Genomic DNA, 55,897 nt, shown 5'->3' with positions numbered 1-55,897 from the left:
GGACCCCGACAGTAGACGATCGAGAGCAGTCGAACGATCTGTCCGGTAGCGGCTTCACGCTTCGCTCCGGGCGGTTCGCCTGCCCTCAAAGGAGTGAAGCATGCTGCAGATTTACGCCCGCAGGGCCGACCGCTTTTGCCTGCGCGAAATTTCCAACCCGGCCATCGAGCAGGCGATCTCGCCCGCCCTCTGGTATGACCTGCTCAGCCCGACGCCCGCGGAAATCAAGGACGTCCAGGAGGCCCTTCACGTTTCCATCCCCACGCGGGAGGAAATGGAGGATATCGAGCTTTCGGCCCGGCTCTATCAGGAGGACGGCGCGTCCTTCATGACCATGACGGCGCTGACCAATCTCGACAGCGACGAACCGGCCAAGACACCGATCACCTTCATTTTGCGGGGACCGACGCTGATCACCGTGCGCCATGCCGATGCAAAGCCCTTCGCCACCTTCTGCACGCGGGCGTTGCGCGGCAACGGCCACAGCTACGAGACCGGCGAGGACGTCATGCTCGGCGTGATCGAAGCGGTGATCGACCGCATGGCGGATGTGCTGGAACGGCTCGGCAACGAGATCGACGGCATTTCGCGCGGCGTGTTCCGCAGCACGAAGGCCTCCTCGCGCAAGAAGACGCGTGACCTGGAGGCGCTGATCGAGCAGCTCGGCCGCAAGGGTGATTTCCTGAGCGGCGTGCGCGAAAGCCTCGTCAGCATCTCGCGGCTCGTCGCCTATCACGCGGCGCTGGAAAGCCCGTCACGCCGGCCCTCCAAGGAGGTTCGCCAGCTGGTGAAGCTCGTGCAGCGCGACGCCACGTCGCTCGGCGACCATGCCGCCTTCCTGTCCGGCAAGATCAACTTCCTGCTGGACGCGACGCTCGGCCTGATCAATCTCGAGCAGAACCAGATCATCAAGATCTTCACCGTCGCCTCGGTGGTCTTCCTGCCGCCGACGCTGGTCGCCTCGGCCTATGGCATGAACTTCGAACTGATGCCGGAACTGCAATGGCACTTCGGCTACCCCTATGCCGTCGGCCTGATGGTCATCTCCGCGCTGATGCCCTACCTCTACTTCAAGCGGCGCGGCTGGGTCTAACCGCGCACCTTCATCGGCCAGCGCTCGGTGCGCGTCTTCGTCACGCGCACCGGGTCGCCGAGGCGGATTTCGCCTTCGTTGCGGGGGACGGCGTTCCAGCCGAACAGGACGCCGGGGACACGCCGGTCGGCGGACATGCGCTTTTCGGCGAGCCCCTGGATCGGGTTTCCGCCGATGCGCTCGCCCGTCGTCTGATCCTGTGTCGTCATGATGCAGCGGGCACAGGGTTTGACGAGGTCGAAGACGACACCGCCCACCTCGATCGTTTCCCAGAGGTCCTCGGCCCAGGACTCGTCGCTCGACACGAGGATATTGGTGCGGAAGCGATCCATGCCGACCGGCTGCTGCCCTTTTTCCGTCAGCGTTGCATTGAGGTCGGCGAGCGATGCGGTCGTCGTGACGAGAACCGGAAACCCGTCGGCAAAGCCGACCGGCGCCGCAGTACCCGCCCATGCCTCGCCTTCCGCGCGACGGGCCAGCGCATCCATGTGCACGAGCTTGACGGGACGGGCGAACCATTCCGAAAGCGCCTCGTTGACAGCGGGATCGGCGACGGCCGCGTTGACGGGCGTATCCCAGATCACGACATCGAGGCGATCCTCCGGCTCGAAGCTCGCGAAGAGCTGGCGGCCGTCCATTTCGAGATGCAGGCTTTCACCGACTGCCGTGGCCTCGACGCGGGCCAGCGCCTGCAATTCGCGCTGGGTGATGAAACGGCCGTCCGGCTCGACGATCATGTAGCGCCGGTCGCCGGCCAGGCCGTCGATGCAGACGGTCGCCGTCTCCAGCGGAATGGCGCGGCCGCTCTTCAGCGGATGGATGTTGAGGCCCTCGACCTGCATGACGGCGATCTTTCCTGAAATATCGATTCAAATCCTTGCCGGATCGATTCAATCCGGCATCACAAAAGCATGTTTTTCCTCAGATTTCATCCAGCATCATGTCGCGGATGACGCGCAGGCGCTGCGTCCTTTCCGCCGCCATACGGCTGCCGGTCGGCGTGCAAAAGCCATCGGCAAGCTTGAAGAGCTTCACCTCGAAATGATCGATGGCGAAGGCCTTGTCGTCGAGCGGGCGATTTTCGGCGAGCGGATCCATGGGATCGTAAAGGCCGCTGCCCATGCGCCCGGCAATGTAGAAGCAGCGCGCCGCGCCCATCATGCCGATGGCATCAAGCCGGTCGGCATCCTGAACGATCTTCGCCTCCAGCGTCTCCGGCGCGATATTGGCGGAGAAGCTGTGCGTGAGAATGGCATGCGCGACGGCGGCGACATCCGCCGCCTGCCAGCCTTCGGCGGAAAGCAGGCGCGAAGCCTTTTCCGCGGCAAGGCGCGAGGCCTGCGCCCGCAGCGGCGAATTCTTCTCCACGGCCACGCAATCATGCAGCAGAACGGCGGCGGCAAGCAGCCGCAGGTCGCCGCCCTCCTCGGCCTGGATGCGGCGGGCGTTCTTCCACACACGGATGAGATGGGCGGCGTCGTGCGAGCCGTCATCGGCGGCGAAGGCCTGCGGCAGCAGGCGTTCGGCAAGGTCTCCGAGCGGCGAGAATGCGGCGGCAAGACAGGCGAAGGACATGGAGCGATCCCGGAATGGTGCCCCTTCCCTAGCCCGTCACGCTTCGGCGTTCAATTCCGCCGCATCCTCCGTCCCGGATTTTCGCGACAGGATCTTCTGGTAGAACAGGCCGATGCCGATCAGCACCGCGCCGAGCCCGATGAAGGAAAGCGCCCGCAGGATGCCTTCGAGGTTCGACATATCGACGAGGAAGACCTTTACCACGGAAATCAGCACGAGGCCGGCGGAGGCAAGGCGGATGCTGCGGGAATCGAATTTCGAGCCGATCGCCAGAAGCATGACGCCGAGCAGCAGCCAGACGACGGAATAGGCATAGGTCTCCGGCTGGAGGAAACCCTTCCAGTCGGCAATGCCCTCGCCGTGCCAGTAGCGGCGAACCGAGAGCGTCACCCAGGCGAAGGCGAGCGCCACGGCCGTGAGCGCCAGCATGATGACATAGGGCAACGGCCGGCGGTGGCGCGCATAGAGCGCCAGACCGCCATAGGCGAGGCCGGGCAGCAGGTAACCGACCAGCAGCAGGTCGAGCACCGGCCATTTGCCGAGCAGTTCCCCGGTGAAATAGGGGTTGAGGCCGATGAAATGCGCGCTCAGCACCGACAGGACGGAAAGCACGCCGACCACCATCGAGCCATAGCGGAAGACCGGGCTTGGCGACTTGAGGTCGAGCGACATCATGACTGCCGAGGCGCCGATGATCAGCAGCGTATAGGTCGCCTGTTCGCCGAGCGTCGGCACGGCGCTGTCGAGCACGCCGCCGTTCATGCCGTGGCGCACGAGGATCGCTGCCGTCAACAGCACGAAAAGGCTGGCGAGCGCCTGCAGGAGATTGCGGATGCGTTCACCCGGCCAGCGGCGCAGTTCGAAGGCGGAGAGCGCGAGCAGTGCGGCGGGAATGCCGTAACCGGCGAGAAGCTGGTTGAACACCGGCGTCTTCGACAGATTGGCCGCGCCGACAATGGTCGGCTCCCAGGCAATGCGGCCTGCAACGAGCATCGCCGCGGCCGCCATCAGCCAGGGCAGGACCGGCCAGCGGCGCAGGCGCGTGGCAAAGACCGCGATCGTGCCGAGCACGGCGATGCCGAGCGTGGTCGCCAGGCCGTCGGTCAGAGCGTGCAGCGCAAGGACGAGGAAGGCGAAGCCGCCGGCGACGAAGGCCCATTGCGTGACGTCGGCGCCGTCCTGCGCCTCGCTTTCGCGGGAGAACATCTCCGCGGCCGCGAAGAAGACGAGGCCGAGAACGATGGCGAGAAGACCGTGTTTGGGATCGAAGGAGAGATTGCCGAGCGTCAGGAAGCTGACGGCAAGGATCGCAAAGGGCACGGCCGGCGCCAATATGCTCCAGATCGCGGCGAAGGCACGCTCGCCCCTGCCCTGCAGGCGCACCGCGACGAGACCGACCGCGGCATAGGCGACCGCCAGGACGAGCAGCAGATTGACCGGCACCATGCCGAGGACGGAAACAGGCTGCGCACCATCCAGCGTCGGCGGTTCGATCAGCGTGAACGGATCGATCAGGCCGCCCGGCAGCGCGGTCATCTTCATGACGCCGCCGACGGCAGCGATGGCCGACAGCAGCGCCGGATAGATCGCCCAGCCGCGCAGCGTGCCGAGAACGGCCAGCGCCAGCACGATGGCCGCGAAGGCGTATTCGCCATGCGCAATCGCCGGCACCTTGCTGGCCAGCACGAGCGCCGGGAAGGCCATGGCGAGCGCGCCGGTCAGGGAAACGGCAAGCAGCGGCGGAGCGAACAGGCGGTCGAGCGCGGTCGACGGCGACGCCGGTGGTGTCGGTGTCGCGGACGTCGCGGCAGGACGCGGAACGTCTTCCGCCGTCACGCTGCCCGGCCAGAGCAGGCCGTGGCCGAGCGCCAGCAGCAGCATCGTCAGAAGCACGGGAATGACATCGACATAGCTCGCCTGCGTCAGATAGAGCAGTGTCCACATCAGCATGCCGGCATTGGCAAGCGCCGGCACCGCCTGCCAGCGGCGGATGCGCGCGGCGGCGAAGGTGGCGAGCCACGCGATGCCGAGAAAGCCGAACAGGCCCCAGGCGCTCGGATTTTCCGTGGAGACCAGAGCCGGCGTCAGCATGGAGGCGAGCAGGCCGAGACCCGCCAGCGCCTGCCCGTGCAGCAGCGACAGGCCGATCGTGCCGAAGGAAACGACCGCCAGCAACACGAAGGCCGTCAGCGGGCCGAAATAGCCGTAGACCGCGTAGGAGACATAGGTGACGGCAAAGAGCGTCAGCGCACCGGCGGCCGTCAGCACGCCGGGGATCATGGCGTTCTGGAAGGCGTTGGCGATGAGCGGCTGGGTGCGGCGGCGCACGAACTCGCCGACGGCGATCAGCAGCAGACCGAAGACGGCGGCGAGCGACAGGCGCACCGCGGGGCTGAGCAGCCCGGCCTCGATGGAGTATTTCACCATGAAGATGCCGCCAAGCGCCAGCGCGACGCCGCCGACCCAGACGGCCCAGCGCGCGCCGATGCGGCTTTCGAAGCTTTCGCGCGGCTTGGCCGGGGTCGCGACAGGCGTGGCGGCCGGAGCCGCGGAAACATCCGGCGCCGTCTCGCTTGCCGCGACGGTTTCCGGCGCTTCTTCGGCCGGCGCGCCGCCGAAGATGGCGCGGCCCTTTTCAAGCTCGCCGGTCGTTCCTGCCCATGGGCCTTCGAACGTTTTCTGTTCGGGCTCGTCCGCGGCATCCGCCGTCGCGACATCGTCGGCCTTCCCCGCCTCGGCCGCCGCCACGGGACCTGCCGCCTTCAGCGCCTCTACCTCGCGCCGGAGGCGCAGCACCTCTTCGCTGATCTTCTGCGCACTGGTGCGGGATGCGTTGAGGGTATAGAGCGCCAGACCGAACGCGACGAGGGTAAGGATTTCCAGCATTACAACTCCAGGACGGCCAGGTTCGGGCGGCAGACTACCCGTTTTTCTTCAAACGCCAAACAGGGTTACGTTTCAGGCGCGCGATCTCTTCACAGGATTGGATTGGCGATTTCGGCTTGAGCGATCAGCGCCATGCGCAACGGTCACGTGCCGGCTTCCCCGGCCCGCATCTCTTCCGCCGTCCCCAGCGCCTTCAGCGCTGCCTGCACGAAGCCGTCGCGGGCGTTGGCGAGGGTCAGGCCGCGGGGCTCGCAGACGTAGCGGTTGAGGAAAAAGGCCGTGAGCCGGAAGCCATCGGAAAGGGCGGCGGCATCGGCGGCGTGGCGGCTTTCATCACCCAGGAACGCCGGCAGCGCCAGCATCCTGTCTGCCCAGGGCCCGCCGGCGGCACGCGAGACCGCGCGGCCCGATTTGGGCGAGACGTAGCAGAGGTCCTCGCGCGAGCCGGTGGCGGCGCATTCCAGGAGATCGAGGCCGAAGCCGAGGTCGTTGAGGACGGCGAGCTCGAAGCGAATGAGAAGCTCGCCCGCGGCAGAGGGCTCGTGCAGGTGATCGAGGATGACGGTCAGCGCCTCGTAGAGATGGGGATGCGGATCGCGCTCCGGCAGGAAGCGCAGGAGTGCGGCCATGGCCTGCACGCCGTAGACGGCGGTCGCCGTTTCCATCAGCCGGGCCGCGCGCTGTTCCACAGGCTCGATGCGGAATTCGCCGAGATGCTCATCGAGCCGCGCGCGCCAGGTGACATCGACGGAGTTTCCTGGCTGGAGCACCGGCTGCATGGTCCGCGAGCGGCCGCCGCGCACCATGCCGAGATGCCGGCCGCGGCCACGCGTCATGACCTCGACGATAACGGACGTTTCGCCATGGCGCCGAACGCCCAGAACGATGGCCTCATCACTCCACTGCATGGCCAAGCCTTACGCCTTCGGCCCCGTCGCTGCAAGGCGGGTGGGTGGTCCCCGTGCGGCGGAACGCCGCGTGGCGTGGAGGCCACACCCAAGCCCTTGCCACAGTTTCGCTTTCTTCTCGCCCTGCCCTCGCCCGCTTTGCCCCCGAAAGACCACCCGAAGGCTCAAAAGCCTCATTTCACTGACATGACAGGTGCCGTTTTCATGCGTTTGCTTCGCTCCATCGCCCTCTTCGTTCTCGCCTCGACGCTCGCCGGCTGCGCCACGACGGTCATGGAGGTGAGGCAGAAGGGCCCGGATCCGATGCATGTGGCGATGTACGGGCCGCATCCCGACGAGCGCTTCCCGCTGCCGGCGATGGACATCAGCAAGGTCAACCCGAAATACTTCCGCCAGCAGGTGGCCTACCAGACGATGGAGCCGCCGGGCACCATCGTGGTCGATACGCAGGAGCGCTTCCTCTATCTCGTGCAGGGCGACGGCATGGCGATGCGCTACGGCATCGGCGTCGGCAAGGCGGGGTTGGAATTCGAGGGCGCGGCGCGCATCGGCCGCAAGGCGGAATGGCCGCGCTGGACGCCCACCCAGAACATGATCGCGCGCGAACCCGAGCGGAACCTGAAATGGGCGGACGGCATGGAGCCGGGCCTTACCAATCCGCTCGGACCCCGCGCGCTCTATCTCTACAAGGACGGCAAGGATACGCTCTTCCGCATCCACGGCACATCCGAGCCGTGGTCGATCGGCAAGGCGGTCTCCAGCGGCTGCATCCGGCTGTTCAACCAGGACATCATCGACCTCTATGGCCGCGTTCCCACCGGCAGCCGCGTCGTGGTGCTGCAACACCATACGCCGGTCGAGGAGCCCGGCCCGATGGCCGCCTCCGACGGCCTGGTGCCGCCGGCCGCTATCTGACGCGCCTCACCAGGCGTCGGGCTCGCGCACCATATGCACGATGCCGGCGGGGTTCATGATCCAGCCGCCGCGAAAGCCCTCTCCCAGATCCTCGACGGCGTCGCAACGCACGACGCCGTTCTGCTCGAGATATCCGAGCGCGGCCTTGTGGTCGGGCGTGAAAAGTTCGAGCCAGACTTCCGCCTGACTGTAGGTCGGCGCCTCGTCGATCCACAGTCGGTTGGGACCGAGTTCGAAACCGGCGACCGGCGCCTTCGCCTCGAAGGGTTTAAGGCCGACGACGTCCCGATAGAAGGCAACGGTCGCCGCATATCGATGTGACGGCACCTTCATGGCGATATTAATGCCGCCCGTGATTTGCATATCCACCGCCACCTCCGTCACGTGAAATCCTCCTGCTCGGAGGTGACCACACCCTTCATTTCGCTTGGATAATAGCCTTCCCGCAGGTTGATGCCGTACTCGACATAGGCCTTCATGCAGGCGAGCATCTGCGACCAGCCCTCGCAGTTCATGTAGGACGACTTCTGGCCGCGCGCGTCGTCGCGCCAGCCGGTCTCGGCGATGGTCACCATGGTGCCGCCGTCGTCGAGCGGCTTGAAGCGCATCTCGACGCGTGTCTTGTAGGGCGCCTCCCCCTCGTCGACCATCGCATCCCACCGGAAGACGATGAGGGCGTTTTCCTCCACCTTGTCGACGATGACAGGCGCCATGCCCCACCAGGTGACGGTCGTGCCCTCGACCAGCGGCGCGCTCGCGCCACCGACCGTCGTGAAGTAGCCACTCAGCTTTTTCGGATTGACCACCGCGTCGAAAACCTCGGCAACCGGCTTGCCGATCCGCCCGTTCACGCGAAATTCCAGCGTCATGCCGTCCTCCTTGGGGCGTACCCGCCCTCCCTGTCTTGTACCCGGTCAAAATATGTTATAAAAATATAACATGTCAACCGAATCGATAGAGGACGCCGTTTTCAAGGCGCTTGCCAACGGCAAGCGGCGGCAGATGCTGGATGCGATCAAGGCCGCACCGCTCACGACGCGTGCACTGTGCGAGAAATTTCCGGAAATGGACCGCTGCACGGTGATGCAGCACCTGAAGGTGCTGGAAGAGGCGGACCTGGTCATTCCCCGCAGAGAGGGCCGCGAGCGCTGGAACCACCTCAACGCCCTGCCGATCCAGGCCATCCATGACCGCTGGATCAGCCAGTATGCCGGCCATGCCATGACCGTGCTGTCGGCGCTGAAAGACGAACTGGAGGGCTGAGGCCCCGCCCTTCGACGGCGCCCCGCAAAATCAGACCTCGACCGCGATGCGGCCGATCTCGGCGATGATGGCGTTGCGGTCGTCGCCGGAGATGCCGGGCATCTCCACGAAGGCGGTCACCACGATCGCGCCGCGATCCGGCGACCAGGCGATGGCGACATCATTGGCGTTGCCGGCCTTGTCGCCGTTCGTTCCGGTCTTGTCGCCGGTCATCCAGTTCGCCGGGAAGCCGGCGCGCAGCCGCGTATCGCCCGTCTTGTTCATCACCAGCCACGCGGCAAGCTGCGCCTTGGACTGCGGCGAAAGCACATCGCCGAGAACGAGCCTGTGCAGGGTGTCTGTCATGGCGGCCGGCGTCGTGGTGTCGCGCTCGTCGGCCGGGCTATCGTGATAGTTCAGCGTCGGCTCCGTGCGGTCGAGGCGCGTCACCGTGTCGCCGAAACCGCGCAGGAAGGCCGTGACGGCTTCCGGGCCGCCCGACGCGGCAAGCAGCAGGTTCGCGGCGGCGTTGTCGCTGAGCGTGATCGTCGCCTCGCACAGCGCGGCAACCGAGATGCCGGCATCGCCGACATGCTTTTCCACCACCGGCGACCAGTCGATGAGGTCCGATGTCTTGACGACGATGCGCCGGTCGAGCGTTTCCTCCCCGCGGTCGACGCGCGCGAGGATATGCGCCGCCAGCAGCGCCTTGAAGGTGCTGCACATCAGGAACCGCTCATCGGCGCGATGGCCGAGCCGGGCGCCCGTTGCGAGATTATGTATGGCAACGCCGATGCGGCCCGTGTGGCGCGCTTCCAGTTCGGCAAGCCGCTTGCCGAGTGCACCGTCGCCGTTGGCCCGGGCGGAGCGCGTCATTGCCGCAACGGCGGGAATCGTGAGCAGAGCGCCGGCCATCGCCTGCCGGCGTGAAATCGTCATCGTCATCGTCATTTGTCCTGTCTACCGGGCACCGAACGCTGCGCGCCCGGCCCGTTTGAGCCCGCCCATGCCGCGACTATGCGCAAGGGACGGGGTCAAAACAAACGACGATTTCTGCCGGCAGCCATTAGGAAAACTAGGGCTACTTCTTCTTCATCGCCTCGGCGAGCGCGGCGCCGAAGGCCCCCTGCGACGTGGCCTGCTGCTTGGGCGCGGCCTGGCTGAACTTCGGCTTCATCTGGGTGTTGCGGTCGTTGCGCGCGGCGTTGTCGCGCGGTGCTGCGGCCGCCCCGTCCTTGCGCATGGTGAGGCCGATGCGCTTGCGCGGCACGTCCACTTCCGTCACCCGCACCTTCACGACATCGCCGGCCTTCACCACCTCGTGCGGATCCTTGACGAAGCGGTCGGCGAGTTGGGAGACGTGCACCAGACCGTCCTGGTGCACGCCGATATCGACAAAGGCGCCGAAAGCGGCGACGTTCGTCACGGTGCCTTCCAGCAGCATGCCGGGCTTGAGGTCCTTGATGTCGTCGATGCCATCGGCGAAGGTCGCGGTCTTGAATTCCGGACGCGGATCACGGCCGGGTTTTTCCAGTTCGGCGAGGATGTCCTTGACGGTCGGCAGGCCGAAGCGCTCATCGACGAACAGCTTCGGATCGAGCTGCTTCAACGCCGCGCTGTCACCCATCAGCGCCCGCAGGTCGCGGCCGCAGGCGGCGACGATCTTCTTGGCGACGCCATAGGCTTCGGGATGGACCGACGAGGCATCGAGCGGCTCCTTGCCGTTCGGGATGCGCAGGAAGCCGGCGCACTGTTCGAAGGTGCGCGCACCGAGGCGCGCGACCTTCATCAGTTCCTTGCGGCTTTCGAAGGGGCCGTTGGCATCACGATGCGCCACGATGGCTTCGGCGGAAGACTTGCCGAGACCCGAAACGCGCGCGAGAAGCGGCGCAGACGCCGTGTTGAGGTCGACACCGACGGCGTTCACGGCATCCTCGACCACGGCATCGAGCGAACGCGACAGCTTGCTCTGGTCGACATCGTGCTGGTACTGGCCGACGCCGATCGACTTCGGCTCGATCTTGACGAGTTCGGCGAGCGGATCCTGCAGGCGGCGCGCAATGGACACCGCGCCGCGCAGCGACACGTCGAGGTTCGGGAACTCGGCGGCCGCCGTTTCCGACGCGGAATAGACCGAGGCACCAGCCTCCGAGACGATGACCTTGGTGGGCTTGGGCGCCGGAAGCTGGGCGAGCAGGTCGGCGACGAGCTTTTCCGTCTCGCGGCTGCCCGTGCCGTTGCCGATCGAGATCAGCTCCACCTTGTGCTTGCGAATGAGCGCGGCCAGTTCGGCCTGCGTGCCGCGCACATCGTTCTTCGGCGGAAAGGGATAGACCGTCGTCGTCTCGACCACCTTGCCGGTGTTGTCGACCACGGCGACCTTGACGCCGGTGCGGATGCCTGGATCAAGGCCCATCGTGGCGCGCGTTCCGGCGGGGGCTGCAAGCAGCAGATCTTTGAGATTGCGGGCGAAGACGCGGATCGCTTCTTCCTCCGAGCGTTCGCGCATCTCGCGCATCAGGTCGAGCGACAGCGACATGGAGAGCTTGACACGCCACGTCCAGCCGATGACGTCGGCCAGCCACTTGTCGCCGGGCCTGGTGCCGACGGCATAGAAGGAGGCGATGATGCGCTCGACGGGCTTGACCGGCTCGGTGCTGTCCTGGTCCACGACGATATCGACCGACAGGAACTCCTCGTTCCAGCCGCGCAGCATGGCGAGCGCGCGATGGCCGGGCACGGTCGCCCAGCGTTCGGTGTGGTCGAAATAGTCGGAGAACTTCGCGCCGGCCTCCTGCTTGCCCTCGACCACGCGCGAGCGCAGGAAGGCGTTGTCCTTCATATAGTTGCGCAGGCGCTTGAGAAGGTCGGCATTTTCCGTGAGCTGCTCGGCGACGATGTCGCGCGCGCCTTCCAGCGCCGCCTTCACATCGGGCACGTCGGCGGAGACGAATTTTTCCGCGAGCTCCGCCGGCACCAGCGCGCGGTCGGCAAGGATCTGCTCGGCGAGCGGGCCAAGGCCGCGTTCGCGGGCGATTTCCGCCTTGGTGCGGCGCTTCGGCTTGTAGGGAAGATAGATATCCTCAAGCTCGGCCTTGGTGGTGACGGCGGCGATTCGGGCGGACAGCTCGTCGGTCAGCTTGCCCTGCCCCGCGATGGAATCGAGGATGGACGCGCGGCGGGCTTCCAGTTCGCGCAGGTAGGCGAGCCGTTCGGCGAGCGTGCGCAGCTGGGTATCGTCGAGCCCGCCGGTCACTTCCTTGCGGTAACGGGCAATGAAGGGAACCGTCGCGCCCTCGTCGATCAGTTCGACGGCCGCCGTCACCTGCGCGGCGGTTGCCTTGATCTCCGTGGCGATCAGGTTCGCGATCTTGAGCGGGGTCGGGGCCATGACGAACTCCTGTGGGATGACGGCGGGCGGCGACCATAGTTTGCCGATGGCGCAAGGCCAACCGCAAGGGGGCCGGCGGGCGGGCCGTCCACAATATATCGCAGCACGCCTGCAAGCACGGAAAAGTGAGGCTAACACGCTTTCCGACCTTGGGGTTGTAACGCTTCATAAAGCCTTCCGCCGGTATCGTGCGCTGTGGAACGGCAACGGGGCCATCGTCATGCGCAGCGCATTTTTCGCAACAGTCTCAGTGGCGGCCCTCGCCGTGGCAGGGCCTGTGCAGGCGACGACGCTCAGCCTGCTGATCTGGGAAGCCTATATCGACGAACAGGTGCTTGCCGACTTCACCGCCGAAACCGGCGCCGAGGTTCGCCAGACGCTGTATGACAGCGGCGACGTGCGCGACGAGATCCTTGCCGACCCCAACAGCAATATCGACGTGGTGGTCACCAACGAGAACGGCGCGAAGCTCTACGGCAATCGCGGCATCCTGACGGCGCTCGACACCGGCAACGTGCCGGCGCTGAAGGACTACGAGGAGAGCTGGACCAAGCGCTGCGGCGGCTACGGCGTTCCCTATCTGTGGGGAACGATGGGCATCCTCTACCGCTCCGACAAGATCACGACGCCGCCGACCTCCTGGGCCGATATCATGAAGCCCGCGGAAAGCCTGCGCGGCCATATCGCGATGTACGACGATCATGCCGAAGCCTTCGTCGCGCCGCTCGTGCTGCTTGGGAAATCGGTGAACGCCAACGACAACGAAACGCTCAAGGCCGCCTACGACATGATGAAGGCGCAGGCCCCCTATGTGCTGACCTACGACTACGCCATCACCTCGGTGCAGAGCCCGGACAAGGGGCCGAACATCTGGATGGCGCTCGGTTACAGCGGCGACCAGTTCACCCTCAACGACAAGGTGGGCAAACCGCATCTGTGGCGCTATGCCGTGCCGAAGGAAGGCACGCTGTCCTGGCTCGACTGCATCTCGGTCAGCGAGCGTTCGAAGGAAAAGGCGCTGGCGCTGAAACTGGTCGATTACATCGGCAACGCGCAAAACAGCGCGCGCAATGCCATCAAGCTCAACATGCCCACGGCAAACAAGGCGGCGATGGCGCTGCTGCCGGAAGACATGCAATCCAATCCCGAAATCTATGCGGCCCCGGAAATCCTGGCTAAGAGCCAGCTTCAGGAGGAACTGACCGTTCAATCGGTACAGGCCCGCCGTCGCATCCTCAGCAGTCTGGCTCAATTCAGTGACGCTCGGTAAACGCGCCCTCGCCCTCATCTTTCCCGTCGTTCTCGCAGGCTATGTGCTTGCGGCTTCCCTCATCTACTATGTGCAGAGCTCGTCCATTGCCGGGCTGGAGCGTGCGCGCCTGTGGCAGCAGATCGGCATGCTGACCGCCGTCTTCCAGAACGACGTGATGCAGAACCGCAGCTTCCTCTATTCGCTCGTCGAAGGCGGTGCGGTGCGCCTGTTCGTCAACGAGCCGAATGCCGATTACCGCCGCATGGCGCTCGGCGTGCGGCTGCAGCAGAGCATCACCTCGCTCTCCGAGGATCGCAAGCGCTTCATTTCCGCCGCCATCATCCGCCCGCCGCTGACGGTGGACTACTATTTCGAGGACAGCGACGATCCCTTCGCCGAGATCACGCCGCAGCAGCTCGAGCTCATCCGCCACACCATCGACAGCCCGCGGCTCTCCTCGTGGACCTATCTCGACACGCCGGGCATCGAGCCGCTCATCGTGCATTCCGAATTCATCGACCCCGTGACCTTCAATCGCCCGGTCGCCAGCGCCAAGGCCGAATCGATCCTGGTGCAGACGGCGGTGCGGCCGAAGGCGTTTCTCGAATTGAAGCGGGCGCTCGAGAAGGAATATGGCGCGACGGTCGAGATCGCCCGGCATCAGTTCCTCGCGCAGGGCGGGCTTTCAGCGACAGCCACGCTCGGCCCCTCGCTCTTCGCACGCCTGACGCCGGAACCGGGCTTCCTCGAGGAACGGCTTTCGACGCTCAGGATGCTGCTGGCGCTCGGCGCCATCGCACTCAGCCTGTGCACCATCGTCCTCGTGCTGGTGCTCGTGCGCCGCTACATCACCAACCCGATCGCCCGCCTCGACCGCCAGCTGACCGAAGTCATGACCGGCAACCGCAGCGCCCTGCCCGAAATGCACGAGATCGGCGAAATCGGCCGCCTCTCCGTCAACGTCAAGCGCCTGCACGACCAGTCCATGCACTCCTTCGACCTCGTGCAGAACGCCTCGTGGACGGATACGCTGACCGGCATCTCCAACCGCGAATACTTCAACATCCGCTCGACGCAATTGCTCGAAGAGGCGGCGGAAGCCGGCATCGGCTGCACGCTTCTGTTCATCGACGTCGACAACTTCAAATTCGTCAACGACAAGCACGGCCACAAGATCGGCGACGAGCTGCTCAAGACGCTCGCCGACCGTATCTCGGCCATCGTCGCGCGCATCGTCGTCGAGCGCCAGCTGCCGGCCGGGCTGTTCGCCCGCCTGTCGGGCGACGAATTCGCCATCATGCTGCGCTGCCAGCCCGGCGCCGGCACGATCACCGAATTGTCCGGCGATATCCTGGCACTGTTCGCCGAAGGTTTCGAAGTGCTGGACAAGGCCTATCCGGTCACCGCCAGCATCGGCATCGCCGTCTATCCCGAGGACGCGCGCACGCTGCCCGAACTCATCGCAAATGCGGACGCGGCCATGTACCAGGCCAAGTCGCAGGGCAAGAACGGCTCGGCGCGCTATTCCCGCTCCCTGCACGAGAAGCGCAACCGCCGGCGCCGCATCGAGGAGGAACTGCGCATCCTCAATGCCGACGAGCAGTTCCATCTCGTCTACATGCCCATCGTCAACGGCCAGGGCAAGGTCACGGGCTGCGAGGCGCTGCTGCGCTGGACCTCGCCGGTGCTTGGCAACGTCACGCCGGACGAGTTCATTCCCATCGCGGAAACGACGGGCCTTTTCAGCAAGATCGACTGGTGGGTGATCAACCGCGCGATGGCCGATTACGGCCATGTCAGGAAGCTCTTCGGCGCAGAGACGATCCTGTGCATCAACATCTCGTCCGCCGAGCTCTACACCAAGTCGATCAGCGATCACTTCTGCGATTGCGCCGACCGGCATGGCGTCGATGCGCGGCTGATCGAGATCGAACTGACGGAGACCTTCGCGGTCAAGCTGGGCGAGCAGTCGCGCCGCAACATCGAGATCCTGCGCGCCAAGGGCTTCCGCATCTCGATAGACGATTTCGGCGCGGGCTATACGTCGGTCCAGCAGATCATCGAATATCCGGCCGAGACCATCAAGCTCGACCGGGAGCTGGTGGAGAGCCTGACCCGGTCGGCAGCGCTTCCCACCTTGCGCGCGCTGATCGCGCTCTGCCACGCGCAGGACATGTCGGTCATTGCCGAAGGGGTCGATACGCCGGAGAAGATGTCATTGCTCGCCGCGGCGGGCTGCGACCTCTACCAGGGCTACCTCATCAGCCGTCCGCTATCGCTCGACGACCTCGGTGTGTGGGCCATGCAGCGCCTCCTGGACACGGCACGCGAGACGATGCGGTCGGCGGAACGTCGCGCCCAGGGCTGAGACGCACGAGCCGACGGATCAGGATGTCGGGAAGTCGAGGCCCATTTCGCGGAAGCGGGCCGGATCGTCACCCCAGTTCTCACGCACCTTCACGAAGAGGAAGAGGTGCACGGGCTGCTCCAGGATTTCCGAGAGCTCCTTGCGGGAGGCCGTCGAGATGGCCTTGATGGCATCGCCGTTCTTGCCGAGCGCGATCTTCTTCTGGCTGTCGCGCTCGACATAAATGACCTGCTCGATGCGCACCGAGCCATCCTTGCGCTCTTCCCACTTTTCCGTCTCGACATGGGAGGAATAGGGAAGCTCCTGGTGGAGACGCAGGAACAGCTTCTCGCGCGTGATCTCGGCGGCGAGCTGGCGCATGGGAAGGTCGGAAATCTGGTCTTCCGGATAGTACCAGGGCCCCTCCGGCAGCGCGGCGGCAAGATAGTCCATCACGTCCTCACAGCCAGAACCGTTGAGCGCGGAAATCATGAAGGTGCGCTCGAACTTCACGACCTCGTTGACGGCTGCCGTCAGCTTCAGCAGGTCTTCCGGCTTGACGCGATCGACCTTGTTCAGCACGAGGATCTTCGGCTGGTGAACGTCCTTCAGGCCCTCCAGGATCGTCTCGGCGTCACCCTTCAGGCCGCGCTCGCTGTCGATCAGGAACATGATGAAGTCGGCATCCTTGGCGCCGCCCCAGGCGGTCGTCACCATGGCGCGGTCGAGCCGGCGGCGCGGCTTGAAGATGCCGGGCGTATCCATGAAGACGATCTGCGCGTTGTTGTGGATCGCGATGCCGCGCACGATGGCGCGCGTCGTCTGCACCTTGTGGCTGACGATCGACACCTTGGCGCCGACGAGCCGGTTCACCAGCGTCGACTTGCCGGCATTGGTGGCGCCGATCAGGGCGACGAAGCCCGAACGGGTCGCGCCCTCGGCTGCGGCGCCGGTCTCGGCGGGGATGTTGGTTTCTTCCGTCATGATATCCGTCAATCCGGGTCCTTCCGGCTGAAGGCCCCATTTTCCTGTTTCCATGCAATTTCAAAAGGTGGAAATGCGGTCAGGCGCCGGCCTTGGGCCAGATGCCTTCGCGTTCCAGTATCTTCGTCGCGGCCGCTTGCTCGGCGGCCCGTTTCGAGCGATCGACGCCGGTTTCCGGTGCCACGCCCTTGACCTCGACCGTCACGGTGAAGCGGGGATCATGATCCGGTCCGGAGCGCTCGTCCACCCGGTAATTCGGTGTGAGGCCGAACCGCGCGTGCGCCCATTCCTGCAATTCCGTCTTGGCGTCGCGCCGCGCGCCCTCGGCCCGCGCCGCCCTGCCCTCCCAGTTGGCGAGGATGAAGCCGCGCGCGGCCTCCAGCCCGCCATCGAGATAGATGGCCGCGATCAGCGATTCCACCACATCGGCCCTGACGTTCAGCATGGCCTTGCCGGTGAGCTTCTTGACGTCGGCGCCGGTGCGGATGAAGCGGTGGAGACCGAGATCATCCGAAACAGCCGCACAGCTTTCGGCACTGACGAGCTGGTTGAGGCGAACGGAAAGCTCCCCCTCCTTGGCATCGCGGAAGGTGCGAAACAGCATCTCGGCCACGCACAGGCCGAGAACGCGGTCGCCGAGAAACTCCAGCCGCTCGTAGTTGCTGCCCTTGCCGGGCCGCGCACTGGCATGGGTGATCGCCCGGTCGAGGCGATCCTTGTCGGTGAAGACGTAGCCGATCAGCTCTTCGAGGGCCTTGCGGTTGACGTCGTTCAACGGAATGGCGCCCTTCATTCAACGACCTTGAAGAGGCGGTCCCAACGCAGGTTCGCCGGCCATTTCCAGATTTCGCTGAAGGAGGTGTCGTGGCCCAGCGAGAAGAAGATCAGGCTGGCGCGGCCGATGAGGTTCTCGGCAGGCACGAAACCGACGTCGAAGCGGCTGTCGGCGGAGTTGTCGCGGTTGTCGCCCATCATGAAATAATGGCCTTCGGGCACGATGAACTCGCGCGTGTTGTCGCCGACGGTGCCCGGACGGGTGTCCAGCGTGTCGTAGGAGACGCCGGTGTCCAGCGTCTCGCGGAACATCGGGATGTTTTCGCCGGTATCGTACTGGTCATCGGCGCGGAAGAAGCCGTCCTGCTGGCGCTCGACGGGCTTGTCGTTGATGTAGAGGATGCTGTCGCGCACCTGCACGCGGTCGCCCGGCAGGCCGACGAGACGCTTGATATAGTCGATGTCGGGGTTCGGCGGGAAGCGGAACACGACGATGTCGCCGCGCTTGGGCTCGCTCGCGAAGATGCGGCCCGAGAACAGGTTCGGCGAGAAGGGCAGCGAATATTTCGAATAGCCGTAGGAGAACTTGTTGACGAACAAGTAGTCGCCGACCAGCAGCGTCGGCATCATCGAGCCGGACGGAATGGTGAAGGGCTGGAAAAGCACGGTGCGGATCACGACGGCGAGCAGCAGCGCCTGGATAATGACCTTGACGTTTTCCCACAGGCCGCCTTGGGCCTTCTCAGTCTTCTCTGCCACGCCCGACTTGTCCTTATTTGCAAACATGAGGCCCTCTATAGAGGAAAGGTTGCGCGTTGGAAATCACATCGGTCAAAAAGACGCGGAAGCTCACAAGGCCGGCGTCCCGGCGGGCAGCGCCTCGATGATCACGAAAGCCTGCGCCAGCGGAAAGTCGTCGGTGATGGTGAGGTGGATCCGCGCCTCGTGACCGGCCGGCAGCATCCGCTTCAACCTTTCGAGCGCGCCGCCGGTGAGATGCATGGTCGGCTTGCCTCCGGGCAGATTTATGACGCCCATGTCCTTCCAGAAAACACCCTGCGCAAGGCCCGTGCCGAGCGCCTTGGAACAGGCCTCCTTGGCGGCGAAGCGCTTGGCATAGGAGGCCGCGCGGTTCTTGCGCCCATCGGACTTGGCCTGCTCGATCTGCGTAAAGCAGCGCTCGGTGAAGCGCGCGCCAAAACGCTCCAGCGACTTCTCCACCCGACGGATGTCGATGAGGTCGCTGCCGATGCCGATGATCATGAGGACAGGTCTCCGGATGAGAGTGCTGTGGGCGCAAGCCCTGCGCGCAGCGCCAGCCGCGCGCGGCGGCGGGCCTTGAAGGACTGGACGGCAAGGCGCGTCACGCCATAGGCGATGACGGCCGCGAGCAGGCCGAGTACACCGGCGCCGGCCAGCATGGGCTTCAGCACCGGCTGCCAGAGCTCGGAAAACTGGAGATGCTCCAGCCGGTGCAGCAGGTCATGCGTGGTGATGGCCTCCGCGGCCTGGATGCCGAGCAGCGTTTCGCCGGCCCGGAAGGTGGCAAGCGCGATCAGCGGAATGGTCAGGGGATTGGCGACGGTGGTGGCAAGGGCAGCCGCAAGCAGATTACCGGCCATTAGATAGGCCAGAACCAGCGCCAGGATGACGTGAAACCCGAGCAGCGGTGTGAAGGCGGAGAAGACGCCGGCCGCGACACCTGCGGCGACCGCGTGCGGGGACGCCGACAGGCGGATGATGCGCTTCGCAAGATAGCGCGCCGGCCGCGTCAGGCCCTTGCGCGGCCAGAGAAATTCGCGCAAGCGTTCGGCCCGCGAGGCCTTTTTTCGACGTCTGAACAACATTGCTCAGACATAGCCGATCCGTTGGTGGCATTTCAATGGCGCCCTCATGGCGCCACGGCATGGGCCGCCGCGGCGCACCGGGTGCGCCGCATGGCTGCAGACCTTAGTAGGACTTGCGGAAAAGGCCGCGGTCGATCTGACGCTGGCGGTATTCCAGGTCGATCCGGTCGATGGCGCCGTTGAGATAAGCACTTTCGCGCTCTTCGGTCGACGGAACGCGCAGGGCGCGGGCGATGTTTCTGAACTGCTTCAGCATGGTAAACCTCTTTCGGTTGACCTCCCGAGACAGAAGATAAGGCGAACACCCCTTCGGCACCAGCGCGACTATACCAACACAGCCATGCGAGTGGCGCATATCGACTGGTCAAAACTTGGGCAATTCTGCCTTATTCAGGGCAAAATGCTGAAAATTGCGTTATAGCCCCTACTCAAACACACGGCTGATGGTCGAAACGCACTGCAACTCCTTCAGCTGTCCCATCAGCTGGTTGAGCTGCCGCAGGTCCCAGACCTCGAGGTCGATATGCACCTCGGTGAAATCGGCCGCGACCCTTGCCATGGACATCGAGCGGATATTGATGTCGCTGGTGGCGATGACCTGCGTGACCTCGGCCAGCGTGCCCGGCTCGTTCAGCGCGTTGATCATGATGCGCGCCATGAAGCGGGTGTTGTTGGCCTCGTCGAGATCCCAGCGCACGTCGATCCAGCGCTCCGGCTCGTCGTCGAACTTCTGCAGGGCCGGCGACTGGATCGGATAGATGGTGATGCCCTTGTCCTTCTCCATGATGCCGACGATGCGGTCGCCGGGAACGGCGCCGCCGGCGGAGAAATGCACCTCTGCATTGCCGGACAGACCGCGGATCGGCAGGGCCTCCGGCCCCGTTTCGCCCTCGCCGTCTTCCAGCGCCGCCTTCGTCTTGCCGGGCAGCTTGAAGACCATGCCGGCGGCGCTGCGCATGTTGAACCAGCCCTCGTCCGTGCTGGGCTTCACGGTGACGCGCTCGTCCTGATAATCCGGGAAGACGGCGCGCAGCACGTCGAGCGAAGAGAGTTCGCCGCGGCCCACCGAGGCGATCGCGTCTTCCACGTCCTTCTGGCCGAGCCGGTGCAGCACGGGCTTCAGGCCGTCGCGTGAAAAGGTCTTGCCGGCGCGATCGAAGGTGCGCTCCAGGATGCGGTAGCCGAGGCCGGAATATTGCTTGCGAATGGCGGCGCGCGTGGCGCGGCGGATGGCCGCGCGCGCCTTGCCGGTCACGACGATCTCTTCCCAGGCGGGCGGCGGCACCTGGATGCCGGAGCGGATGATCTCCACCTCGTCGCCGTTGTTGAGACGGGTGACGAGCGGCATGATGCGGCCGTTGATCTTGGCGCCGACGCAGGTATCGCCGATATTGGTGTGCACCGCATAGGCGAAATCGATGGGTGTCGCGCCACGCGGCAGCGTGATCAGCTGGCCCTTGGGCGTGAAGGTGAACACCTGGTCCTGGAACAGTTCCAGCTTGGTGTGCTCGAGGAATTCCTCGGGATTATCGCCTTCGGCAAGCGCCTCGATGGTCCGGCGCAGCAGGGCATAGGCATTGGAGCGCGGTGAGCGCGCGGCCTCCTCGTTGACCGGCTCCTTGTCCTTGTAGAGCGAGTGCGCGGCGATACCGTATTCGGCGATCTCGTGCATGCGCTTGGTGCGGATCTGCAGCTCGATGCGCTGGCGCGACGGCCCGACGATCGTGGTGTGGATCGACTGGTAGTCGTTCTGCTTGGGCGTCGAGATATAGTCCTTGAAGCGGCCGGGCACGACGCGCCAGCGCGTGTGCACGATGCCGAGCGCCGCATAGCAGGCGGGAATGTCGCCGACGAGGATGCGGAAGGCGTAGACGTCGGACAGTTGCTCGAAGGAGAGCGACTTCGACTGCATCTTGCGGAAGACCGAATAGGGCTTCTTCTGGCGGCCCTTGACGAGGGCATCCGGCAGGCCGTTGACGACGAGCAGTTCGCGCAGCTCCTCCTCGATCTTGCGGATCAGCCCCTCGTTGCGCTGCGACAGCTCCTCCAGCTTGCGCGAGACGGTCTCGTAGGCTTCCGGGTTGATATGCCGGAAGGACAGGTCTTCCAGTTCCTCGCGCATATCCTGCATACCCATGCGGCCGGCGAGCGGCGCATAGATGTCCATCGTCTCCTCGGAGATGCGGGCGCGCTTTTCCGGCGACATATGCTCGAGCGTGCGCATGTTGTGCAGGCGGTCGGCGAGCTTGACGAGCAGCACGCGCACGTCGTCGGAGATGGCGAGCAGGAGCTTGCGCAGGTTTTCCGCCTGCTTGGCCTTCTTGGAAACGAGGTCGAGCTTCTTGATCTTGGTCAGGCCCTCGACGAGGGCGCCGATATCCTCGCCGAACAGCTCGTCGATTTCCGCGCGCGTCGCGCTGGTGTCCTCGATCGTATCGTGCAGAAGGGCGACGGCGATGGTCGATTCGTCGAGCCGCATATCCGTGAGGATGGCGGCGACTTCGAGAGGATGCGAGATGTAGGGATCGCCGCTCGCACGCTTCTGCTGGCCGTGCTTCTGCATGGCGTAGACATAGGCCTTGTTGAGCAGCGCCTCGTTGGCATCGGGCTTGTATTTCTGAACCCGCTCCACGAGTTCATATTGACGCATCATTCTCGGTGGGCTCCCTCCCCGGCTCGTTCAGGCGGGGCAAACAAAAAGTGCGCCCCAAGCTTAGAAGGGGCGCACCGGTATTCACAATAATAAAGGTTTCGGAATGGCTACCGAAATCAGTAATCGTCGCTTTTTTCCGGCGGAACGAGGCCTTCGATGCCGGCGAGCAGCTCTTCTTCCGACATGCGGTCGAAGGCGATCGTCTCGGGCTGGTCGTCGTCCTCGTCGGCGGTCGCCGTCGTGGCATCGTCGGCCAGCAGGCTTGCCGGATCGGGCTCGGGCTCATCGACTTCCACATGCTTCTGCAGCGAGTGGATCAGGTCTTCCTTGAGATCGTCGGGCGACAGGGTCTCGTCGGCGATCTCGCGCAGCGCCACGACGGGGTTCTTGTCGTTGTCGCGATCGATGGTGATGGCCGCACCCTGCGAGATGAGGCGGGCGCGATGGCTTGCCAGGAGAACCAGCTCGAAGCGGTTGTCTACCTTGTCAATGCAATCTTCAACGGTGACACGGGCCATTGCCTGTCCTTTGTGATCGAGAATTTCAGGAGTTTGCATGCCCGATACAGGCAAAGGACGGCAAATTCAAGTTTTTCCTTGCCGGCGTCTCCTTTCGCGGCCCCCTTAACGGCCGCTTGTAATTCCCGGTTGAGGTTCAAGACCGCGGAAAGATGGGGCACGGCACAATGACCGGCGAGGATAACGGCCGGTAAATACTTCCCAATTTGCCTATTGTGAAATGCACGGGCTCCGTGCTTCTCGAAAAAATGCACCGCAACCCGTGTTTGGTTGGAAATGTCACCAAGCTGCCCTAAATGACAAATACATGAAATATGCATAATGCCACCGGAAAACGCAGCCATGCACGCCGGGCCGGCGTGGCTTACGCATCTTCCGGGACTCTATTTAAGGGAATTTTTGAAATGTTCGACCCGCGCGAGAAAATCGCACTCTTCATCGACGGCGCCAATCTCTATGCCGCTTCCAGAACACTCGGGTTCGACATCGATTATCGGAAACTACTGAAAGCATTTCAGAAACGCGGCTATCTTCTGCGCGCCTATTACTACACGGCACTGATCGAGGACCAGGAATATTCCTCCATCCGCCCGCTGATAGACTGGCTCGACTACAACGGCTACAAGGTCGTTACCAAGCCGGCCAAGGAATTCACCGACTCGCTCGGCCGCCGCAAGATCAAGGGCAACATGGACATCGAACTGGCCATCGACGCGATGGAGCAGTCCGAAACGGTCGACCACCTCGTGATCTTCTCCGGCGACGGCGATTTCACGACGCTGGTCGAAGCGCTCCAGCGCCGCGGCCGCAAGGTTTCCGTCGTCTCGACCATGCAGACGCAGCCGCCGATGATCGCCGACGACCTGCGCCGGCAGGCGGATTACTTCATCGATCTGGGCACGCTGAAGGCCGAAATCGGCCGCGATCCCTCCGAACGTCCCGCCCGCCCGGCGGAAGTGACCGATACCGCCGCCGACTGATCAATCGTTCGCGCGAACGAAGGGACCGGAAGTGACCGGTTTGCGACGCGTGCCGATGCTGCAGCCGGGCCTTTCAACGGTTCGTTAAACATCGAGGAGAATAGCGCGGAACTCCATTAGCATTCCGCAACGTTCTGCTGCTATTCAAAATGCGGTCAACACGTCCCGCATTGGAATATCCCGTCATGGTCGACGCAGTATCGCTTTCTGGCAGCAGCTACCGGGCAGCAATCCAGGCGCTGGCGCTGCGTCCGGCTGCACCGGCCGGCGAGACCCGTCCCGCCACTCCGACACCCACCGTCGCGCAGCCGTCCGAGACCGTGGATGACACCGGCTTTCTCTACGCGGCGAACGGCCTTCCGAGCGTTTCGTCGGCATCGGCCAATACGGTCGAGCGCAGTGCGAGCTCCGACACCGCGCGTCATACGCCCGCCCCGCTCGCCATCCAGAGCGCGGACCTCAACGCGTTGATGTCGTCTTTCCTCACGGCGCGCACATCCGATGATGGCGAGACGTCGCCGCGCACCGTCAACCAGTCGATGATCGCGCGGCTTTACAGCCAGTTCTGACGCGGAAAGCGCGAGGCCTTCAGCCGCGATCGCGCAGCAGGCGGCCCTTCTGGCGGTTCCAGTCGCGTTCCTTCTCGCTCTCGCGCTTGTCGTGCAGCTTCTTGCCCTTGGCAAGCGCCAGTTCGAGCTTCGCGCGGCCGCTGTCGTTGAAATAGACTTTCAGCGGCACGAGCGTCATGCCCTCGCGGTTGATCGCGGAGCGCAGGCGATGGATTTCCCGCTTCGACAGCAGCAGCTTGCGGCGTCGGCGGGTCTCGTGGTTGAAGCGGTTCGCCTGCAGGTATTCCGGCAGGTAGGAGTTGATCAGCCAGATCTCGCCGCCCTCGTCCGACGCGTAGGACTCGGCGATGTTCGCCTTGCCCTCGCGCAGGGATTTGACCTCCGTGCCGGTCAGCACGAGGCCGGCCTCGTAGGTATCCACGATCTCGTAGTTGTAGCGGGCCTTGCGGTTCTCCGCGACAATCTTCTTGATCGTTGTCGGACGTGCCTTGGTTGCCATGTCAGTTCAACAGACCGGCATGGCGAAGGGCCGCATCGATGGCGGTCTCCGTTGCCGGCTCCAGGCTGGGAAGAAGGGGCGAGCGGACGGCGCGGTTGCCGCCGCGGATACGATGCAGGCCGTATTTCGCGCCACAGACGCCCGGCTCCATGAAGATCGCCTTGTGCAGCGGCATCAGCTTGTCCTGATAGCCGAGTGCCTTGGCGTAATCGCCCGAAAGCGTCGCTTCCTGGAACTCCGCACACAGGCGCGGCGCCACATTGGCCGTGACCGAGATACAGCCGACGCCGCCATGGGCGTTGAAGCCGAGCGCGCTTGCGTCCTCGCCCGAGAGCTGGACGAAATCCTTGCCGCAGGCGATGCGCTGCTCGGAGACACGCTCGATCTTGCCGGTGGCATCCTTTACGCCGATGATCGAGGGATGCGCCTTGTGCAGCGCGCCCATCGTATCCGGGGTCATGTCCACAACCGAACGGCCGGGAATGTTGTAGATCACGATCGGCAGCGCCACGCTTTCCGCAATGGCGGAAAAATGCGCGAACAGGCCCTTCTGCGTCGGCCTGTTATAATAAGGTGTGACGACGAGGATCGCATCCGCGCCTGCCTTCTCGGCGTGGCGGGCCAGATCGATCGCTTCCTTGGTGTTGTTCGAGCCGGCCCCGGCGATGACGGGAACGCGGCCCTTGGCAACCTCGATGCAGAGTTCGACCACCCGTTTGTGCTCGTCATGCGACAGCGTCGGCGATTCGCCCGTGGTGCCGACAGGGACGAGGCCGTGGCTGCCCTCACCGATCTGCCATTCGACATGAGCGGCGAATGCGGCCTCATCGACGGCACCGGCATCGGTGAACGGGGTGACGAGAGCGGGAATGGATCCCTTGAACATCGAGAACTCCTAGGACCAGAGCCGCCCGGGGGCTTACATGCTTTGGCCGTATTCCGTGGTTAAAAACGAACGCACAATAGTCATGTGACAGTCATGCGGCAAGCGGCGTGAGAGGCGTTTTTCGTGCGCGATCAAGGCGAAAGTGCCGCAACGACGCGAATATCCGCGCCGTTCGGTCCGTCGTGTGAAGCATTGGCCTTCACGGCTTGGTGACCGGGGCGGTTAAGCATTCGTTAAGACAACAAAGGGTTAATGATTGTCGAGGATCAGGCGCAATATGAGCATCGTCGCCTGCCAGGCATCCGGGACGTGAGATGATCTCAAAACGCAATCTTGCCCTTTGCGCGCTGCTGCTGGCCGGCGTGGCCGGTCTTTCCCTTCGCCCCTCCCCCGTGGAAGCGGAAAATGTCGCGACGCCCACGATCAAGCCGCTCGGTTTCGCCGCCGAGATGCCGTCGAAGGACATCATCACCAACGCCATTCCGCGCGGCGATGCCCTGCCGCAGGTGAACCCCGCGCTCAAGGCCGGGCTGGACGCGCTTTCCAACCGCGATGCGGCGGCCGCGATGGTCGCTCGCGATCGCCTTTCCAAGGGCAGCCTCGACCGCCATATCCTGACATGGGCCATCGCCGTCTCCGGCCAGCGCGGCGTGCCCTCCTGGGAGATCGCCGAGGCGCAGCGCGAGCTGAAGGGCTGGCCGGGGCTGAAGGCGCTGCGCGGCCATTCCGAACGGGCGCTCGCCCGCGAAAACCCGCCGACATCGGATGTGCTCGCCGCCTTCGGCACGACCCGCCCCGAAACGGCGGAAGGCGCCATGGTGCTGGCACGCGCCCTCATCGCGACGGGCGATACGGCCCGTGCGACGGACGTGCTGCGCACCTTCTGGCACAAGGAGGCGATGAACAAGGATCTCGAAACGCAGATTCTCGGCGAATTCGGCTCGCTTCTCACCATCGCGGACCATCGCGCGCGCATGGAGATGCTGCTCTACAGGGACCGCGCCGACCAGGCGCAGCGTTTCGGCGATCTCGGCCAGGCGCTGTCGCTTTACCGCGCCTGGGCCGCCGTCATCCGCAAGAGCAAGAATACGGCCGCCCTGATCAAGGCCGTGGATGCCCGCTGGCAGAACAATCCCGCCTATACCTACCTGCGCATCCGAAACCTGCGCAACAACGAGGAATACCGCGCCGCCGGCAAGCTGTTCTCCGCCATGCCGGAAGACCCCGCACGGCTCGTCAATCCGGGCGCGTGGTGGAACGAGCAGCGCATCGTCAGCCGCGGCCTTGCCGATCTCGGCGATTATCGCGATGCCTACCGGGTTGCCGCCCATCATGGCGCGGACGATCCGACCGATATCGTCGAGGCGGAATTCCACGCCGGCTGGTATGCGCTGCGCGATCTCGGCGATGCGAAGACCGCGCACAAGCATTTCCAGCGCATCCTGCAAGCCTCCGATCGTCCGCTGTCCGTTTCCCGCGCCTGGTATTGGCTCGGCCGTGCGGCGGAAAAGGGCGGCACGGGCGACGCCAAGGATTATTTCGCGAAGGCCGCGGCCTTTCCCGGCACATTCTACGGCCAGCTTGCCGCGGCACGGCTCGGGCGCAAGGCCCTGAACGTCGCCTATCCGAAGCCGACCGCGGAGGAGCGCGCGCGTTTCCACGGGCGTGAGGCGGTTCAGGCCATTGCGCGGCTCCAGGCCGCCGGCCATGGCTGGCGCGGAGACAGCCTCTACCGCGCACTGGCCGCCGAACTGATGAGCCCCGGCGAGCTGGCGCTGCTGGCTGCGCAAGCCGAAAAGGGCGGCAACCACCAGCTTTCGCTCCAGATCGGCAAGATCGCCTTCGGCCGCGGCATCGATGTGGCGGCGCTGGCCTTCCCGGTGGGCGTCATTCCCGACGGCGCCAACATTTCCGGCTCGGGCAAGGCGCTGGCCTATGCCATCGCGCGCCAGGAAAGCGCCTTCAACCCGGCAGCCGTCTCGCCCGCCAATGCGCAGGGCCTGCTGCAATTGATGCCGGCGACCGCCCAGGGCGTCGCGAAACGCTACGGCCTCGCCTATTCCAAGGAGCGGCTGACGACGGACGCCGCCTACAACGCCACGCTCGGTGCGCATTATCTTGGCGAACAAATCAACGATTTCGGCGGCTCCTACGTGCTGACCTTCATCGCCTACAATGCCGGTCCGCGCCGCGTGCCGCAGTGGATCGCCCGCTATGGCGACCCGCGCGGCAAGCCGATCGACGAGGTGGTCGACTGGATCGAGCGCATTCCCTTCTCCGAAACGCGTGGCTATGTGCAGCGCGTGATGGAGAACTACCAGGTCTACAAGACGCGGCTTGGCCAAAAGGCCGATATCGAACACGACCTCGTCGCAGGGCGTTGATGACGCGCCGCGGCTCATAATTCCCCTGCGAAAGCGCTACGCAACAGCCGTCCTTTTGCCCTAAGCTCTCGCCATCGGACACGAGGGCGCAGGCATGGCAGACTTTAACAGCCGCTTCATCACCGCGACGGACGGGTTGCAACTCCATCTGCGGGACTATGCGCCCGTGTCGGACGCCCCTACCCGGCTGCCTGTCGTCTGCCTGCCGGGGCTCAGCCGCAACAGCCGTGACTTTCATCCGTTCGCATCCCGCCTTTGCGAGGATGCGGCATCGCCGAGACGCGTGATCTCCATCGATTATCGCGGCCGGGGCCGCTCGAGCCGCGATCCGGACCCCGCACATTATAATGTCGGCGTGGAATGCGCCGATGTGCTGGCCATCTGCGACGCGCTCGGCATCGCCCAGGCCATCTTCGTCGGAACCTCGCGGGGCGGGTTGATTCTGCATGTCATGGCGGCATTGCAGCCCGATCGGATCGCAGCGGCCGTTCTCAACGACATCGGCCCGGAGATAGAGGCGGAGGGTCTTCGGGACATCCGTGATTACCTCGCACGCCGCACCATGTTCGACGATGCCGACGCGGCGGCCGACCATCTTGAAGCCGTTCACGGCCCGACTTTCCCGGCCCTCGTCCGGCAGGACTGGCTGGATATGGCTGACGCAATCTATGTCGAGGAGAATGGCAAGCTGGTCGCAAACCACGACCCGGCCCTTGTGGCGCCCTTGCTCACAATGGATTTCACCCAGCCCCTGCCGACGCTCTGGCCGCAATATGCCCTGCTCGCCCAAAAGCCTCTGCTCGTCGTGCGCGGTGAATATTCCAGGCTGTTTTCAGAGAAGGCGCTGGCGCGGATGAAGGCGCAGGGGCCGAATGTCGAAACCACGATTGCCAAAGGCCAGGGCCACGCACCGCTTCTGCACCATCCGGATTTGTTCGAACGGGTAAAGGGATTTCTCGACGGGCGCTAACCTGCTCTTGAAATGCCGCAAGGCATGAAGGATGCAAAAACGAAAAACCCGCAGCCTCAGAGAGACTGCGGGTCTATTCCTAGCTCAACTTCAGATTAGAAGTCGCGCTGCAGACGGAGGAAGCCCGAGACGAAGTCGTCGGTGTTGTCCGGATCCGTGTAGTTGACGGTGGCCTTGAGGTTGAGGTTGTCAACGATAGCGTAGTCGACCGTCAGGCCAACGCGCCATGCGTCGTTGCCGTCGATGAGTTCGTAGTCACCGAAGTACTGAGCACCGGGGGTGATCGTCAGCTTTTCGGTTGCCTTGAACGAGTAGTCAGCAGCAACGCTCCATTCGGATTCGTTGTAGTAGACGTTGTCGCCGCTGGCATAGAGGCCCATCAGTTCGAACGTGCCCGGGCCGACTTCAGCCGACAGCCAAGCGCGGATCGCGCCTTCTTCGGTGTAGGTGTCGTATGCGCCGAGCAGTTCGAAGTTCACGCCGCCGAGGGTGGCAGCGATCATGCCCGAAACGCCAACTTCGTTGCCCGAGCTACCGGGGGTTGCCCAGTAAGCAGAACCGTCAGCATCGATTTCGTCGACGCTGAGGCCGGCGCGGAACGTGCCGCCGTCGTAAACGTAACGAACCGAGGTGAAGCGGGTGACGTTCGAAGCCGTTTCGGTTTCGCCGATCAGGTCGTTATCCCACCAGTTCAGGAAGGTACCGACGCGGAAGCCGCCGAGTTCGATGTAAGCTTCGTCAACGAGACCGCTGGTGCTCGTGTCGCCGCCGCCAAAGCCGTTGCTGGCTTCGAAGTGCAGTGCGATGAAGCTGGTGAGCGTGCCGAGTTCCGTGTCAGACTTGGCGTCGAACGTTACACGAGCGCGCGTCCAGGAATCCCAGTCGGACGTGCCGACTTCATCACGACCGAAGTCGGTCTGGAAACGGACGTAGCCGCCGATCTTGAGGCAGGTTTCGGTGCCCGGGATGTAGAAGAAGCCGGTGCCGAAAGCGTCGCAAACGCGAACGTATTCCATGGGCTCGGGCTCAGCAGCGACGATAGCGTCGGCAGCCTGTGCGCCGGATACTGCCATGAGAGCGGCAGCGGAGCCGATGAGAAGGCTCTTGATGTTCATTTCTGACCTCCAGTCAAAAAGTTTCAAACGGGTCTGGGTTTTTTGCTGAAGGACAGCGTTCCCTGCCCCATCCCCAAGTTCAGGAAGCGGACGAACAACCGCCCCTGCTTCCGAGGCTGAAAATACAAGACGCGGTTCGGTAAGCAATCATCAAACTGAAACGAGGCGGGGTTTCTGTAAGCCTTCGCCCCGGCCTGTTGCGCAAAGGACACAAAATGGCAGGCGAGATCGCTAAAAGTTTATGGATCCTTAACAAAAAACCTTATGCAGCCGCCACTTAGCCCATGACGCCTCCCCATTGGCGTCGTCACAATCCGGGCAGAAAGCCGGCACACAGGGCCTCTTCGCATGACAAGAGCGCGGTTTTTATGGGGCACTTCACCGACCAGGTCACCCGCGCATCGCGGAAAATCGGGAATCGGCCCGGCGTTTGAGTCGTGCGATTCGTCGCCGAATCGTGGTCGCTCATGGAGCCGCCTGCCGCGAGTTCGCTCCGGTACCTGCTCGTCAAATGGCCCGGGGCGGTGCCGCTCTCGGAAAAGCGCGCGCTCTTCTATCCCGGCGGCGTCCATCTGCGCGTAAACGCACACCCTATATACGGCATATGGGGAAGCCAGGGGTTGACCATCCGTCCGAAAGCCACACGCACGGCTCTTTTTGACTGGAGGTCAGAAATGAACATCAAGAGCCTTCTCATCGGCTCCGCTGCCGCTCTCATGGCAGTATCCGGCGCACAGGCTGCCGACGCTATCGTCGCTGCCGAGCCCGAGCCCCTGGAATACGTTCGCGTTTGCGACGCCTTCGGCACCGGCTACTTCTACATCCCGGGCACCGAAACCTGCCTCAAGGTCGGCGGTTACGTCCGTTTCCAGACCGACTTCGGTCCCGATGAAGTTGGCTCGTCCGACTGGGATTCCTGGACGCGCGCTCACATCCAGTTCGACGCCAAGTCTGACACGGAACTCGGCACGCTCACCAGCGTCATCGCTTTCAATGGCGAAACCAGCCAGAGCATCAGCGGCGGCTCGACGAGCGATTTCTACGTTGACCAGGCCTACATCGAACTCGGCGGCTTCCGCGTTGGTACCTTCCTGAACTGGTGGGATAACGACCTGATCGGCGAAACCGAAACGGCTTCGAACGTTACGCGCTTCACCTCGGTTCGTTACGTCTACGACGGCGGCGCCTTCCGCGCCGGCCTCAGCGTCGACGAAATTGGTAACGATTACTACCCCACGACTGCGTTCAGCACCAGCAACTCCGTTGGCGTTTCGGGCATGGTTGCTGCCACCCTCGGCGGCGTGAACTTCGAACTGCTCGGTGCATATGACACCGATACCGAAGAAGGCGCAGTCCGCGCTTGGCTGTCGGCTGAAGTCGGCCCGGGCACGTTCGAACTGATGGGCCTCTATGCCAGCGGCGACAACGTCTACTACAACGCCTCTGAATGGAGCGTTGCTGCAGACTACTCGTTCAAGGCAACTGAAAAGCTGACGATCACCCCCGGTGCTCAGTACTTCGGTGACTACGAACTCATCGACGGCAACGACGCATGGCGCGTTGGCCTGACGGTTGACTACGCTATCGTTGAAAACCTCAACCTCAAGGCAACCGTCAACTACACGGATCCGGACGACCAGGACGACTTCGTCACCGGCTTCCTGCGCCTGCAGCGCGACTTCTAAGCCAATCCGGCTTAGCTCATCCAAAAACGGAGAACCCGGCCGTCGGTCGGGTTTTTCGCGTTCCGGCTAGTTTTTGGGGTTAATTAGCAGGAAATTTATAAGCAATTTAATGCAACCAATGCGCGTCACATCGGGCGCAGTCAGGTCAGCATGTTAAATCACCCCTTGATGAGCGGCCCATACCGCTTGAGCTATCAGTTTCAGAACGCTTCCAATCAGGCTTCGCTTCGCGCCCTGCTCGACCGCTATGTCGACGTGCTCTGGGAACCGGGCTCGCATAAATACAATGTCACGTCCTTCGTCGGCGAGCTCGACGAGATCCTGCTCGGCGCCGAGTTTTCGGACTTCACCGACGAGATGCTGGATACGCTGACGTCGTCGCTTCGCAAGCGCGGCAACAGCAATGCCACGATCAACCGCAAGATGGCGGCGCTCAGCAAGCTCCTGAAGAAGGCCCAGAAAATGGGCGAAATCCAGGGCCTGCCGGAGTTCAAACGCCTGAAGGAGAAGGCAGGACGCATCCGCTTTCTCGAGCCGGAAGAGGAAAAACGGCTGTTTGCCGCCATATCCGAGAAATCGGAGCTCTATGGTCGCTTCTGCATCTTCCTCATCGACACCGGCGCGCGGCTTGGCGAGGGTATCGGCCTTCGATGGCAGGATATGAACCAGGACCGCGTGACGTTCTGGCTGACGAAAAGCGGCAAAAGCCGCTCTGTACCCCTCACCGAGCGGGCAGCGGCGGCCATCCAGGCGTCGGAGCGCAGGCGACGCGGACCTTTCACGACCATCGTCCAGGCGAAGTTCCGGGCGGCGTGGAACGAGGCGAAGCAGGAGGTCGGCCTCGGCGCGGAACCGGACGTGGTGCCGCATATCCTGCGGCACACCTGCGCTTCACGGCTCGTGCAGGGCGGAATCGATATCCGGCGCGTGCAGACATGGCTTGGGCACCAGACGCTGCAGATGACCATGCGCTATGCGCATCTGGCATCCGGCGATCTCGATGTCTGTGTTCCCGTTCTGGAACACGCCGCGCGCATCAAGGCGGGGTAGGCCCCCTTTGCGCGGCGGGAGGCATTCTGTGCCTCCCGAATCATCGGGCTTGGGAAGCCCTGCGAGCGTGGCCGTGCTCACACGGCCCGCATGGAGGGGATGTGCAAAAGACCGCTGCACGCGCAGCGGACGGTCGCACGGACTAAGGCGCGAGAAATTCTGGATATTGTCGCAAAAATCTAAAAATGCCTTGCAATCCCGACCCATGCCGCATAGTGAAATCGCGAGCGGAGAGGTGGCCGAGTGGTCGAAGGCGCTCCCCTGCTAAGGGAGTATACCGGAAACGGTATCGAGGGTTCGAATCCCTTCTTCTCCGCCAGTTTTCCTACGCACTCTGTTTCAAAGCCGAATGGTCGCGCATCCCGCTGTCGGCAGGCCGAGTCCGTTTCCGGCCCTGCCCTACCGGGCACTCCAACGCAGTCCTCCCGTAACGCCGTCCGCCCGGCCCTGCGCCTGCACGAACGTTCAAGAACGGGCGATTGCACAGGCCTATTTCTTCGCGCTCAACAAAGGAGAGCGGCAGAATGGCCAGCACGTACCAACCCATTCGATTTTCGGAAAAACTGTCCGGGATCAACGATTTGTGGCAGCCGCGCGTCGTCGCCGAAATGAACGACGACCAGTTCAAGCTCGCGCGCATCGAGGGCGATTTCATCTGGCACGACCATCCGGAGACGGATGAAACCTTCATCGTCCTCCACGGCGAATTGCGGATCGATTTTCGCGATGGCGCCGTGACGATCCGGCCGGGCGAAATGTTCGTCGTGCCGAAGGGCGTGGAGCACAAGCCCTTTGCGGAGAAAGAAGTCCATCTCCTGCTGATCGAGCCGCGGGGCGTGCTGAACACGGGCCATGCCGGCGGTGAGCGAACGGCCGAAAACGATATCTGGATCTGACGCAGCAGCATCCAGTGTCCGAGTAGCCGCCGTGCGACGTGCTCAAACGAAAGCCGCCGGAAACGATCGTTTCCGGCGGCTTTCTTTCTTCTAACAACAGTGCGTCAGGCGCGGGCCGCGAGGCGGTCGATGGCGTTCTGGGTCGACGCGCCGAAATCGCCGTCGATCGGGCCGTTGTAATAGCCGCGGTCCTTCAGGATCTGCTGGAACGCCTTGCGGAACTGCGGCGTGAAGTTGGACGGCGAGCCCTTGAGTTCCGAAAGCTTGCCCTGATCGCCGCCCTCGATGCTGGCGGCCGCCCAGCGGGCCGCCTCCTTGGCATCTGCCCGGGTGCCGAGACCGTAGTCGTAGAGGCGCGACAGGTTGCCCATCGCATAGGTATTGCCGCCGTTGGCCGCCTTTTCATACCAGCTGATGGCCTGGGCGTAATCCTGCTTCACGCCGTTGCCGGCATCGTAAAGCCAGCCCAGCGAGGCCATGGAATAGTAGTCGTTGAGCGCTGCCGCCTTTTCATACCACTTGCGGGCTTCGGCGTAATCGACGGGCACGCCGAGGCCGGACTGGTAGGCATAGCCGACGGAGGACATGGCGTTGATATCGCCGCCTTCCGCGCCCTTCTTGTACCATTCGAGCGAAAGGGTCAGGTCACGCGCCGTGCCGAGGCCCTCGCGGTAGAACCAGCCCATGGTGGCCTGACCGTTGGCGTAGCCCTGTTCGGCGGACTTGCGATACCACTTTATGGCCTCGTCATAGTCCTTGCGCGTGCCGTTGTAGCCCTCGCGGTAGAGCCAGCCGAGCGAGGCCTGCGCATAGGGATTGCCGGCATTGGCACCCTGCTCGAACATGCGGATGCCCTTGGCCATGTCGACCTGGCCATCCGTGCCGTAGATCGAATACCAGGCCAGGTTGGTCAGGGCGTAGAGGTTCCCCTCGTCCGCCGCCTTCTGGTAATATTCGCGGGCCTGGCTGTAGTTGCGCGCCGCATCGTGCGCGCGGCCCAGCATGTTGCGAATGCCGTTGTCGGACGGATTGGCGTTGAGCGCCGCCTCGCAGACCGGGATCGCACGACCGTAGTCGATCTGCGTGAAGAGCTTGCCCAGGAAGCCGGGACGCAGGTTCGGCTCGCCGGCCAGTTCGTAACACTGGTCCGCATCCGAGCCGGAGAGCACCGTCGTGGACTGGCCAGTGGTGATCGTCGATGAGCCGCTTGTGGAAGCCGACGCGCTGCTCGTGCGGCCGGTCGCAAGCCCGTCGATGGCCGCGATCGTCGCCGGGCCGAATTCGCCATCGGCCGAACCGCTGTAGTAGCCGCGTTCGCGCAGCAGGTTCTGCAGCTCCGTACGGAAGGCGACGGTGAAGTTGCCGGGGGTTTCCTTCAGCTCCTTCAGCTTGTTGGCATCGCCGCTTTCGACAGCGGCCGCCGCCCAGCGAACGGCCTCCTTCGCATCGGCCGGCGTACCGAGGCCCTGATCGTAAAGGCGCGACAGGTTGCCCATTGCATAGGCGCTGCCGGCATTGGCGGCCTTCTCATACCAGTAGCGGGCTTCCACATAGTCCTGCTTCACGCCGTTGCCGACATCGTAGAGCCAGGCAAGCGACGCCATGGAGTAGGCATCGCCCATATTGGCGGCCTTCTCGTACCAGACCTTGGCTTCGGCATAGTTCTGCGCGGTGCCGAGGCCATTCTGATAGGCCCAGCCGAGCGACGACATGGCATTGGCGTCACCCGCATCGGCGGCCTTGCGATACCAGGAAAGCGACTGGACGTAATCCTGCGGGACGCCGAGGCCTTCTCGGTAGAACCAGCCCATCGTCGCCATGGCATTGGCATAGCCCTGGTTGGCCGACTGCTGATACCACTTCACCGCTTCGTTATAGTCCTGACGCGTGCCGCCATAGCCTTCGCGGTAAAGCCAGCCGAGCGAGGCCTGCGCATAGGAATTTCCGGCAATCGCAGCCTTCTCGAACATCGACAGGCCCTTCGGCACGTCGACGGGGCCATCGGTCCCGTAGATCGAGAACCAGGCCAGGTTGGTGAGGCCGTACATGTTGCCGAGTTCGATCGCCTTTTCGTAGTTGCGGCGCGCCTCGATATAGTTGCGATCGGCGTCATGCGCGCGGCCGAGCAGGTTCACGAGCATGCCGTCGGACGGGTTCTCGTTGACGGCCTGGGCGCAGGCGGTGAGCGCCCGCTTGGCATCGATCTTCAGGAAGTTGACGCCCATGAAGCCGGGCAGCGACTGCGGCTCACCGGCCAGCAGGAAGCAATCGCGCGAGGCCGGCGTTTCCTTGCCGGCGACATTGACGCTCAGCCCCTTTTTCGGTTCCAGCGCGGCGATCAGCTGTTCGGCGTCGCTGCGGTGCTGGCTGTCGGGATAGCGTTCGATGAAGCGCTGGAGGGCGGCCGCATCGGTCGAGCCCTTGAGCGCTTCCCAGGCGATACCGGCCGCATCCTGTCCTTCCGTCTCCGTCGCTTCCTTGAGGCTGGCGAGCTTCTTTTCCGCCAGCATCTTGTAGACCGGGTCCTTGCCGTGCTTGGCGATGAAGGCGTTGATCAGGTCCTCGTCGGCGAGGTCGCGGATGTTCTGCCAGTCGGCCGCCGCCTCGGACTGGCCGTTTGGCGAGACCTCCTGCGTGTTGCCGCTGTTGGTGATGTTGATGTTCACTTCCTTGATGTTCAGGAAGATCTGCGCGCCGCCGAGCGAACCGTAAACGAAGGGCTCCTGCTCGCGGTTGGTGGCCTGCACCACCTCGTCGCGCACCTTGCCGAGCGCGATGCGCACATCCAGGCCCGGCTCCGTCAGATATTTGGCAAGGGCCGTGGCGAACGGGCTGTTCTTGCCCTCCCCGTCCAGCGCCACCGTGCCGGCCTTCGAGGCGAAGGCGATCAGCGTATCGGCCGACTCGGGCTCGACGCGAGCAAGGCCGCGGGACACGGCGCGCGTGCCGATCGAGCGCGTCATCTGCGCGGAGAACGGATTGTTGCGGCAGGCATCGAGAATGAAAAGCTTCAGCTTCTTGGCGCCTTCCAAGGACCGCTGCACGCGATCGATGGCCACGCTTTCGTCCTCGACGTCCCGATCGCTCTTTAAAGCCGCATCGACAGGGATCAGGTAGTTGACCCCATTCATTTCCATGGCGTGGCCGGAATAATAGACCACCGCCATTTCCGCATCGGCCGATTCGTCCTCGAATTCGCGCAGCGCCTTGACCATGGCGGAGCGGTCGAGATCGAACACCGTTTTGACGGAATCAAAGCCCGCATTCTGGAACGAGGCGCGCATCAGCTCCACATCGTTCGCAGGATTGTTGAGCTGGGCGGTCTCTTCGTATTTCTGGTTGCCGATCAACAGCGCAACGCGTTTCGCCTCCGCGGCGCCCGCATTGAACACCACGACGGCGACGGACACGAAGAATACCGGCGCCCAGTGTTTTTGTACGCGTCTTAACATGCCCTTACCTCCGGCATTATTGCCGCCACTATTACGTATGGGCATGCCTGTTTCAATGTGGGGGCATCCGGAAATTTTATCCGGGCCGGCGGAAATCAACCGGCATCGACCTCCACCCAGCGCTGCTCGCGATGGGAGCGGGCCATGGCATGCACGGACTTCTCGATGCGCAGGCCATCGACGAAATCGATGGCACGGGAGGGTTTTCCGGCGATGGCGGCCATCAGTTCGCGGCATTCGATGACCTTGAGATCATTGAAGCCGAGGCCGTGGCCAGGTGCGGGAATGAACCGGTCATAGGGCTTGTGATGGGGCGCCGTCAGGATTGTGGAAAAGCCCTGCTCGGTGGCGCGACCGTCGGTCTTGTAGAGTTGGAACTCGTTCATGCGCTCCTGATCGTAGAGGATCGAACCCGTCGAACCGTAGATCTGCAGCGCGATGCGGCCCTTGCGGCCCCAGGCGGAGCGGTTCGCCATCAGCACGCCGGAAATGCCGCCGGGAAGGCGCATCAGGACGCTGGCGATATCGTGGTTTTCCACGGCGCGGCGGCCACCCTCCTTGGTGAGGCGGTCGGCATAGGGTTTTGCAAGCGCGGCTATGACCGCCTCGACATGGCCGAACAGGCTCCACAGCAGCGACAGCGGATGCACGGCAAAATCATCGAGCGCACCGTAGCCCGAGGATGCCTCGCTCTTCCAGTAGAACAGCGCCTGGGGATCGGCCATGAAATCCTCGTCCATCTCGATGCGGACGTGATTGACGGTGCCGATCGCGCCCTCGTCGATCAGCGAGCGGATGTGGCGCATGACCGGGTTCTGGATATAGTTGTAGCCCATCACGGCGACCTTGCCGGACGCGCGCTGGGCGGCAAGCATGCGCTCGGCATCGCCAAGGTCCGTCGCCATCGGCTTTTCGCACCAGACGTGTTTTCCCGCCTCGAGTGCGGCGATCGCCATTTCGGCGTGGAACTGATTGGGCGTGGTGACGGAAATCACATCGACCTCCGGATCGGCCAACAGATCGCGCCAGTTCGCGGTGGCCTTTGCAAAGCCGAACTCCTTGGCACGCGCGACGGCCAGTTCGCCATTGGCTTCGGCGAGATGCACGAGGCGCGGGCGCTCGACGTCGCCGAAGACCGTGCTGACATTGTTCCAGGCGAGCGCGTGGCACTTGCCCATATAGCCCGTGCCGATCAGTCCAATGCCAAGAGCCTTCATGACGTCTCCTCCGTCCGCTGAATTCCGCTACGCTCGCGCGCCGGAATTGCTATATTTCGCAGGACGGGCGCGCTCGCGTCATTCATAGACGGAAAGATTTGGAATGAAAACTTCCTTTTCTTTGATAATGGAATATTCATTCCATTCGACGCGAAGCGCCACTTGAGGAGAATGAATGTATGAACAGCAGCGAAGCGGCCCAGACGCGTGTACCCCGCGATTTCGAAAGCCTGCGCAGCGTCATCATCGAGCGCAAGGAGACCATGCCCAAGCGGCTGGCGCAGGTGGCCGCCTATGCGCTGTCCAACCCCGACGACATGGCCTTCGGCACCGCAGCGAGCATCGCCACGGCCGCGGACGTGCAGCCCTCGACGCTGGTGCGCCTCGCCCACCATCTCGGCTACGAGGGCTTTTCCGACCTCCAGAACGTCTTTCGCGCCCGGCTGCGTGACCGCACGCTCTCCTATGAGGAGCGGCTGCTCTCGCTGGAGGCGGGTGCGACGGCCGGCAGCGACGCCGAACTGCTTTCCGGCTTCCTGAACGCGGCAAGCCAGTCGGTGGCGCGGCTTGCCAGCACGGTCGACGGCGAGACGTTCACGAAATCGGTGGATGTGCTGGCGCGGGCGGAAACGATCTACCTCGTCGCCAAGCGCCGGTCCTATCCGCTGACGGCGCATATCGCGTATGCCTTCGGCAAGCTCGGCATACGCCACCAGATCATCGCCTCGCCCAACGGCATCGATGCCGAGATGGCGCTGTTCGCCACGGGCAAGGACGCCGTCATCGCGGCGAGCTTTTCCCCCTACGCGGCCGAAAGCCTGGCGCAGGCGCAGGAACTGGCAGGCCGCGGCGTGCCGATCATCGCGATCACCGATTCGGTGTTCTCCCCGCTTGCCGCCGCAGCCACCCACTGGTTCGAAGTGTCCGAGGCGGACTATGCCGGCTTTCGCTCGCTTTCCGCCTCCATGGCGCTTGCGATGGCGCTGCCCGTGGCGATCGCTGAACGCCGGCGCAGCCTCAAGCGGAAATCGAAGCGGAATGGCCCGGAATAAAATGGAATGAATATTCCGAATTGACATAATAATAGAATTCATGTTTCATTTTCCGAGAATGCCGCATCGCCTTCCCGAAGGCGCCGCGAGACCGGGAGGAAGACATGCCCAACACTGATCGCCGCGAGAGCCCGGCGAAGTCGCTCGACGTGATCACGATCGGCCGTTCGTCGGTCGATCTCTACGGCCAGCAACTCGGCACGCGGCTGGAGGACACCGCCTCCTTCGCCAAGTCCGTTGGCGGCTGCCCGGCCAATATCGCGATCGGCACCGCCCGCCTCGGCCTCAAGTCGGCGCTGATCACCCGCGTCGGCGACGAGCAGATGGGCCGCTTCATCCGCGAGCAGTGCGCCCGTGAAGGCGTGAATGTCGAGGGCATCAGGACGGACAAGGATCGGCTGACCGCGCTCGTGCTGCTTGCCATCGAAGCCGAGGGCGTCTCGCCGATGATCTTCGTGCGCACCGATTGCGCCGACATGGCGCTCGACGAAGGCGACGTGGACGAGGCCTTCGTGCGCTCTTCGCGGGCCGTGCTGGTCTCCGGCACGCATTTTTCGCGCCCCAATACGGAAGCCGCGCAACGCAAGGCGATCCGCATCGCCAAGGAAAGCGGCGGCAAGGTCATCTTCGACATCGATTACCGCCCGAACCTCTGGGGGCTTGCCGGCCATGCCGAGGGTTTCGAGCGCTATGTGAAGTCCGACCGCGTGTCGGCCATCCTGAAATCCGTCCTGCCGGACTGCGACCTGATCGTCGGCACCGAAGAGGAGATCATGATCGCCTCGGGCGCAGACGACGTGCTCTCGTCGCTGAAGGCGATCCGCGCCGTCTCGCCGGCCACCATCGTGCTGAAACGCGGCGCCATGGGCTGCATCGTCTATGACGGCCCGATCTCCGACGACCTTGAAGACGGCGTGGTCGGCGATGGTTTCCCGATCGAGGTCTATAATGTGCTGGGCGCGGGCGATGCCTTCCTATCCGGCTTCCTGCGCGGCTGGCTGACGGGCGAGGACCACAAGACCTGCGCCACCTGGGCCAATGCCTGCGGCGCCTTCGCCGTGTCGCGCCTTCTGTGTTCACCGGAATATCCGAGCTGGGAGGAGCTGACCTTCTTCCTGACAAACGGCAGCAGGCATCGCGCCCTGCGCAAGGACGAGGCGATCAACCACATCCATTGGGCGACGAACCGCAAGCAGGCGGACATTCCGCTGCTGATGGCGCTTGCCTGCGACCACCGCATGCAGCTTGTCGACGTGGCCGACGCGTTGAAGGTGCCGCATGACAGGATTTCCGCGTTCAAGCGGCTGACCGTGGAGGCTGCCGCGCGAGTCTCGCAGGGCCGTCCCGGCTACGGCATGCTGATCGACGAACGTTTCGGCCGGGACGCCTTTTTCGACGCCGCGACCAAGGGTTTTTCGTGGATCGGCCGCCCGGTCGAGCTTCCGGGTTCAAAGCCGCTGCGCTTCGAATTCAGCCAGGATATCGGCTCCCAGCTGGTGGAATGGCCGCTCGACCATTGCATCAAGTGCCTGTGCTTCTATCATCCCGACGACCCTGATACCCTCAAGACGGAGCAGCAGGAGAAACTGCGCACGCTCTTCGAAGCGGCCCGCCGCGTCGGTCGCGAGCTTTTGATCGAGATCATCGCCGGCAAGAATGGCCCGCTGAAGGACGACACGGTCTCGACGGCGCTTCAGGAACTCTACGATCTCGGCATCAAGCCCGACTGGTGGAAGCTGGAGCCGCAGGCCTCCAGCGCGGCATGGCAGAACATCGAAGCCGTCATCGCGCGCAACGACGCGTATTGCCGCGGCATCGTGCTGCTCGGCCTGGAAGCGCCGACGGAAGATCTGGTGAAGGCCTTCGAGGCGACGACGGTGGCGCCTTCGGTCAAGGGTTTTGCGGTGGGCCGCACGATCTTCGTCGACGCCGCCCGCGCCTGGATGGCCGGCAGGATCGACGACGAGGCGGCGATCACGGACATGGCCAGCCGCTTCCGCGAACTGACCGACGCCTGGCTGCGCACGCGCGGCCTGCAATAGAGCATACGGGAGGAAGACCATGGCAAAGACGATCCGGCTGACGATGGCGCAGGCCGTCACGCATTTCCTGAAGGCGCAGATGACCGTCGTGGACGGCAGGAAGGTGCCGATCTTCGCGGGCGTGTGGGGCATTTTCGGCCACGGCAACGTCGCGGGCATCGGCGAGGCGCTCTACCAGGTGCGCGGCGAGCTGCCGACGCTGCGCGCCCATAACGAACAGGGCATGGCGCATGCGGCCGTCGCCTTCGCCAAGGCGGCTTTCCGCCAGCGCTTCATGGCCTGCACGACCTCCATCGGCCCGGGGGCGCTGAACATGGTGACGGCAGCGGGTGTCGCGCATGTCAACCGCCTGCCCGTGCTCTTCCTGCCCGGCGACGTCTTCGCCAACCGCATCCCCGATCCGGTTCTCCAGCAGATCGAGGATTTCAACGACGGCACGGTTTCGGTCAACGACGCCTTCCGCTGCGTCTCGCGCTATTTCGACCGGATCACGCGCCCCGAGCAGATCATCTCCGCGCTCAAGCGCGCCATGCAGGTGCTGACCGATCCGGTCGATTGCGGCCCGGTGACTCTGTCGCTCTGCCAGGACGTGCAGGCCGAGGCCTACGATTATCCCGCCAGCCTGTTCGAGGAGAAGGTCTGGACGACCCGCCGCCCCCGCCCCGACACGGACGAACTGGCAGCGGCCATCGAAACGCTGCGCAAGGCGCAAAAGCCGCTCATCATCGCCGGCGGCGGCGTGCTCTATTCGCAGGCGACCGCTGAGCTCCAGGCGTTCGCGGAAACGCATGGCATTCCCGTGGCGATCACGCAGGCCGGCAAGTCGGCAATTGCGGACGATCATCCGCTGTGCATGGGCTCGGTCGGCGTGACCGGCACGTCCGCCGCCAACGCCTTTGCGGAGGAAGCCGATGTCATCCTCGCCGTCGGCACGCGCCTGCAAGACTTCACGACGGGTTCGTGGGCGCTATTCAAGAACGGCGGCGTGACGATGATCGGCCTCAACACCGCGCCTTTCGATGCGGCCAAGCATGACAGCCAGCCGCTCGTCGCGGATGCGCGCGAAGGGCTGAAGCTGCTGTCGCAAGCGCTTGACGGCTGGTCGGCGCCTGCCGCCGTCCGGCAGACGGCGAAAAGCCGCAAGGACGAATGGATGGCGGCGGCGGACCGCGCGACGGCACCGACCAATGCCGACCTGCCCTCGGACGCGCAGGTCATCGGCGCGGTGCAGCGCGCGATCGGCGGCGAAAATTCGGTTCTCGTCTGCGCGGCCGGCGGCCTGCCGGGCGAGCTGCACAAGCTGTGGCAGGCGAAGAAGCCCGGCGGCTACCACATGGAATACGGCTTTTCCTGCATGGGCTACGAGATTGCCGGCGCGCTCGGCGTGAAGCTGGCGCGGCCGGAGGCGGATGTTGTCGTCATGGTCGGCGACGGCTCCTACATGATGATGAATTCCGAGCTCTCCACCTCGATCATGCTCGGCCAGAAGCTCACCATCATCGTGCTCGACAATCGCGGCTACGGCTGCATCAACCGGTTGCAGATGGGCACCGGCGGCGCGAACTTCAACAATCTCCTGAAAGACGCGATGATCGAGGTCATGCCGGATATCGACTTCCGCGCGCATGCCGAGAGCATGGGAGCGGTCGCCGTGAAGGTCTCCTCCATCGCCGATCTTGAAACGGCTATCGAGCAAAGCAAGGGCAACGACCGCACGTCGGTCATCGTCATCGATACCGATCCGCTGATCACCACCGAGGAGGGTGGCCATTGGTGGGATGTGGCGGTGCCGGAGGTGAGCCCGCGCAGCGAGGTCAACAAGGCGCGCGAGGCCTATGTGAAGGCGCGCGCGGCCCAGACCGTCGGTTAGGACAGAACACCCACTCTCCCCGTCATCCTCGGGCTTGACCCGAGGATCCACGCGGCAAACTCAGCGCCTGTATATGGATCCTCGGGTCAAGCCCGAGGATGACGTGGAGAGGGAAGAGACAGTGACAGTGACAATGCAGGGGAAGCCCCGCTTCCCGCCAAGGAGACCCGCATGAAAGCCAAACTCGGCATGTCGCCCATCGCCTGGTGGAACGACGACCTTCCGGAACTGAGCGACGACGTGTCCCTCGAAGAGTGCCTGCGCCAGTCGCGCACGGCCGGCTTCACGGGCATGGAACAGGGTCGCCGCTTTCCGGGCAGCCCGGAGGAGATGCTGCCGATCCTGCGCGCCGCCGACGTGACGCTGTGCGGCGGCTGGTTCTCCGGTACGCTCGTCGACGAGGACCTTGCGGCCAACAAGGACCGCATCGCCCCGATGATCGCGCTGTTCAAGGCCGTCAACGCGCCCTGCATCGTCTATGGCGAAGTCGGCCGCTCGATCCAGGGCGACCGCTCCCGGCCGCTTGCCACCAAGCCGCGCCTTTCCGACGACGAGATGAAGGCCTATGCGCGCCGCCTCACCGCCTTCGGCGAATGGTGCGCCGACCAGGGTATGCCGCTCTCCTACCACCACCACATGGCTGCCGTCGTCGAGACCGAGCCGGAACTCGATGCCTTCATGAAGCATTCCGGCGAAGGCATTCCGCTGTTGCTCGATGCCGGCCACCTCGCCTTTGCCGGCGGCGACGTGCTGCGCGCCATCGACAACCATCATGCCCGCATCAACCATGTGCATGTGAAGGACATCCGCCGCCCGGTGGTTGACGGCCTGGACCGGACGAAGCAGTCGTTCCTCGACGCGGTGGCGCTCGGCGCCTTCACCGTTCCCGGCGACGGCTCGCTCGATTTCGGCGCCATCGTGCAGCGTTTCGCGGATTACGGCTATGAAGGCTGGTTCGTCGTGGAAGCCGAGCAGGATCCGCGCAAGGCGCCGCCGGCGAAGATGGCCGAAGTCGGCCATGCCGAACTGATGCGCGTGATGACCGCCGCCGGTTATACTGTCGAGACGGAAGGCTTTCCCAAGGGATAAGCCCCACCCGCCCGCCGGAAGGAAAGGACCAAGCCCATGCCGAACCTGCTCGTCAAACCCCAGGGCACCCATGGCCGCGTCAGCCATGTCACGCCCGAAAGCGCCGGCTGGACCTATGTCGGCTTCGACCTGCACCGGATGAAGCCCGGCGAGATCGTCGCGGCGGAAACGGGAAGCCGCGAGGTCTGCCTCGTGTGGGTTTCCGGCAAGGGCAAGGCGACGGCGGGCGGCGCGGATTTCGGTGTGCTCGGCGAGCGCATGAGCCCCTTCGAGGGCGCGCCGCACGCGCTCTATATCCCCGCCAATTCCAACTGGTCGGTCACGGCGGAGACGGATCTGGAGCTTGCCGTCTGCTCAGCCCCGGGCGGCGGCGATTACAAGGCGAAAGCCATTCCACCCGGCACGCATCCGCAGCTGCACCGCGGCAAGGGCTCGAATATCAGGCATGTGCACAACATCATGCCGGAAGACGACAATTCGGCCCATTCGCTGCTCGTCGTGGAGGTCACCACGCCGAACGGCAACACCTCGTCCTACCCCTCGCACAAGCACGACCGGGACGACCTGCCCAACGAAAGCCTGCTGGAAGAGACCTACTACCACCGCCTCAACCCGCCCCAGGGCTTCGCCTTCCAGCGCGTCTATACCGACGACCGCTCGCTGGACGAGGCCATGGCGGTGGAGGATGGCGACGTGACGCTGGTGCCCCGGGGTTACCACCCCTGCGCGACCATCCACGGCTATGACCTCTATTATCTCAATGTGATGGCCGGGCCGAAGCGCGTTTGGAAGTTCCACAACGCGAGGGAGCATGAGTGGCTGCTGAAGTAGGCATGCATATCATTCGGCAAGCGACTGGCTTGCTCGCAGGCTCACGGTAAACCCCGCCCTCTCCCTCGTCATCCTCGGACCTGACCCGAGGATCCATGCCACAAGCGAGACGGTGCGGATGTGTGGATCCTCGGGTCAAGCCCGAGGATGACGACAGAGAGGTTTGCGGGCGATATCCGGGTTGGTGCGCGTCAGGCAGTGGTGGGCGTAATTGGCGCATGAACAGCCTAATCTCTAGCGTTAGCCGCTACCGCTACCGCTTCCGCGTCAGCCCCCATTCCTTCGCGATCTCCAGCGTGGAGGAGAACCCTGCTTCCAGCATGAACGGCTCCCTGGAGACGGCGTGGCCGCCGCCCTCGCCTGCCATGACCGGCGTGCCGTGGCCCATGCCGTCGATTTCGTGGAAGGTGACGAGCGGCTTGCCGTCCTTATCGGGCCAGATGCGGGTGCGGCGGCCTTTCAGGCGCTTTTCCACGAAGGCGTCCTTGGGCAGGCGGTAGAGGTCACGCCATTGCTCGACCAGCGCGCGGCCGTTGGAGAGCGCGACGGTCTCGTCGGCGGTGCCATGCCAGACGGAGATTGCCGGCTTGTGCGCCATACGGGGCGAAACGAGGCGTACCAGATCGGCCCAGGCGCGGGGCGTGTGATCCGGGGCCTGCGCCATCGCATCGAAGGCGCGCGTGGCATCGCGGGCGGCGCCGAACGGCAGGCCGGCAATGATCGCACCGCCGGCAAAGACGTCCGGATAGTTCGCCAGCATCGCCGCCGTCATCGCGCCACCGGCCGAAAGTCCCGTTATGAAGACGCGCTGCGGGTCGCTTGCCGCAAGGCCGGCCGCATGGCTCACGATCTGGCGGATCGACATGAGTTCGCCGCGGTCGCGCGTCACCTCGCTCGGGCGGAACCAGGTGAAACACAGACGCGGATTGTTCGCCTCGCGCTGCTGGGCATAGACGACGGCAAAGCCACGCTCGTCGGCCAACGATGCCCAGCCGGCGGCGCGATCGTAGCTTTCGGCGTCCTGCCGGCAGCCATGCAGCACCAGCACAAGCGGACGCCCTGCCGGCAGCCCCGCGGGAACATGCATGAACATGCGCAGACCACCGGGATTGCTGCCGAAATCGCTCGTCTCGACAAGCGGCGAGGCCGTGCCGGCGCGGCGGCGCACGGCCGGCGTCTTGCGTTCCGTGGTCGGCTGGAACGGCCAGAACAGGTCGCTCAGCCGTGTTTCGGCCGGGAGCAGTAGCTCGACCGACCGCTTGAAGCGATCCCGCATGCTCGGCCTCTCTTTCATGGAATTGCTCATTGCCAGATTATGTGCGCAGAGCGCGCGGCAGGATCAAGGCGCAGGCAGCGAAATATCGGGGATGGCTCATTCTGCGGATTCATGAGGGCATTCATAAATAGCCAAAGTGCGAAGCCCCGCATTTCGTTCCCGGCCTTTCGAACCCGTCCAAGCTGATGTAGCACTTCTGCCACGACAGATCCGCGACAGGAGGAACCCCATGAGCGAGCACCACAGCGCCACCCCCGAGCAGGCGCGCGCCAAGATGGCGCCCTTCGACTGGGCCGATCCCTTCCTGCTCGAGGACCAGCTGACGGATGAGGAGCGCATGATCCGCGACACCGCGCGCGCCTACTGCCAGGACAAGCTCGCCAGCCGCGTGACCGAAGCCAACCGCCACGAGATCTTCCACCGCGAGATCATGAGCGAGATGGGCGAACTCGGCCTGCTCGGCCCGACCATTCCGGAAGAGTATGGCGGCGTCGGCGCCAACTATGTGTCCTACGGCCTCGTCGCCCGCGAGGTTGAACGCGTCGATTCCGGCTATCGCTCGGCCATGTCGGTGCAGTCCTCGCTCGTCATGCACCCGATTTTTGCCTATGGCACCGAAGAGACCCGCAAGAAGTACCTGCCGAAGCTTGCTTCCGGCGAATGGGTTGGCTGTTTCGGCCTGACGGAACCGGACCACGGTTCGGACCCCTCCTCCATGATCACCCGCGCGAAGAAGGTCGACGGCGGCTACCTGATCTCGGGCGCGAAGAACTGGATCACCAATTCGCCGATCGCCGATGTCGCCGTCGTCTGGGCCAAGTCCGACGCGCATGACAACAAGATCAAGGGTTTCGTGCTGGAACGCGGCATGAAGGGCTTCGAGACGCCGAAGATCGAGGGCAAGTTCTCGCTGCGCGCCTCCGTCACCGGCATGATCATGATGCAGGACGTCTTCGTTCCCGATGAAAACCTGCTGCCGGACGTGGCGGGCCTCGCCGGTCCCTTCGGCTGCCTCAACCGCGCCCGCTACGGCATCGCCTGGGGCGCGATGGGTGCTGCCGAATTCTGCTGGCACGCCGCGCGCCAGTACACGCTGGACCGCAAGCAGTTCGGCAAGCCGCTCGCCGCCACGCAGCTCATCCAGAAGAAGCTCGCCGACATGGAAACTGAAATCGCGCTCGGCCTTCAGGGTGCGCTGCGCCTCGGCCGACTGTTCGACGAGCATCGCGCGCCGGCCGAACTCATCTCGCTGATGAAGCGCAACAATTGCGGCAAGGCGCTCGATATCGCGCGCGTTTCCCGCGACATGCACGGCGGCAACGGCGTTTCGGACGAGTATGGCGTCATCCGCCACGTGATGAACCTGGAAGCCGTCAACACCTATGAGGGCACGCACGACATCCACGCGCTGATCCTCGGCCGCGCCCAGACCGGCCTCCAGGCCTTCCAGTAAGCCGACCTGTCATTTCGCAAATTCTGCGGCCGCTCGTTAGAATACGGGCGGCCGTTTTTACGCTTTCTCCATCCCGTTTCGGTACAGTCCCAGTCCGGCAACAGAAGCGGGAGGGCTTCATGCCTCTCGAACATCTCCACGAACAGGCCCATCCACGGCAGCCCAAACGCAGTTTCGTCCAGTACAGGCTGGACAGGCCCGGCTTCATCACACCGATCGGCCACCACCTCAGCACGGCGCTGCGCTATACGTGCCTGATCCGCAGCATTTCGAGTGCGGGTGCGGTGCTCTCCATCAACCGGACGCTGACGCTGCCTGAAAACTTCTATCTGGAAATCCAGGGCATCCGTGACGGCATTCCCTGCACCGAGTTCAAGCGCGACGGCGACGAGATGGTGGTGCGCTTCAACATGTTCCTCGATGCGGATTTCCTCAAGGTGGTGCTGGGGCGACCGGCCGACCTCCAGGACGCGTGATCGGCCGCACGGAAAAATGCGTCGATTAAACTTTTAAAAATTTGCTTCAGCGAAACAAAATACTCCGCTGCGACACTGCCCATCTGTGTCGGACATGATCGTCTTCCTCGGGAGTATCGCAATGAGCATTGGCGCCGATCCGCGTTCCGCCGCGGGCCTTTATGAACGCAAGTGGGAGCGTTATGCCGTCAACCGGCAGGGCATGCTGATGACCGTGGGCTTCGATCTGGGCGCGCCGAAAATGCGCAGCTGCCAGTTGATCGACATCTCGCAGGGCGGCGCGAGCTTCAGCGTCACCACGACGATCGGCCTGCCGCTGCACTACTATCTCTCCGTCGTTGGCGTCGCCTCGCGCATCGGCTGTGCCGAGGTCTATCGCACCGACAAACGCATCGGCGTGCAGTTCATCAAGGAAATCGACGAGGAGCTGCTGCACACCATCGTACGCGCCGACTACTTTACCGGCGGCGGCGCGGCAAAGCCGAAAGTGCCGGAGCGGCGCTACATGGTGGGCGTCGAAAAAGGCGGCGTGGGATCGCGCATCACCTGACCGTTTCGCGACCGGGGATTATTGGCTAGGGTGCCGGAAAAACCGATTCCGGCACCTTGTCCTTCCCGATCCCAGGCGTTTTCATGTCCGCATTCTCCCGCTTCACTCCCATTGCCCAGACGCTGCCCTCCACCGTTCCCTTCGTCGGCCCCGAAACCATCGAACGCACCCGCGGCCTTGCGGTGCGCGCCCGCATCGGTGCCAATGAAAGCGGCTTCGGCCCGGCTCCCTCTGTCATCGAGGCGATGCGCGCGGCAGCGGCGACGACGTGGATGTACAGCGATCCGGAGAATTTCGAGCTGCGCGAGGCGCTTGCCCTTCATCACGGCATATCGCGCGACAACATCGCGATCGGCAGCGGCATCGACGGCCTGCTCGGCGATATCGCACGGCTGATCGTGGAGCCGGGCACGCCGGTCGTCACCTCGCTCGGGGGCTATCCGACGTTCAACTATCATGTAAACGGCTATGGCGGCCGGCTCGTCACGGTGCCCTATGCGGGCGACCGGGAGCACCTCGACGGCCTGCTGGACGCGGTGCGGCGGGAAAACGCCCCGCTCGTCTACCTCGCCAATCCCGACAATCCGATGGGCAGCTGGTGGGATGCCGACAGCATCGTCGCCTTCGCGCAGGCTTTGCCGGAAACGACGCTGCTCGTGCTGGACGAGGCCTATGGCGAGACGGCGCCGGCCGGAACCATTCCGTCCATTGCCGCGCTGATCGGCCAGCCGAACATTCTGCGCATGCGCACCTTCTCGAAAGCCTACGGACTGGCGGGCGCGCGCGTCGGCTATGCCATCGGCACGCTCGGCAATGCGCAGGCCTTCGACAAGATCCGCCACCATTTCGGCATGGCACGGGTGTCGATTGCGGCAGCGCTCGCCGCCCTCGAGGACCAGACGTATCTGAAGGATGTGATCGGCCGCATCGCGGCGTCGCGCGCGCGCATCACCGCCATCGCAAAGGAAAACGGTCTTTCGCCGCTGCCTTCAGCGACGAATTTCGTCACCATCGATTGCGGTCGCGACGGCGTGCATGCCAAGGCCATTGTCGACGGACTGATGGAGCATGGCGTGTTCATTCGCATGCCCGGCATCGCACCCCTCAACCGGTGCATCCGCATCAGCACGGGACTGGATAGCGACATGGCCCTCCTGGAAGAAGCCCTGCCCAAAGTGCTGAAAAAGCTGGCATAAACGCCAAGCCTCCCGACGAGCCGACGGAACTCCGGTTCTGGCGCCGGTTGCCGTGGGTCTGCGGGAGGCTTTGCGAATGCCTGTTGAGGCCTGTCTTATCAGTGAAGCGTCATCCACTCGCGGGCGGCGCGCAGTGCCAGGGCGAGGTCGGTTTTCGTCATCGTCGCGGCAAGATCGGCACGCAGTTCTGCGGCGCGGTCGCACCCCTTGATCGCGGCGATGTTGAGCCATTTGTGCGCCTGGACGACATCGATATCGCAACCGCGACCCGTCGCATACATCAGGCCCATGTCGCAGAAGGTTTCGGCGCGGTTGTCACCGCCAGTCATGGCGGCCGTTTCGGTGTTCTGAAAATCAAAGCGTGCCATTTCGATATCCCTGTCTGACTGGTTTTCGTTCTTTTGTCCTGTTTTACCTGCCCTTTCGGGCCTCTCGTGGCGCCTGCCGTCTGCGCGGCCTTGGTCTTTCCCCGAGAGTTTTGCCGGCCGGTTATCCCGTGCTCGTCTTATGGCTCCACTATGCCGCGGGGCCTTCAAAATGCGCTTAAAAGGCATGCTTAATTTGAGACGAACAAAATCCAAACGCTTGGTAAAATTGGATTTTCGTTAAACATCGGACCTTCTGGAATCCGGCGGATTTGCTTCAAAATTTACCGATTGTTCAAACGACGATTTCAACGCTTCGCTAACCACGGCAAACGGCGGCAAATTTCCGGACTGCGATTTTTCGGTCGCTCCGCCCCTTTTCGACCGCGCCGGATTCGCGTTTCCCCGCATATTTACCTTTACGTTTGCGTAAGATATTCTGCGCGCTCATTCTGGAGGAGGAAGAGAATGAAACTGAGGACCTTGCTCATTGCAGCCCTTTTCGCCATGCCCGCCGTCGCCAATGCCGCCGAGCCGATCGAGGGCAACTGGAAGACGGCAAGCGGCGCGACCGCGGCGATCGCCAAATGCGGCGGCGGCTTCTGCATTACCCTGAAGACGGGAAAACACGCCGGCAAGCGCATCGGCCAGATGAAGGGCGCCGGCACCGACTACAGCGGCTCGATCACCGACCCGGAGACGGACAAGACCTACAGCGGCTCCGGCACGGTCAGTGGCAGCTCGCTGCGCATGAAGGGCTGCGTGCTGGCGGTTCTGTGCAAGTCACAGACCTGGACACGGCTCTAGAAGCCGAAAAGCCGGCGCCAAGCGCCGGCTTTGCCTCTTCGATTATCGCGCGCGCTGGCCGAACAGGATCTTCTGGGCTTCCTTGTCCTCGGCAAGGTTGGCCTGGCGGGCCCGCTCTTCCTGACCGACCGCGATGCCGCGCTCGACGGCCGGCCGCGCCATTACCGCCTCGAACCACCGCTTGAGATGCGGAAAGTCGTTCAGATCCTGCCCCTGCTTTTCGTAGGACCGCACCCAGCCGACGCATGCCATATCCGCGATCGAGTAATCGCCGGCCAGATATTCGCGATCGGCAAGCCGCCGGTTCATCACGCCGTAGAGGCGGTTCACCTCGTTGGTATAGCGGTCGATGCCGTAGGCGATCTTTTCAGGTGCGTAATCGCGGAAATGATGCGCCTGTCCCGCCATCGGTCCAAGCCCGCCCATCTGCCAGAACAGCCACTGGTCGACGTCGACGCGTTTGCGCTCGTCCGCCGGATAGAACTGCCCGTATTTGCGGCCGAGATATTGCAGGATCGCGCCGGACTCGAAGATCGAAATCGGCGCGCCGCCGGGGCCGTCCGGATCGATGATCGCCGGCATGCGGTTGTTGGGCGCGATCTTCAGGAAATCCGGCGCGAACTGCTCGCCCTTGCCGATATTGATATACCTGACGTCATAGGGAACACCCAGTTCCTCCAGCATGATCGTGACTTTGTACCCATTCGGCGTGGGCCAGTAATAGACTTCGATCGGCGCGGTCATTTCGGTCTCTCCTTGGTGTCGTTCCAGACGTAGAAGGCCAGACGTAGAGGGTGCCCGGGGCTCCTTCAAGGCGCATTCAGACCTTTTCTGAACGGGAGATGAACCGGCCTCTCAGGGAGCGTTCAGTCCCGGAATGCGACAAAGGCACCACAGCAACATTCTGCTTCAGGGACAAGACAATGGACATTCTCGCTCGCCGCCTCACGATCATCACGCTTCTGATGGCGATTTTCGCGATCATGCTCGCTGCCGCCGTCGAGACGGACTACCGCCGCAACGCCCATAATTCCAACGGCAAGCTCGTCGCGTGCTCCGCACCGCAGATGTGCCGCGCCTCTATCTGACAGCAAACCGAAAGACGAACCCGATGACCGCCCTCACCCACACCGCCGCGACGCTTCTGCGCATCTTCGCCCTCTCGGCGATGATGATCGCGCCGGTCGGCGGTCTCGCCTGGAGCAATGCCGGCGGCCTCGGGATCGAAAAGCAGGGCGCCGGCCTCGTTCTCTTCGTCACCCTCCAGCGCCAGTCGATGAGCTGACGCCGGTCTTTCCAGCCGGCTGATCCGTGATAAACGGGGAGACTGCCAAGTCTCACCGGAGCCCGGATGAAATCCCTCCTTCTGTTTTCCGCCGCCGCCCTTGCCGAAATCGCCGGCTGCTTTGCCTTCTGGGCCTGGTGGCGGCTGGACAAGTCCGTTCTCTGGCTCGTTCCCGGCATGGTTTCCCTCGCCCTGTTCGGCTGGCTGCTGACGCAGGTCGACAGCGCGTTTGCGGGCCGCGCCTATGCGGCCTATGGCGGCGTCTATATCGCGGCCTCGCTGCTCTGGCTGTGGCTTGCCGAAGGCATGCGGCCGGACCGCTTCGACCTTGCCGGCGCGACACTGGCACTCGTAGGCGCCGGCGTCATTCTCGCGGCTCCGCGATAGGGCTTGCGATAAGGCTTGCGGGCGCGCCGAAGTTGTCGTTTGCTTGTCAAAAGACAACACCTATAGTGATTCATGAGCAAACGAATCTTCTCGCCCAAGCCGCTTTCCTACGCCACACCCGCGCCCTATGAGGCCAAGTCCTTCGACGATCCGGTGGCCGCCGTCGATGCACTCGAAGCGCTCTACGATCGCAATACGAGCTTCCTGACAGACGCCTTTGCCTCGCTGGCCGATATCGGCACGCCGCATACGCGCTTTCGCGCCTGCTATCCGCAGGTCAGCATCGAGACCACCAGCTTCGGCCATGTGGATTCGCGCCTCTCCTATGGCTACGTCGCCTCGCCCGGCGTCTACACGACGACCATCACGCGCCCGAAGCTCTTCCGTCACTATCTGATCGAACAGCTCGGGCTCCTGATGCGCAATCACGGCGTGCGGGTCATCGTCTCGGAGTCGACGACGCCGATCCCGCTGCATTTCGCCTTCAGCGAAGGCGCGCATGTGGAGGCGGATGTGGCCGGGGGCATCGAGCTGCCGCTGCGCGATCTCTTCGACGCGCCCGACCTTTCCAACACCGACGACGAGATCGCCAACGGCGCCTATGAGCCAGGCCCCGGCGAGCCCTCGCCGCTCGCGCCCTTCACCGCGCAGCGCATCGACTATTCGCTTGCGCGCCTCAGCCATTACACGGCGACCAGCGCCACGCATTTCCAGAACTTCGTGCTGTTCACGAACTACCAGTTCTATATCGACGAATTCTGCGAATGGGCGCGCCAGCAGATGGCCGAGGGCGGCAACGGCTATACGGCCTTCGTCGAGCCCGGCAACATCATCACCTATGCCGGCGCCGACAGGCCGGACCCGGACATCACGCCCGGCCGCCTGCCGCAGATGCCGGCCTATCACATCAAGAAGAAGGGCCATGGCGGCATCACCATGGTCAATATCGGCGTCGGCCCGTCCAATGCCAAGACGATCACCGACCATATCGCGGTGCTGCGCCCGCACGCCTGGCTGATGCTCGGCCATTGCGCTGGCCTGCGCAACAGCCAGACGCTGGGCGACTACGTGCTGGCGCATGCCTATGTGCGCGAAGACCACGTGCTGGACGACGACCTGCCCGTCTGGGTGCCGATCCCGGCGCTGGCGGAAATCCAGGTCGCGCTGGAAGGTGCCGTGGAGGAGGTCACCGGCCTTGAGGGCTACGACCTCAAGCGCATCATGCGCACCGGCACCGTGGCGACGATCGACAACCGGAACTGGGAACTGCGCGACCAGCGCGGGCCGGTCAAACGCCTCTCCCAGTCCCGCGCCATCGCGCTCGACATGGAATCGGCGACCATCGCCGCCAACGGCTTCCGTTTCCGCGTGCCCTACGGCACGCTTCTGTGCGTCTCCGACAAACCGCTGCACGGCGAGCTGAAACTGCCCGGCATGGCCACGGCCTTCTACCGCACCCAGGTCAACCAGCATCTGCGCATCGGTATCCGCGCCCTGGAAAAACTCGCCGGCATGCCGACGGAAAAGCTGCATTCCCGCAAACTCAGAAGCTTTTTCGAGACTGCGTTTCAGTAAAAAACGGCAGTGGACAGACCGACCCTTAAGGTCTACTGAGCCGGTAACTTGAGTGCGTCGGGATATTTTTCGTCCCGGCGCGCTTTGCCATCCGCAGCGCGCGCCAAACGCCTTTCGGCGGGTTCTCGCACAGCCGATTTACCGCCCATGCCCGACTTTCAAAAAACCTTTTCCATCGTCAGGAATTTTCTGGTTTTCAGTGGCGGCTCGGTCGTCGGCGCTGTTATCGACTATGTGGTGACGCTCGGCGCGCATGGTCTTCTGGATACGCCACCCTCCCTTGCCCTGAGCCTCTCCATGGTGATCAGCGCCTCCGTCGTCTTCCTCTATCACGACAGGATCACCTTTCGCACATTCGGGGCAGGCTGGCTGAAGCGCTACGTCAAGTTCATGATGCTCGCGGCGATCGTCCTGGCGCTACGTGTCGTGATCCTTGAACTGCTCATCGCCGCGATGCTTCCGGTCTTCATCGCCGTGGCAGTGGCCATCGTGGTCGTTTCCGTCGCCAACTTCGCAGCCTCGTCGATGCTGGTCTTCATGAAAGGACGCCAATGACCTCCGGCCAAAGCCTGTCCATAGTCGTTCCTGTTTTCAACGAGGCGGAGAACCTCTCCTATCTCGTCAGCCGCCTGAACATGGTTTGCGAACGCATTCGCCATGAGTTCGGGATCGACACGATCCACTATGTCTTCATCGATGACGGCAGTTCCGATGGAAGCTTCGATGCTCTCGGTGCGCTCGATTATGCCGGGCAAGGCGTGACGCTCCTGCAATTCTCGCGCAATTTCGGCAAGGAAGCCGCCCTCTCTGCCGGCATCGATTCGGCGACCGATGCCGACGCGATCATCATGATGGATGCCGATCTTCAGCATCCGCCCGAGCTTCTCGTCGATCTCGTGCGCGTCTGGAAAACCGAGGGCGTCGATAGTGTCTTCACTTACAAAGAGCATCGCCGGACTTCGGAAGGCGCTCTCAAAGCCACGCTCTCGCATGTCTTCTACTGGGTCATGAACCGGGGCGCGCGCTTCTCGATCACCGAGAATGCGGGCGACTTCCGGCTCATCAGCCGGCGCTACGCCAACGCGCTGCGCCTGCTGCCGGAAAGCCAGCGCTTCATGAAGGGGCTTTACGGGTGGGTCGGCTTTGCCCAGCGCGGCCTGCCGCTCACGCCACCGCCGCGGGAGCGCGGCACCACGAGCTTCAATGGCGCACGGCTCATGGCGATGTCGTTCGACGCCATGACGAGCTTTACCACTGCACCCCTGCGCCTGATGGCGCTGGCCGGCCTCGTCATTGCCTGCGTCAGCGCGGTCTACGGCGTCTATATCGTCGTGGAGCGGCTGTTCTTCACCGCCAACAGCATCGGCATCGCCTCCGTTCTGGCGCTGATGGCCTTCTTCGGCGGCATGCAGATGATCTTCCTCGGCCTGCTCGGCGAATATATCGGCAAGACCGTCCTCGAAGCGAAGCGGCGGCCCCCCTACATCCTGGCCGAGAAGCGTGTCATATCACCGCCTGCCACGGACACGGCAGCGTCCGCACAGACAGAAATCTC

General features: G+C 63.8%; 53 protein-coding genes and 1 tRNA gene (1 of these 54 cut by a window edge). 29 read left to right on the top strand and 25 right to left on the bottom strand.

Annotated elements, in window-relative coordinates; translation table 11 throughout:
* The first annotated feature begins 100 nt into the window (after window positions 1-100).
* On the top strand, window positions 101-1,093 hold the full coding sequence (locus K6301_RS04470) for a magnesium transporter CorA family protein (protein ID WP_247219552.1): 993 nt from the start codon (window positions 101-103) through the stop codon (window positions 1,091-1,093).
* Here the strand turns inward: K6301_RS04470 and K6301_RS04465 are convergent.
* The 4 genes from K6301_RS04465 to recO form a co-directional block, all read right to left on the bottom strand.
* Window positions 1,090-1,935, bottom strand: coding sequence for an MOSC domain-containing protein (locus K6301_RS04465; protein WP_247219551.1), 846 nt, complete (start codon window positions 1,933-1,935; stop codon window positions 1,090-1,092). The two genes, K6301_RS04470 and K6301_RS04465, sit on opposite strands and share 4 nt — an antisense overlap.
* 79 nt (window positions 1,936-2,014) lie before the next feature.
* Window positions 2,015-2,668: an HD domain-containing protein gene (locus tag K6301_RS04460; RefSeq protein ID WP_247219550.1), complete on the bottom strand. Its 654-nt coding sequence runs from the start codon at window positions 2,666-2,668 to the stop codon at window positions 2,015-2,017.
* Window positions 2,669-2,704: 36 nt separating this feature from the next.
* On the bottom strand, window positions 2,705-5,554 hold the full coding sequence (locus K6301_RS04455) for a DUF2339 domain-containing protein (RefSeq protein WP_247219549.1): 2,850 nt from the start codon (window positions 5,552-5,554) through the stop codon (window positions 2,705-2,707).
* Between the two features lie 143 nt (window positions 5,555-5,697).
* Entirely contained in the window at window positions 5,698-6,462 is a 765-nt protein-coding gene (recO, locus tag K6301_RS04450) for a DNA repair protein RecO (protein ID WP_247219548.1), read from the bottom strand.
* A 204-nt stretch (window positions 6,463-6,666) separates the two neighbouring features.
* On the opposite strand from recO, the gene K6301_RS04445 reads away from it, so the two are divergent.
* Window positions 6,667-7,377, top strand: coding sequence for a L,D-transpeptidase (locus K6301_RS04445; protein WP_247219547.1), 711 nt, complete (start codon window positions 6,667-6,669; stop codon window positions 7,375-7,377).
* A 6-nt stretch (window positions 7,378-7,383) separates the two neighbouring features.
* On the opposite strand, the gene K6301_RS04440 is transcribed toward K6301_RS04445, so the two are convergent.
* Both K6301_RS04440 and K6301_RS04435 read right to left on the bottom strand, forming a co-directional pair.
* Window positions 7,384-7,740, bottom strand: a complete 357-nt coding sequence (locus K6301_RS04440; RefSeq protein WP_425475385.1) for a hypothetical protein — start codon at window positions 7,738-7,740, stop codon at window positions 7,384-7,386.
* A 17-nt stretch (window positions 7,741-7,757) separates the two neighbouring features.
* The gene (locus K6301_RS04435) at window positions 7,758-8,246 is read right to left on the bottom strand and encodes an SRPBCC domain-containing protein (protein WP_247219545.1); all 489 of its coding nucleotides are present in this window, start codon (window positions 8,244-8,246) and stop codon (window positions 7,758-7,760) included.
* A 70-nt stretch (window positions 8,247-8,316) separates the two neighbouring features.
* On the opposite strand from K6301_RS04435, the gene K6301_RS04430 reads away from it, so the two are divergent.
* Window positions 8,317-8,640, top strand: a complete 324-nt coding sequence (locus K6301_RS04430; protein ID WP_247219544.1) for an ArsR/SmtB family transcription factor — start codon at window positions 8,317-8,319, stop codon at window positions 8,638-8,640.
* A gap of 30 nt (window positions 8,641-8,670) precedes the next feature.
* Here K6301_RS04430 and bla read toward each other — a convergent pair whose 3' ends face one another.
* Both bla and K6301_RS04420 read right to left on the bottom strand, forming a co-directional pair.
* A complete protein-coding gene (gene bla / locus K6301_RS04425) occupies window positions 8,671-9,564 on the bottom strand; it encodes a BKC/GPC family carbapenem-hydrolyzing class A beta-lactamase (protein WP_247219543.1) in 894 nt (297 codons plus the stop codon).
* Window positions 9,565-9,700: 136 nt separating this feature from the next.
* Window positions 9,701-12,010, bottom strand: coding sequence for a Tex family protein (locus K6301_RS04420; protein ID WP_247219542.1), 2,310 nt, complete (start codon window positions 12,008-12,010; stop codon window positions 9,701-9,703).
* A gap of 220 nt (window positions 12,011-12,230) precedes the next feature.
* Here K6301_RS04420 and K6301_RS04415 point away from each other — a divergent pair, with 220 nt between their 5' ends.
* Together K6301_RS04415 and K6301_RS04410 are read left to right on the top strand one after the other, a co-directional pair.
* Window positions 12,231-13,280, top strand: coding sequence for a polyamine ABC transporter substrate-binding protein (locus tag K6301_RS04415; protein ID WP_247219541.1), 1,050 nt, complete (start codon window positions 12,231-12,233; stop codon window positions 13,278-13,280).
* Window positions 13,267-15,630 carry a putative bifunctional diguanylate cyclase/phosphodiesterase gene (locus tag K6301_RS04410; protein ID WP_247219540.1) on the top strand — a complete coding sequence of 788 codons (2,364 nt, stop codon included), beginning with the start codon at window positions 13,267-13,269 and terminating at the stop codon, window positions 15,628-15,630. The genes K6301_RS04415 and K6301_RS04410 overlap by 14 nt, the downstream gene beginning before the upstream one ends.
* An 18-nt stretch (window positions 15,631-15,648) precedes the next feature.
* Here K6301_RS04410 and era read toward each other — a convergent pair whose 3' ends face one another.
* From era to rpoZ, 8 genes are all read right to left on the bottom strand, one after another.
* Window positions 15,649-16,593 (bottom strand): GTPase Era, encoded by a 945-nt coding sequence (era, locus tag K6301_RS04405; protein ID WP_247219539.1) that lies wholly within the window; start codon window positions 16,591-16,593, stop codon window positions 15,649-15,651.
* Window positions 16,594-16,672: 79 nt separating this feature from the next.
* On the bottom strand, window positions 16,673-17,386 hold the full coding sequence (gene rnc, locus K6301_RS04400) for a ribonuclease III (protein WP_247219538.1): 714 nt from the start codon (window positions 17,384-17,386) through the stop codon (window positions 16,673-16,675).
* Window positions 17,383-18,126 carry a signal peptidase I gene (gene lepB / locus K6301_RS04395; protein WP_247220493.1) on the bottom strand — a complete coding sequence of 248 codons (744 nt, stop codon included), beginning with the start codon at window positions 18,124-18,126 and terminating at the stop codon, window positions 17,383-17,385. Before lepB ends, rnc begins: the two co-directional genes overlap by 4 nt.
* A gap of 90 nt (window positions 18,127-18,216) precedes the next feature.
* Window positions 18,217-18,630 (bottom strand): holo-ACP synthase, encoded by a 414-nt coding sequence (gene acpS, locus K6301_RS04390; protein WP_134649777.1) that lies wholly within the window; start codon window positions 18,628-18,630, stop codon window positions 18,217-18,219.
* On the bottom strand, window positions 18,627-19,214 hold the full coding sequence (locus K6301_RS04385) for a DUF2062 domain-containing protein (RefSeq protein WP_160872681.1): 588 nt from the start codon (window positions 19,212-19,214) through the stop codon (window positions 18,627-18,629). The genes acpS and K6301_RS04385 overlap by 4 nt, the downstream gene beginning before the upstream one ends.
* Window positions 19,215-19,317: 103 nt before the next feature.
* Window positions 19,318-19,470: a DUF3563 family protein gene (locus K6301_RS04380; protein WP_134649775.1), complete on the bottom strand. Its 153-nt coding sequence runs from the start codon at window positions 19,468-19,470 to the stop codon at window positions 19,318-19,320.
* Between the two features lie 168 nt (window positions 19,471-19,638).
* Entirely contained in the window at window positions 19,639-21,867 is a 2,229-nt protein-coding gene (locus tag K6301_RS04375) for a RelA/SpoT family protein (protein ID WP_134649774.1), read from the bottom strand.
* 116 nt (window positions 21,868-21,983) lie between these two features.
* Entirely contained in the window at window positions 21,984-22,385 is a 402-nt protein-coding gene (gene rpoZ, locus K6301_RS04370) for a DNA-directed RNA polymerase subunit omega (RefSeq protein ID WP_134649773.1), read from the bottom strand.
* A 404-nt stretch (window positions 22,386-22,789) separates the two neighbouring features.
* Between rpoZ and K6301_RS04365 the strand changes: the two genes are divergently transcribed.
* Together K6301_RS04365 and K6301_RS04360 are read left to right on the top strand one after the other, a co-directional pair.
* Window positions 22,790-23,365 carry a LabA-like NYN domain-containing protein gene (locus K6301_RS04365; protein ID WP_134649772.1) on the top strand — a complete coding sequence of 192 codons (576 nt, stop codon included), beginning with the start codon at window positions 22,790-22,792 and terminating at the stop codon, window positions 23,363-23,365.
* A gap of 185 nt (window positions 23,366-23,550) precedes the next feature.
* Window positions 23,551-23,934: a hypothetical protein gene (locus tag K6301_RS04360; RefSeq protein ID WP_247219537.1), complete on the top strand. Its 384-nt coding sequence runs from the start codon at window positions 23,551-23,553 to the stop codon at window positions 23,932-23,934.
* Window positions 23,935-23,953: 19 nt separating this feature from the next.
* Here K6301_RS04360 and smpB read toward each other — a convergent pair whose 3' ends face one another.
* Together smpB and dapA are read right to left on the bottom strand one after the other, a co-directional pair.
* Window positions 23,954-24,433 carry an SsrA-binding protein SmpB gene (gene smpB, locus K6301_RS04355; protein ID WP_134649770.1) on the bottom strand — a complete coding sequence of 160 codons (480 nt, stop codon included), beginning with the start codon at window positions 24,431-24,433 and terminating at the stop codon, window positions 23,954-23,956.
* Between the two features lies 1 nt (window position 24,434).
* Window positions 24,435-25,319 (bottom strand): 4-hydroxy-tetrahydrodipicolinate synthase, encoded by an 885-nt coding sequence (dapA, locus tag K6301_RS04350; RefSeq protein WP_247219536.1) that lies wholly within the window; start codon window positions 25,317-25,319, stop codon window positions 24,435-24,437.
* 314 nt (window positions 25,320-25,633) lie between these two features.
* On the opposite strand from dapA, the gene K6301_RS04345 reads away from it, so the two are divergent.
* Window positions 25,634-27,703: a lytic transglycosylase domain-containing protein gene (locus K6301_RS04345; protein WP_247219535.1), complete on the top strand. Its 2,070-nt coding sequence runs from the start codon at window positions 25,634-25,636 to the stop codon at window positions 27,701-27,703.
* Window positions 27,704-27,797: 94 nt separating this feature from the next.
* Window positions 27,798-28,673, top strand: a complete 876-nt coding sequence (locus K6301_RS04340) for an alpha/beta fold hydrolase (RefSeq protein ID WP_247219534.1) — start codon at window positions 27,798-27,800, stop codon at window positions 28,671-28,673.
* Between the two features lie 95 nt (window positions 28,674-28,768).
* Here K6301_RS04340 and K6301_RS04335 read toward each other — a convergent pair whose 3' ends face one another.
* The gene (locus K6301_RS04335) at window positions 28,769-29,788 is read right to left on the bottom strand and encodes a porin (RefSeq protein ID WP_247219533.1); all 1,020 of its coding nucleotides are present in this window, start codon (window positions 29,786-29,788) and stop codon (window positions 28,769-28,771) included.
* Between the two features lie 307 nt (window positions 29,789-30,095).
* Window positions 30,096-30,257 carry a hypothetical protein gene (locus tag K6301_RS04330; protein WP_247219532.1) on the bottom strand — a complete coding sequence of 54 codons (162 nt, stop codon included), beginning with the start codon at window positions 30,255-30,257 and terminating at the stop codon, window positions 30,096-30,098.
* Between the two features lie 205 nt (window positions 30,258-30,462).
* On the opposite strand from K6301_RS04330, the gene K6301_RS04325 reads away from it, so the two are divergent.
* The 4 genes from K6301_RS04325 (at window position 30,463) to K6301_RS04310 (ending at window position 33,419) form a co-directional block, all read left to right on the top strand.
* Window positions 30,463-31,473, top strand: a complete 1,011-nt coding sequence (locus K6301_RS04325; protein ID WP_247219531.1) for a porin — start codon at window positions 30,463-30,465, stop codon at window positions 31,471-31,473.
* Window positions 31,474-31,623: 150 nt separating this feature from the next.
* Window positions 31,624-32,523 (top strand): tyrosine-type recombinase/integrase, encoded by a 900-nt coding sequence (locus K6301_RS04320; protein ID WP_425475368.1) that lies wholly within the window; start codon window positions 31,624-31,626, stop codon window positions 32,521-32,523.
* A 229-nt stretch (window positions 32,524-32,752) separates the two neighbouring features.
* Window positions 32,753-32,842, top strand: a tRNA-Ser gene (locus K6301_RS04315).
* A 205-nt stretch (window positions 32,843-33,047) separates the two neighbouring features.
* A complete protein-coding gene (locus tag K6301_RS04310) occupies window positions 33,048-33,419 on the top strand; it encodes a cupin domain-containing protein (RefSeq protein ID WP_247219529.1) in 372 nt (123 codons plus the stop codon).
* 104 nt (window positions 33,420-33,523) lie between these two features.
* On the opposite strand, the gene K6301_RS04305 is transcribed toward K6301_RS04310, so the two are convergent.
* Together K6301_RS04305 and K6301_RS04300 are read right to left on the bottom strand one after the other, a co-directional pair.
* Complete coding sequence (locus tag K6301_RS04305) at window positions 33,524-36,871, bottom strand: caspase family protein (RefSeq protein WP_247219528.1); 3,348 nt, start codon at window positions 36,869-36,871, stop codon at window positions 33,524-33,526.
* A 95-nt stretch (window positions 36,872-36,966) separates the two neighbouring features.
* Entirely contained in the window at window positions 36,967-38,088 is a 1,122-nt protein-coding gene (locus tag K6301_RS04300) for a Gfo/Idh/MocA family protein (protein ID WP_247219527.1), read from the bottom strand.
* A gap of 179 nt (window positions 38,089-38,267) precedes the next feature.
* Here K6301_RS04300 and K6301_RS04295 point away from each other — a divergent pair, with 179 nt between their 5' ends.
* The 5 genes from K6301_RS04295 to iolB all read left to right on the top strand — a co-directional run bounded on the left by K6301_RS04295 (window position 38,268) and on the right by iolB (window position 44,972).
* Window positions 38,268-39,140, top strand: a complete 873-nt coding sequence (locus K6301_RS04295) for a MurR/RpiR family transcriptional regulator (RefSeq protein WP_247219526.1) — start codon at window positions 38,268-38,270, stop codon at window positions 39,138-39,140.
* Window positions 39,141-39,244: 104 nt separating this feature from the next.
* On the top strand, window positions 39,245-41,182 hold the full coding sequence (locus K6301_RS04290; protein ID WP_247219525.1) for a bifunctional 5-dehydro-2-deoxygluconokinase/5-dehydro-2-deoxyphosphogluconate aldolase: 1,938 nt from the start codon (window positions 39,245-39,247) through the stop codon (window positions 41,180-41,182).
* Window positions 41,183-41,201: 19 nt separating this feature from the next.
* Window positions 41,202-43,052, top strand: a complete 1,851-nt coding sequence (iolD, locus tag K6301_RS04285; RefSeq protein WP_247219524.1) for a 3D-(3,5/4)-trihydroxycyclohexane-1,2-dione acylhydrolase (decyclizing) — start codon at window positions 41,202-41,204, stop codon at window positions 43,050-43,052.
* A gap of 171 nt (window positions 43,053-43,223) precedes the next feature.
* Complete coding sequence (iolE, locus tag K6301_RS04280) at window positions 43,224-44,141, top strand: myo-inosose-2 dehydratase (protein WP_247219523.1); 918 nt, start codon at window positions 43,224-43,226, stop codon at window positions 44,139-44,141.
* 36 nt (window positions 44,142-44,177) lie between these two features.
* Window positions 44,178-44,972: a 5-deoxy-glucuronate isomerase gene (gene iolB, locus K6301_RS04275; RefSeq protein WP_247219522.1), complete on the top strand. Its 795-nt coding sequence runs from the start codon at window positions 44,178-44,180 to the stop codon at window positions 44,970-44,972.
* Window positions 44,973-45,225: 253 nt separating this feature from the next.
* Here iolB and K6301_RS04270 read toward each other — a convergent pair whose 3' ends face one another.
* Complete coding sequence (locus tag K6301_RS04270) at window positions 45,226-46,266, bottom strand: extracellular catalytic domain type 1 short-chain-length polyhydroxyalkanoate depolymerase (RefSeq protein WP_247219521.1); 1,041 nt, start codon at window positions 46,264-46,266, stop codon at window positions 45,226-45,228.
* A gap of 211 nt (window positions 46,267-46,477) precedes the next feature.
* Between K6301_RS04270 and K6301_RS04265 the strand changes: the two genes are divergently transcribed.
* From K6301_RS04265 to K6301_RS04250, 4 genes are all read left to right on the top strand, one after another.
* Window positions 46,478-47,701 (top strand): acyl-CoA dehydrogenase, encoded by a 1,224-nt coding sequence (locus K6301_RS04265; protein WP_247219520.1) that lies wholly within the window; start codon window positions 46,478-46,480, stop codon window positions 47,699-47,701.
* Between the two features lie 119 nt (window positions 47,702-47,820).
* Window positions 47,821-48,177, top strand: coding sequence for a hypothetical protein (locus K6301_RS04260; RefSeq protein WP_247219519.1), 357 nt, complete (start codon window positions 47,821-47,823; stop codon window positions 48,175-48,177).
* A 121-nt stretch (window positions 48,178-48,298) separates the two neighbouring features.
* On the top strand, window positions 48,299-48,727 hold the full coding sequence (locus K6301_RS04255; RefSeq protein ID WP_247219518.1) for a PilZ domain-containing protein: 429 nt from the start codon (window positions 48,299-48,301) through the stop codon (window positions 48,725-48,727).
* A gap of 83 nt (window positions 48,728-48,810) precedes the next feature.
* Window positions 48,811-49,923 carry a pyridoxal phosphate-dependent aminotransferase gene (locus K6301_RS04250; RefSeq protein ID WP_247219517.1) on the top strand — a complete coding sequence of 371 codons (1,113 nt, stop codon included), beginning with the start codon at window positions 48,811-48,813 and terminating at the stop codon, window positions 49,921-49,923.
* 98 nt (window positions 49,924-50,021) lie between these two features.
* On the opposite strand, the gene K6301_RS04245 is transcribed toward K6301_RS04250, so the two are convergent.
* Window positions 50,022-50,291 carry an SEL1-like repeat protein gene (locus K6301_RS04245; protein WP_134647476.1) on the bottom strand — a complete coding sequence of 90 codons (270 nt, stop codon included), beginning with the start codon at window positions 50,289-50,291 and terminating at the stop codon, window positions 50,022-50,024.
* A gap of 465 nt (window positions 50,292-50,756) precedes the next feature.
* On the opposite strand from K6301_RS04245, the gene K6301_RS04240 reads away from it, so the two are divergent.
* A complete protein-coding gene (locus K6301_RS04240; protein ID WP_247219516.1) occupies window positions 50,757-51,095 on the top strand; it encodes a DUF2147 domain-containing protein in 339 nt (112 codons plus the stop codon).
* Between the two features lie 42 nt (window positions 51,096-51,137).
* Here the strand turns inward: K6301_RS04240 and K6301_RS04235 are convergent, their stop codons facing one another.
* Complete coding sequence (locus tag K6301_RS04235) at window positions 51,138-51,839, bottom strand: glutathione S-transferase N-terminal domain-containing protein (protein ID WP_247219515.1); 702 nt, start codon at window positions 51,837-51,839, stop codon at window positions 51,138-51,140.
* Between the two features lie 179 nt (window positions 51,840-52,018).
* On the opposite strand from K6301_RS04235, the gene K6301_RS04230 reads away from it, so the two are divergent.
* The 6 genes from K6301_RS04230 to K6301_RS04205 form a co-directional block, all read left to right on the top strand.
* A complete protein-coding gene (locus K6301_RS04230; RefSeq protein WP_167718835.1) occupies window positions 52,019-52,183 on the top strand; it encodes a hypothetical protein in 165 nt (54 codons plus the stop codon).
* A 23-nt stretch (window positions 52,184-52,206) separates the two neighbouring features.
* The gene (locus tag K6301_RS04225) at window positions 52,207-52,380 is read left to right on the top strand and encodes a hypothetical protein (protein ID WP_167718877.1); all 174 of its coding nucleotides are present in this window, start codon (window positions 52,207-52,209) and stop codon (window positions 52,378-52,380) included.
* Window positions 52,381-52,446: 66 nt separating this feature from the next.
* Window positions 52,447-52,767: a YnfA family protein gene (locus K6301_RS04220; RefSeq protein WP_247219514.1), complete on the top strand. Its 321-nt coding sequence runs from the start codon at window positions 52,447-52,449 to the stop codon at window positions 52,765-52,767.
* A 72-nt stretch (window positions 52,768-52,839) separates the two neighbouring features.
* Window positions 52,840-54,342, top strand: coding sequence for an AMP nucleosidase (locus K6301_RS04215; RefSeq protein WP_247219513.1), 1,503 nt, complete (start codon window positions 52,840-52,842; stop codon window positions 54,340-54,342).
* A 147-nt stretch (window positions 54,343-54,489) separates the two neighbouring features.
* A complete protein-coding gene (locus K6301_RS04210; protein WP_247219512.1) occupies window positions 54,490-54,897 on the top strand; it encodes a GtrA family protein in 408 nt (135 codons plus the stop codon).
* Window positions 54,894-55,897, top strand: the 5' portion of a protein-coding gene (locus tag K6301_RS04205; protein ID WP_247219511.1) for a glycosyltransferase family 2 protein. 7 nt of this gene lie beyond the right edge of the window; only the first 1,004 of its 1,011 coding nucleotides appear in the window; its start codon is at window positions 54,894-54,896; its stop codon lies off the right edge, out of view. Before K6301_RS04210 ends, K6301_RS04205 begins: the two co-directional genes overlap by 4 nt.

The sequence above is a fragment of the Shinella oryzae genome (assembly GCF_023038235.1).
GTDB lineage: Bacteria > Pseudomonadota > Alphaproteobacteria > Rhizobiales > Rhizobiaceae > Shinella > Shinella sumterensis.
This window is presented reverse-complemented; position numbering and strand designations above follow the sequence as displayed.

Coding starts and splice junctions, on each gene's coding strand:
- K6301_RS04470 (WP_247219552.1), top strand. CDS start 101: ATGCTGCAGATTTACGCCCGCAGGGCCGACCGCTTTTGCCTGCGCGAA.
- K6301_RS04465 (WP_247219551.1), bottom strand. CDS start 1,935: ATGCAGGTCGAGGGCCTCAACATCCATCCGCTGAAGAGCGGCCGCGCC.
- K6301_RS04460 (WP_247219550.1), bottom strand. CDS start 2,668: ATGTCCTTCGCCTGTCTTGCCGCCGCATTCTCGCCGCTCGGAGACCTT.
- K6301_RS04455 (WP_247219549.1), bottom strand. CDS start 5,554: ATGCTGGAAATCCTTACCCTCGTCGCGTTCGGTCTGGCGCTCTATACC.
- recO (WP_247219548.1), bottom strand. CDS start 6,462: ATGCAGTGGAGTGATGAGGCCATCGTTCTGGGCGTTCGGCGCCATGGC.
- K6301_RS04445 (WP_247219547.1), top strand. CDS start 6,667: ATGCGTTTGCTTCGCTCCATCGCCCTCTTCGTTCTCGCCTCGACGCTC.
- K6301_RS04440 (WP_425475385.1), bottom strand. CDS start 7,740: ATGCAAATCACGGGCGGCATTAATATCGCCATGAAGGTGCCGTCACAT.
- K6301_RS04435 (WP_247219545.1), bottom strand. CDS start 8,246: ATGACGCTGGAATTTCGCGTGAACGGGCGGATCGGCAAGCCGGTTGCC.
- K6301_RS04430 (WP_247219544.1), top strand. CDS start 8,317: ATGTCAACCGAATCGATAGAGGACGCCGTTTTCAAGGCGCTTGCCAAC.
- bla (WP_247219543.1), bottom strand. CDS start 9,564: ATGACGATGACGATTTCACGCCGGCAGGCGATGGCCGGCGCTCTGCTC.
- K6301_RS04420 (WP_247219542.1), bottom strand. CDS start 12,010: ATGGCCCCGACCCCGCTCAAGATCGCGAACCTGATCGCCACGGAGATC.
- K6301_RS04415 (WP_247219541.1), top strand. CDS start 12,231: ATGCGCAGCGCATTTTTCGCAACAGTCTCAGTGGCGGCCCTCGCCGTG.
- era (WP_247219539.1), bottom strand. CDS start 16,593: ATGACGGAAGAAACCAACATCCCCGCCGAGACCGGCGCCGCAGCCGAG.
- rnc (WP_247219538.1), bottom strand. CDS start 17,386: ATGAAGGGCGCCATTCCGTTGAACGACGTCAACCGCAAGGCCCTCGAA.
- acpS (WP_134649777.1), bottom strand. CDS start 18,630: ATGATCATCGGCATCGGCAGCGACCTCATCGACATCCGTCGGGTGGAG.
- K6301_RS04385 (WP_160872681.1), bottom strand. CDS start 19,214: ATGTTGTTCAGACGTCGAAAAAAGGCCTCGCGGGCCGAACGCTTGCGC.
- K6301_RS04380 (WP_134649775.1), bottom strand. CDS start 19,470: ATGCTGAAGCAGTTCAGAAACATCGCCCGCGCCCTGCGCGTTCCGTCG.
- K6301_RS04375 (WP_134649774.1), bottom strand. CDS start 21,867: ATGATGCGTCAATATGAACTCGTGGAGCGGGTTCAGAAATACAAGCCC.
- rpoZ (WP_134649773.1), bottom strand. CDS start 22,385: ATGGCCCGTGTCACCGTTGAAGATTGCATTGACAAGGTAGACAACCGC.
- K6301_RS04365 (WP_134649772.1), top strand. CDS start 22,790: ATGTTCGACCCGCGCGAGAAAATCGCACTCTTCATCGACGGCGCCAAT.
- K6301_RS04360 (WP_247219537.1), top strand. CDS start 23,551: ATGGTCGACGCAGTATCGCTTTCTGGCAGCAGCTACCGGGCAGCAATC.
- smpB (WP_134649770.1), bottom strand. CDS start 24,433: ATGGCAACCAAGGCACGTCCGACAACGATCAAGAAGATTGTCGCGGAG.
- dapA (WP_247219536.1), bottom strand. CDS start 25,319: ATGTTCAAGGGATCCATTCCCGCTCTCGTCACCCCGTTCACCGATGCC.
- K6301_RS04345 (WP_247219535.1), top strand. CDS start 25,634: ATGATCTCAAAACGCAATCTTGCCCTTTGCGCGCTGCTGCTGGCCGGC.
- K6301_RS04340 (WP_247219534.1), top strand. CDS start 27,798: ATGGCAGACTTTAACAGCCGCTTCATCACCGCGACGGACGGGTTGCAA.
- K6301_RS04335 (WP_247219533.1), bottom strand. CDS start 29,788: ATGAACATCAAGAGCCTTCTCATCGGCTCCGCTGCCGCTCTCATGGCA.
- K6301_RS04330 (WP_247219532.1), bottom strand. CDS start 30,257: ATGAGCGACCACGATTCGGCGACGAATCGCACGACTCAAACGCCGGGC.
- K6301_RS04325 (WP_247219531.1), top strand. CDS start 30,463: ATGAACATCAAGAGCCTTCTCATCGGCTCCGCTGCCGCTCTCATGGCA.
- K6301_RS04320 (WP_425475368.1), top strand. CDS start 31,624: ATGTTAAATCACCCCTTGATGAGCGGCCCATACCGCTTGAGCTATCAG.
- K6301_RS04310 (WP_247219529.1), top strand. CDS start 33,048: ATGGCCAGCACGTACCAACCCATTCGATTTTCGGAAAAACTGTCCGGG.
- K6301_RS04305 (WP_247219528.1), bottom strand. CDS start 36,871: ATGTTAAGACGCGTACAAAAACACTGGGCGCCGGTATTCTTCGTGTCC.
- K6301_RS04300 (WP_247219527.1), bottom strand. CDS start 38,088: ATGAAGGCTCTTGGCATTGGACTGATCGGCACGGGCTATATGGGCAAG.
- K6301_RS04295 (WP_247219526.1), top strand. CDS start 38,268: ATGAACAGCAGCGAAGCGGCCCAGACGCGTGTACCCCGCGATTTCGAA.
- K6301_RS04290 (WP_247219525.1), top strand. CDS start 39,245: ATGCCCAACACTGATCGCCGCGAGAGCCCGGCGAAGTCGCTCGACGTG.
- iolD (WP_247219524.1), top strand. CDS start 41,202: ATGGCAAAGACGATCCGGCTGACGATGGCGCAGGCCGTCACGCATTTC.
- iolE (WP_247219523.1), top strand. CDS start 43,224: ATGAAAGCCAAACTCGGCATGTCGCCCATCGCCTGGTGGAACGACGAC.
- iolB (WP_247219522.1), top strand. CDS start 44,178: ATGCCGAACCTGCTCGTCAAACCCCAGGGCACCCATGGCCGCGTCAGC.
- K6301_RS04270 (WP_247219521.1), bottom strand. CDS start 46,266: ATGAAAGAGAGGCCGAGCATGCGGGATCGCTTCAAGCGGTCGGTCGAG.
- K6301_RS04265 (WP_247219520.1), top strand. CDS start 46,478: ATGAGCGAGCACCACAGCGCCACCCCCGAGCAGGCGCGCGCCAAGATG.
- K6301_RS04260 (WP_247219519.1), top strand. CDS start 47,821: ATGCCTCTCGAACATCTCCACGAACAGGCCCATCCACGGCAGCCCAAA.
- K6301_RS04255 (WP_247219518.1), top strand. CDS start 48,299: ATGAGCATTGGCGCCGATCCGCGTTCCGCCGCGGGCCTTTATGAACGC.
- K6301_RS04250 (WP_247219517.1), top strand. CDS start 48,811: ATGTCCGCATTCTCCCGCTTCACTCCCATTGCCCAGACGCTGCCCTCC.
- K6301_RS04245 (WP_134647476.1), bottom strand. CDS start 50,291: ATGGCACGCTTTGATTTTCAGAACACCGAAACGGCCGCCATGACTGGC.
- K6301_RS04240 (WP_247219516.1), top strand. CDS start 50,757: ATGAAACTGAGGACCTTGCTCATTGCAGCCCTTTTCGCCATGCCCGCC.
- K6301_RS04235 (WP_247219515.1), bottom strand. CDS start 51,839: ATGACCGCGCCGATCGAAGTCTATTACTGGCCCACGCCGAATGGGTAC.
- K6301_RS04230 (WP_167718835.1), top strand. CDS start 52,019: ATGGACATTCTCGCTCGCCGCCTCACGATCATCACGCTTCTGATGGCG.
- K6301_RS04225 (WP_167718877.1), top strand. CDS start 52,207: ATGACCGCCCTCACCCACACCGCCGCGACGCTTCTGCGCATCTTCGCC.
- K6301_RS04220 (WP_247219514.1), top strand. CDS start 52,447: ATGAAATCCCTCCTTCTGTTTTCCGCCGCCGCCCTTGCCGAAATCGCC.
- K6301_RS04215 (WP_247219513.1), top strand. CDS start 52,840: ATGAGCAAACGAATCTTCTCGCCCAAGCCGCTTTCCTACGCCACACCC.
- K6301_RS04210 (WP_247219512.1), top strand. CDS start 54,490: ATGCCCGACTTTCAAAAAACCTTTTCCATCGTCAGGAATTTTCTGGTT.